Origin of the sequence: Microbacterium sp. Leaf159, from assembly GCF_001423615.1 — a bacterium.
Classification (GTDB): Bacteria; Actinomycetota; Actinomycetes; order Actinomycetales; family Microbacteriaceae; genus Microbacterium.
The window spans coordinates 552,066-608,934 of record NZ_LMOU01000002.1 but is presented as its reverse complement, the minus strand read 5'-3'; the positions used below and the strand labels follow the sequence as shown (position 1 = coordinate 608,934).

At 69.1% G+C, this 56,869-nt stretch carries 52 protein-coding genes and 1 pseudogene (1 of these 53 running past the window's edge); 22 read left to right on the top strand and 31 right to left on the bottom strand.

The window, feature by feature from the left end:
• Positions 1-335, bottom strand: partial view of an MFS transporter gene (locus ASF80_RS16565; protein ID WP_056313120.1) — the 5' portion only. The gene continues 1,081 nt to the left of window position 1, outside the view; only the first 335 of its 1,416 coding nucleotides appear in the window; its start codon is at positions 333-335; its stop codon lies beyond the left edge, outside the window.
• Positions 332-1,768, bottom strand: a complete 1,437-nt coding sequence (locus tag ASF80_RS16560; RefSeq protein ID WP_056313118.1) for an amidase — start codon at positions 1,766-1,768, stop codon at positions 332-334. Before ASF80_RS16560 ends, ASF80_RS16565 begins: the two co-directional genes overlap by 4 nt.
• A 38-nt stretch (positions 1,769-1,806) precedes the next feature.
• Between ASF80_RS16560 and ASF80_RS16555 the strand changes: the two genes are divergently transcribed.
• Together ASF80_RS16555 and ASF80_RS16550 are read left to right on the top strand one after the other, a co-directional pair.
• Positions 1,807-2,448 carry a TetR/AcrR family transcriptional regulator C-terminal domain-containing protein gene (locus ASF80_RS16555; RefSeq protein ID WP_056313116.1) on the top strand — a complete coding sequence of 214 codons (642 nt, stop codon included), beginning with the start codon at positions 1,807-1,809 and terminating at the stop codon, positions 2,446-2,448.
• Positions 2,441-3,307: an alpha/beta fold hydrolase gene (locus tag ASF80_RS16550; RefSeq protein ID WP_157521107.1), complete on the top strand. Its 867-nt coding sequence runs from the start codon at positions 2,441-2,443 to the stop codon at positions 3,305-3,307. Before ASF80_RS16555 ends, ASF80_RS16550 begins: the two co-directional genes overlap by 8 nt.
• Before the next feature lie 77 nt (positions 3,308-3,384).
• On the opposite strand, the gene ASF80_RS16545 is transcribed toward ASF80_RS16550, so the two are convergent.
• The 5 genes from ASF80_RS16545 to ASF80_RS16525 form a co-directional block, all read right to left on the bottom strand.
• Entirely contained in the window at positions 3,385-4,200 is an 816-nt protein-coding gene (locus tag ASF80_RS16545) for an endo alpha-1,4 polygalactosaminidase (RefSeq protein WP_056313679.1), read from the bottom strand.
• Complete coding sequence (locus ASF80_RS16540; RefSeq protein WP_082488426.1) at positions 4,197-4,892, bottom strand: DUF899 family protein; 696 nt, start codon at positions 4,890-4,892, stop codon at positions 4,197-4,199. The genes ASF80_RS16545 and ASF80_RS16540 overlap by 4 nt, the downstream gene beginning before the upstream one ends.
• 61 nt (positions 4,893-4,953) lie before the next feature.
• Positions 4,954-6,360, bottom strand: a complete 1,407-nt coding sequence (locus tag ASF80_RS16535; protein WP_056313114.1) for an MFS transporter — start codon at positions 6,358-6,360, stop codon at positions 4,954-4,956.
• Between the two features lie 80 nt (positions 6,361-6,440).
• Positions 6,441-7,511, bottom strand: a complete 1,071-nt coding sequence (locus ASF80_RS16530; RefSeq protein ID WP_056313112.1) for a YbdK family carboxylate-amine ligase — start codon at positions 7,509-7,511, stop codon at positions 6,441-6,443.
• Positions 7,512-7,522: 11 nt separating this feature from the next.
• Positions 7,523-7,789 carry a Rho termination factor N-terminal domain-containing protein gene (locus tag ASF80_RS16525; protein WP_056313106.1) on the bottom strand — a complete coding sequence of 89 codons (267 nt, stop codon included), beginning with the start codon at positions 7,787-7,789 and terminating at the stop codon, positions 7,523-7,525.
• A 124-nt stretch (positions 7,790-7,913) separates the two neighbouring features.
• Here ASF80_RS16525 and ASF80_RS19145 point away from each other — a divergent pair, with 124 nt between their 5' ends.
• The gene (locus ASF80_RS19145) at positions 7,914-8,078 is read left to right on the top strand and encodes a hypothetical protein (protein ID WP_164481753.1); all 165 of its coding nucleotides are present in this window, start codon (positions 7,914-7,916) and stop codon (positions 8,076-8,078) included.
• Between the two features lie 46 nt (positions 8,079-8,124).
• Here ASF80_RS19145 and ASF80_RS16520 read toward each other — a convergent pair whose 3' ends face one another.
• Positions 8,125-8,331, bottom strand: coding sequence for a CsbD family protein (locus tag ASF80_RS16520; RefSeq protein ID WP_056313104.1), 207 nt, complete (start codon positions 8,329-8,331; stop codon positions 8,125-8,127).
• Positions 8,332-8,536: 205 nt separating this feature from the next.
• On the opposite strand from ASF80_RS16520, the gene ASF80_RS16515 reads away from it, so the two are divergent.
• Complete coding sequence (locus tag ASF80_RS16515; RefSeq protein ID WP_056313102.1) at positions 8,537-8,938, top strand: hypothetical protein; 402 nt, start codon at positions 8,537-8,539, stop codon at positions 8,936-8,938.
• Positions 8,939-8,989: 51 nt separating this feature from the next.
• Here the strand turns inward: ASF80_RS16515 and ASF80_RS16510 are convergent, their stop codons facing one another.
• On the bottom strand, positions 8,990-9,337 hold the full coding sequence (locus tag ASF80_RS16510; protein ID WP_056313100.1) for a hypothetical protein: 348 nt from the start codon (positions 9,335-9,337) through the stop codon (positions 8,990-8,992).
• A 313-nt stretch (positions 9,338-9,650) separates the two neighbouring features.
• Between ASF80_RS16510 and ASF80_RS16505 the strand changes: the two genes are divergently transcribed.
• Positions 9,651-10,136 carry an FBP domain-containing protein gene (locus ASF80_RS16505; RefSeq protein WP_056313098.1) on the top strand — a complete coding sequence of 162 codons (486 nt, stop codon included), beginning with the start codon at positions 9,651-9,653 and terminating at the stop codon, positions 10,134-10,136.
• A gap of 3 nt (positions 10,137-10,139) precedes the next feature.
• Here the strand turns inward: ASF80_RS16505 and ASF80_RS16500 are convergent, their stop codons facing one another.
• Genes ASF80_RS16500 through ASF80_RS16485 form a run of 4 tightly spaced genes read right to left on the bottom strand, consistent with a single transcriptional unit; the run spans position 10,140 to position 15,687 of the window.
• Positions 10,140-12,440 carry a beta-glucosidase family protein gene (locus ASF80_RS16500; protein WP_082488468.1) on the bottom strand — a complete coding sequence of 767 codons (2,301 nt, stop codon included), beginning with the start codon at positions 12,438-12,440 and terminating at the stop codon, positions 10,140-10,142.
• A 58-nt stretch (positions 12,441-12,498) separates the two neighbouring features.
• Complete coding sequence (locus tag ASF80_RS16495) at positions 12,499-13,389, bottom strand: carbohydrate ABC transporter permease (protein ID WP_056313096.1); 891 nt, start codon at positions 13,387-13,389, stop codon at positions 12,499-12,501.
• The gene (locus ASF80_RS16490) at positions 13,386-14,411 is read right to left on the bottom strand and encodes a carbohydrate ABC transporter permease (RefSeq protein WP_235560030.1); all 1,026 of its coding nucleotides are present in this window, start codon (positions 14,409-14,411) and stop codon (positions 13,386-13,388) included. Before ASF80_RS16490 ends, ASF80_RS16495 begins: the two co-directional genes overlap by 4 nt.
• Positions 14,392-15,687 carry an ABC transporter substrate-binding protein gene (locus ASF80_RS16485; protein WP_056313094.1) on the bottom strand — a complete coding sequence of 432 codons (1,296 nt, stop codon included), beginning with the start codon at positions 15,685-15,687 and terminating at the stop codon, positions 14,392-14,394. Before ASF80_RS16485 ends, ASF80_RS16490 begins: the two co-directional genes overlap by 20 nt.
• A gap of 163 nt (positions 15,688-15,850) precedes the next feature.
• Between ASF80_RS16485 and ASF80_RS16480 the strand changes: the two genes are divergently transcribed.
• Positions 15,851-16,852, top strand: a complete 1,002-nt coding sequence (locus ASF80_RS16480) for a LacI family DNA-binding transcriptional regulator (protein ID WP_056313674.1) — start codon at positions 15,851-15,853, stop codon at positions 16,850-16,852.
• On the opposite strand, the gene ASF80_RS16475 is transcribed toward ASF80_RS16480, so the two are convergent.
• The 8 genes from ASF80_RS16475 to ASF80_RS16440 are packed head-to-tail and all read right to left on the bottom strand — an operon-like array spanning position 16,827 to position 24,245.
• Complete coding sequence (locus tag ASF80_RS16475; protein WP_082488425.1) at positions 16,827-17,759, bottom strand: PaaX family transcriptional regulator C-terminal domain-containing protein; 933 nt, start codon at positions 17,757-17,759, stop codon at positions 16,827-16,829. The genes ASF80_RS16480 and ASF80_RS16475 overlap by 26 nt on opposite strands.
• Positions 17,749-19,002, bottom strand: coding sequence for a kynureninase (locus ASF80_RS16470; RefSeq protein WP_056313092.1), 1,254 nt, complete (start codon positions 19,000-19,002; stop codon positions 17,749-17,751). The genes ASF80_RS16475 and ASF80_RS16470 overlap by 11 nt, the downstream gene beginning before the upstream one ends.
• A gap of 1 nt (position 19,003) precedes the next feature.
• Positions 19,004-20,137 (bottom strand): amidohydrolase family protein, encoded by a 1,134-nt coding sequence (locus ASF80_RS16465; protein WP_056313090.1) that lies wholly within the window; start codon positions 20,135-20,137, stop codon positions 19,004-19,006.
• Complete coding sequence (locus ASF80_RS16460) at positions 20,137-20,991, bottom strand: tryptophan 2,3-dioxygenase (RefSeq protein WP_056313088.1); 855 nt, start codon at positions 20,989-20,991, stop codon at positions 20,137-20,139. Before ASF80_RS16460 ends, ASF80_RS16465 begins: the two co-directional genes overlap by 1 nt.
• Before the next feature lie 54 nt (positions 20,992-21,045).
• A complete protein-coding gene (locus ASF80_RS16455) occupies positions 21,046-21,246 on the bottom strand; it encodes a hypothetical protein (protein WP_056313086.1) in 201 nt (66 codons plus the stop codon).
• 3 nt (positions 21,247-21,249) lie between these two features.
• Entirely contained in the window at positions 21,250-21,462 is a 213-nt protein-coding gene (locus tag ASF80_RS16450; protein ID WP_056313084.1) for a hypothetical protein, read from the bottom strand.
• A gap of 30 nt (positions 21,463-21,492) precedes the next feature.
• Complete coding sequence (locus ASF80_RS16445; protein ID WP_056313082.1) at positions 21,493-23,208, bottom strand: amidase; 1,716 nt, start codon at positions 23,206-23,208, stop codon at positions 21,493-21,495.
• A complete protein-coding gene (locus ASF80_RS16440) occupies positions 23,205-24,245 on the bottom strand; it encodes an agmatine/peptidylarginine deiminase (RefSeq protein ID WP_056313081.1) in 1,041 nt (346 codons plus the stop codon). Before ASF80_RS16440 ends, ASF80_RS16445 begins: the two co-directional genes overlap by 4 nt.
• A gap of 92 nt (positions 24,246-24,337) precedes the next feature.
• Here ASF80_RS16440 and ASF80_RS16435 point away from each other — a divergent pair, with 92 nt between their 5' ends.
• The gene (locus tag ASF80_RS16435; RefSeq protein WP_056313079.1) at positions 24,338-25,018 is read left to right on the top strand and encodes a TetR/AcrR family transcriptional regulator; all 681 of its coding nucleotides are present in this window, start codon (positions 24,338-24,340) and stop codon (positions 25,016-25,018) included.
• A 9-nt stretch (positions 25,019-25,027) separates the two neighbouring features.
• A complete protein-coding gene (locus ASF80_RS16430; protein ID WP_056313077.1) occupies positions 25,028-26,401 on the top strand; it encodes a pyridoxal phosphate-dependent decarboxylase family protein in 1,374 nt (457 codons plus the stop codon).
• Between the two features lie 34 nt (positions 26,402-26,435).
• On the opposite strand, the gene ASF80_RS16425 is transcribed toward ASF80_RS16430, so the two are convergent.
• On the bottom strand, positions 26,436-27,491 hold the full coding sequence (locus ASF80_RS16425; RefSeq protein ID WP_235560029.1) for an alpha/beta hydrolase: 1,056 nt from the start codon (positions 27,489-27,491) through the stop codon (positions 26,436-26,438).
• A gap of 282 nt (positions 27,492-27,773) precedes the next feature.
• Here ASF80_RS16425 and ASF80_RS16420 point away from each other — a divergent pair, with 282 nt between their 5' ends.
• Both ASF80_RS16420 and ASF80_RS16415 read left to right on the top strand, forming a co-directional pair.
• Positions 27,774-29,387: an ABC transporter transmembrane domain-containing protein gene (locus tag ASF80_RS16420; protein ID WP_056313075.1), complete on the top strand. Its 1,614-nt coding sequence runs from the start codon at positions 27,774-27,776 to the stop codon at positions 29,385-29,387.
• Positions 29,384-31,135, top strand: coding sequence for an ABC transporter ATP-binding protein (locus tag ASF80_RS16415; protein WP_056313073.1), 1,752 nt, complete (start codon positions 29,384-29,386; stop codon positions 31,133-31,135). Before ASF80_RS16420 ends, ASF80_RS16415 begins: the two co-directional genes overlap by 4 nt.
• 9 nt (positions 31,136-31,144) lie before the next feature.
• Here ASF80_RS16415 and ASF80_RS16410 read toward each other — a convergent pair whose 3' ends face one another.
• The gene (locus ASF80_RS16410; protein ID WP_056313071.1) at positions 31,145-31,672 is read right to left on the bottom strand and encodes a TetR/AcrR family transcriptional regulator; all 528 of its coding nucleotides are present in this window, start codon (positions 31,670-31,672) and stop codon (positions 31,145-31,147) included.
• Positions 31,673-31,755: 83 nt separating this feature from the next.
• Here ASF80_RS16410 and ASF80_RS16405 point away from each other — a divergent pair, with 83 nt between their 5' ends.
• Complete coding sequence (locus ASF80_RS16405) at positions 31,756-32,463, top strand: MBL fold metallo-hydrolase (protein WP_056313069.1); 708 nt, start codon at positions 31,756-31,758, stop codon at positions 32,461-32,463.
• Between the two features lie 10 nt (positions 32,464-32,473).
• Here the strand turns inward: ASF80_RS16405 and ASF80_RS16400 are convergent, their stop codons facing one another.
• The 3 genes from ASF80_RS16400 to ASF80_RS16390 are packed head-to-tail and all read right to left on the bottom strand — an operon-like array spanning position 32,474 to position 35,807.
• Complete coding sequence (locus ASF80_RS16400; RefSeq protein ID WP_056313068.1) at positions 32,474-33,046, bottom strand: cysteine hydrolase family protein; 573 nt, start codon at positions 33,044-33,046, stop codon at positions 32,474-32,476.
• Complete coding sequence (locus ASF80_RS16395; RefSeq protein ID WP_056313065.1) at positions 33,043-34,488, bottom strand: purine-cytosine permease family protein; 1,446 nt, start codon at positions 34,486-34,488, stop codon at positions 33,043-33,045. Before ASF80_RS16395 ends, ASF80_RS16400 begins: the two co-directional genes overlap by 4 nt.
• 35 nt (positions 34,489-34,523) lie before the next feature.
• Positions 34,524-35,807, bottom strand: a complete 1,284-nt coding sequence (locus ASF80_RS16390; RefSeq protein WP_056313063.1) for a M18 family aminopeptidase — start codon at positions 35,805-35,807, stop codon at positions 34,524-34,526.
• Positions 35,808-36,048: 241 nt separating this feature from the next.
• Between ASF80_RS16390 and ASF80_RS16385 the strand changes: the two genes are divergently transcribed.
• From ASF80_RS16385 to ASF80_RS19605, 4 genes and pseudogenes are all read left to right on the top strand, one after another.
• Positions 36,049-41,598, top strand: coding sequence for a DUF11 domain-containing protein (locus ASF80_RS16385; RefSeq protein WP_056313062.1), 5,550 nt, complete (start codon positions 36,049-36,051; stop codon positions 41,596-41,598).
• Positions 41,599-41,876: 278 nt separating this feature from the next.
• Positions 41,877-42,743 carry an EamA family transporter gene (locus ASF80_RS16380; protein ID WP_056313060.1) on the top strand — a complete coding sequence of 289 codons (867 nt, stop codon included), beginning with the start codon at positions 41,877-41,879 and terminating at the stop codon, positions 42,741-42,743.
• A gap of 119 nt (positions 42,744-42,862) precedes the next feature.
• Positions 42,863-43,261, top strand: coding sequence for a GNAT family N-acetyltransferase (locus ASF80_RS16375; RefSeq protein ID WP_235560028.1), 399 nt, complete (start codon positions 42,863-42,865; stop codon positions 43,259-43,261).
• 997 nt (positions 43,262-44,258) lie between these two features.
• Positions 44,259-45,107: pseudogene (locus tag ASF80_RS19605) on the top strand (DUF222 domain-containing protein); the annotation flags it as partial.
• Position 45,108: 1 nt separating this feature from the next.
• Here the strand turns inward: ASF80_RS19605 and ASF80_RS19475 are convergent.
• Positions 45,109-45,312, bottom strand: a 204-nt coding sequence (locus ASF80_RS19475) for a hypothetical protein (protein WP_235560027.1), incomplete at its 3' end; no start/stop codon positions are given.
• Between the two features lie 537 nt (positions 45,313-45,849).
• Positions 45,850-46,503 (bottom strand): response regulator, encoded by a 654-nt coding sequence (locus tag ASF80_RS16365; RefSeq protein WP_235560026.1) that lies wholly within the window; start codon positions 46,501-46,503, stop codon positions 45,850-45,852.
• A gap of 226 nt (positions 46,504-46,729) precedes the next feature.
• Here ASF80_RS16365 and ASF80_RS16360 point away from each other — a divergent pair, with 226 nt between their 5' ends.
• Positions 46,730-47,890 carry a sensor histidine kinase gene (locus ASF80_RS16360; RefSeq protein WP_056313052.1) on the top strand — a complete coding sequence of 387 codons (1,161 nt, stop codon included), beginning with the start codon at positions 46,730-46,732 and terminating at the stop codon, positions 47,888-47,890.
• 285 nt (positions 47,891-48,175) lie between these two features.
• Here ASF80_RS16360 and ASF80_RS16355 read toward each other — a convergent pair whose 3' ends face one another.
• Positions 48,176-48,919 carry a GntR family transcriptional regulator gene (locus ASF80_RS16355; protein WP_056313050.1) on the bottom strand — a complete coding sequence of 248 codons (744 nt, stop codon included), beginning with the start codon at positions 48,917-48,919 and terminating at the stop codon, positions 48,176-48,178.
• 169 nt (positions 48,920-49,088) lie between these two features.
• On the opposite strand from ASF80_RS16355, the gene ASF80_RS16350 reads away from it, so the two are divergent.
• The 6 genes from ASF80_RS16350 (at position 49,089) to ASF80_RS16325 (ending at position 55,749) form a co-directional block, all read left to right on the top strand.
• Positions 49,089-50,018, top strand: coding sequence for a phosphate/phosphite/phosphonate ABC transporter substrate-binding protein (locus ASF80_RS16350; RefSeq protein ID WP_056313048.1), 930 nt, complete (start codon positions 49,089-49,091; stop codon positions 50,016-50,018).
• A 138-nt stretch (positions 50,019-50,156) separates the two neighbouring features.
• Positions 50,157-51,029: a phosphonate ABC transporter ATP-binding protein gene (gene phnC, locus ASF80_RS16345; RefSeq protein ID WP_056313046.1), complete on the top strand. Its 873-nt coding sequence runs from the start codon at positions 50,157-50,159 to the stop codon at positions 51,027-51,029.
• Complete coding sequence (gene phnE, locus ASF80_RS16340; protein WP_235560025.1) at positions 51,026-52,780, top strand: phosphonate ABC transporter, permease protein PhnE; 1,755 nt, start codon at positions 51,026-51,028, stop codon at positions 52,778-52,780. The genes phnC and phnE overlap by 4 nt, the downstream gene beginning before the upstream one ends.
• Complete coding sequence (locus tag ASF80_RS16335) at positions 52,777-53,925, top strand: TIGR03364 family FAD-dependent oxidoreductase (protein WP_056313044.1); 1,149 nt, start codon at positions 52,777-52,779, stop codon at positions 53,923-53,925. The genes phnE and ASF80_RS16335 overlap by 4 nt, the downstream gene beginning before the upstream one ends.
• Entirely contained in the window at positions 53,922-54,647 is a 726-nt protein-coding gene (locus tag ASF80_RS16330) for an HAD family hydrolase (RefSeq protein ID WP_056313042.1), read from the top strand. The genes ASF80_RS16335 and ASF80_RS16330 overlap by 4 nt, the downstream gene beginning before the upstream one ends.
• A gap of 13 nt (positions 54,648-54,660) precedes the next feature.
• On the top strand, positions 54,661-55,749 hold the full coding sequence (locus ASF80_RS16325; RefSeq protein WP_056313039.1) for an alcohol dehydrogenase catalytic domain-containing protein: 1,089 nt from the start codon (positions 54,661-54,663) through the stop codon (positions 55,747-55,749).
• Positions 55,750-55,807: 58 nt separating this feature from the next.
• On the opposite strand, the gene ASF80_RS16320 is transcribed toward ASF80_RS16325, so the two are convergent.
• Both ASF80_RS16320 and ASF80_RS16315 read right to left on the bottom strand, forming a co-directional pair.
• The gene (locus tag ASF80_RS16320; RefSeq protein ID WP_056313037.1) at positions 55,808-56,323 is read right to left on the bottom strand and encodes a CinA family protein; all 516 of its coding nucleotides are present in this window, start codon (positions 56,321-56,323) and stop codon (positions 55,808-55,810) included.
• Positions 56,320-56,841, bottom strand: coding sequence for an FHA domain-containing protein (locus ASF80_RS16315; RefSeq protein WP_056313034.1), 522 nt, complete (start codon positions 56,839-56,841; stop codon positions 56,320-56,322). Before ASF80_RS16315 ends, ASF80_RS16320 begins: the two co-directional genes overlap by 4 nt.
• Between the last annotated feature and the right edge of the window lie 28 nt (positions 56,842-56,869).

Sequence of the window (56,869 nt, the reverse complement as noted above, 5' to 3'; positions counted from 1 at the left end):
GCCTGCCCGACGATGAAGAGGGTGAAGTCGGGGGCGAAGGCGCTGGTGAGTCCGCCGGCGATCACGATCGCGACCAGGCCGGCGAGGGTGCGGCCGGCGCCGTAGACGTCGGCGAGTCGGCCGGCGAGCGGTGTGACGATCACGGTGATGACGGTCGGCACGACGCTCGCGAGAGCGCCGGTGGCCGCATCCACCCCGAAGTCCTGCTGAAGCCTCGGGAGCGCGGGGAGGACGAACCCCTCCAGAGAGGCGGCGGCGAGCACGATCACGGCGAGGCCGGTCAGTGCCCAGCGGCGGTTGCGGGTGGCTACCGCGGTGTCGGTGCGAGTGGTCATGCGATTCCTTCGGGGTGAGGATGCTGCGAGACGAGCGTGCGAGGTAGGTGGTGACGCCAGGGCGCCGCGCGCTCGATCTGTGCGCTGAGTGCGAGGAGCAGGTCGTCGCAGCCCCAGCGGGCCGTGAGCATGACGCCGATCGGGATGCCGTCGTGGGTCCAGCCGAGCGGAAGGCTGATCGCGGGGAATCCTGTCGCGTTCGCGAGGATCGTGTTGCCGGTGAACGCCGTCATCGCCGCGAGCTCGCCGGCGGGGTCGCCATCGTCACGGAGTTCCCCGACGTGTGCCGGAAGGCGTGTGATGGTCGGTTGCACCACGACGTCTGCGTCACGGAACCGCTCGGCCCATCGCCCCGCCGAGGCCTGGACCGTCAGGGCGGATGCTGCCATCGCTCCACCGTCGAGGCCACGGCCCCGCGCCCTCAGGTATCGCACGATCGGCCGGAGTCGCGCGTCGGCGTCGGCGGGCACCGGCTTCGCGGCGGCGAGTGCGCTGAACAGGTCGGAGAACGCCTCGACGAAGACCGGATCCGTGGGTTGGCTCACGGTGCTGACGATGTGACCGAGGGCTGCGAGGAGCTCTGCGGCGTCATCGACGGCAGCTGCGACCAGCGGGTCGATCGCGGTTCCCGAGACCGACTCGGCGGCGACCGCGATGCGCAGTCGAGGCACCTCCTCGTCGCAGGCGGCGAGGAAGCCGGTGCGCCGTGGCGGATGGATCGACCCGACCGGTGGGGCGTCGGCCAGCACATCGAGCAGCGCCGCCGCATCGCGGACCGACAGTGCGAGCGGGCCCTTCGTGGAGAGCCCCAGTCCGTCATGCCCGGCCAGGCCACCCGTGAGCAGCCCGCGACTGGGTTTGAGGCCGACGATCCCGCACGCGCTCGCCGGAGAGCGCAGCGACCCTGCCGTGTCGCTGCCCTGCGAGAGCGGGATGACTCGAGCGGCCACGGCAGCCGCCGCCCCACCGCTCGACCCCGCGGCCGAACGCTCGAGGTCGTGCGGCGAGCGGGCTGGCGCCGCCCCCTCTGGCTCGGTGTAGCAGGCGGCTCCGAGCTCGGGGACCGTGGTCTTGCCGATCCAGACGAGACCGGCGTCGTCCATGCTGTCGACCACGACGTCGTCGACGTCGGGCACCCATTCGGCGAACACCGCAGAGCCGAGGGTGGTGCGTACGCCTCTGGTCGGCTCCAGGTCCTTGATCGCCGTCGGGACCCCGGTCAGGACGGCGCCCTCGTCGCGGTCGATGCGGCGTTGAGCGCTCTCGGCGCGGGCGAGCGCTCGCTCGGGAGCGAGAGTCGTGAACGCGCCGACTGCCGCGCCGACCGTCTCGGCACGGGAGAGGGCGAGGGTGGTGACCTCGACGACGCCGAGTTCGCGTCGCCGCAGGGCCGACGCGAGTTCGAGGGCCGTGAGGTCGACGAGGGGGTCCATGGGTTCCTTTTCGTTACGCGTAACGGTATTGTCGAGTCATGGTAGCGGAATCGCCGAAGCGCGCAAGACCCGGTCGCCCGACGGCCGTCGATCAGACAGCCCTGCTCGAGGCGGCCACGCGTCTGGCCGATGACCGAGGGCTCGAGTCGGTGACCTTCCGCGCGCTGGCCGACGTGCTCGGTGTCTCCGCGATGGCGGTGCACCGTGCGAGCGGCGGGATCGATGCACTGCGGCACCGTCTCATCGCGGTCGTCGTCGACGAGGCGATCGATGGCATCGTCTGGCCCGCGGGGGAGTGGCGTGCGACGGTCGAGACGTTCGCCCGCGGTCTGCGTGATCTGCTGCTGCGGCATCCGCTGGTCCTCGAGGCCCACAGTCGTGCGGCGCTCGACACCCCGGCCGCCGACGACGTCGCGCACCGCGTCGTGGCGGCGCTCCGCGAGGCGGGCCTGGATGCTGAGAGCGCGGCGTACGGGTACGCCGCCGTGCACGACTTCGTCACCGGACACGTCGCGATCCGACTGGGGCGCGGCGAACTCGAGCTGATCGACATCGCGCCCGAGCGACGGGCGGCATCCGTGTTCGACTCGTTCCACGATGTCGACCGCCGCTTCGTGATCGGGCTCGACCTGCTGCTCGACGGTCTCGCGGCGTCGGCAGAGCGGCGAGCACGTGCCTGAGTCCCCGGTCGCGGCACTTCCGCCCACCCGCATCCTGACGGCGGGGCAGCGAGAGATCGCCTACTGCGAGCTCGGTGACCCGCACGGAACGCCCGTCATCGCGGCGCACGGCTCTCCGGGGTCCCGCTATCAGCTGCTGCCGCTGCACGAGGCTGCGGTGGCAGCCGGCGTGCGGCTCATCGCCCCGGATCGCCCAGGGGTCGGTGCCACCTCGCCCTCGCGCGATCGCGGATTCGACACCGGGGGTGGCGACGCCGTCGCTCTGCTCGACGCGCTCGGCGTCGCGCAGGCGGCGGCTCTGGGCTTCTCCGGTGGTGCGGGGTATTCGTTGGCTCTGGCCCTCGCGCATCCCGAGCGCATCGACCGTGTCGTGCTCGCCTGCGGCATGATCCCCGGGGCTCCTCGCTCCGCGCTCGAGGGCCGCATCCCGATCGTCTCCACCCTGTACCTCGTAGCGCGGTTCGCGCCGCGACTCGCGACGGCGATGCTCGAAGGGCGAGGACCGTTCGCCCGCACCAGGGCCGCGAACGTCGATGCCTGGCCGGCCGCGGATCGCGCGATCATGGCGGACACGGAGCTGCAGGCGCGGATCGCCCCGGACGCCGCCGAAGGGATGCGTCAGGGAGCACGCGCTGCGGTCGATGATCTGCGGCGGTACTCGACGGGCATCACCCTCGGCGACATTCGGCAGGAGGTGCGTCTCGTGCACGGCGACGCCGACGGCAACGTGCCGATCGGTGTCGCACGCTGGGCGCGCACGCAGCTGCCCAACTCCCGCCTACGGGAGCTCGGGGAGCAGGGGCACTATTTCGCCGTGACGCGGCCGGAGGCCATCATCGAGGCTCTACTCGGCAGGTGATCGTGCTCAGCAGGTGATCGTGCTCAGCGGGTGATCGTGCTCAGCAGGTGATCCGACCCGCATCGCGGAACCGGCGGTCAGGGGCACGTCTCGAACACGTACTCCTCATGCCCCGGCGTGACGAGATCGCGATCCCTCAGCACCATGGATGCGGGGGAGTCGTCGTCTGCGCACATCTCGGCGAACGTGCGCGGAAGCTCGTCGGAGTACTCGATGTCGATCACGGCGTCGCCGTAGACGTCGGTGAACGCGGCGCACTCCTCGTAGGCGGCGCACTCCTCGACCACGGCGAAGTCGAACCCGGCGCGTTCGTGCAGCACGGCAGCATCCTCCGCCGCGTTCTTCTGCCCGGCGGCGAGACCCGAATCGTGCGCGACGTCGACGAGCAGCGCCGCGAGAGCGAGGTTGTCGTCGAGGGTCAGCGCGCCGTCGGAGCGGGTGTAGGAGTCGAGGTTGTCGAACTCGACCGCGTCGAAGCCGCCATCCGCACAGCCTTCGATCCACGGGGCGACTATCTCAGCGATGCTCTCGCGGCGGTCGTCGGTCGAGGTGTCGAGCAGCGCTTCATCCGGCCAGTCGGGGTCGAAGACGGTCTCGCCGTCGCGCTGCAGCAGCAGGTGGGGCGGCCAGGTGTCGAGCTCGCCGGGCTGGGTCTGGAACCCGTTCACGTAGCAGATCGAGTACAGCCCCTCTGCCGGCTCGTCCGATCGGTCTCGGCCGATGATGCCGACGCCGTCGGCCGGGTCATAGGCACCGCCGAGCTGGTAGTCGGGGGTCGCACCGGCCGGCGGCAGCACGAACGTCGAGGTGGCATCGGAGGCCGTCGTCGCGCATCCGGAGAGAGCGAGAGTCAGGAGCGTCGTCGCTGCGAGGGCGACCGTCGCCCGCCTCAGCTGCGCGCCCCGTACAGCTCTGCGACCTCTTTCGAACCCATCCCCTGATCGTAGGTCCCATGCTGCGGCCACCCGGTCGGCGAGTCCTCCCACGCCTCCTGGCGGCCGTACGGGAGGAGGTCGACGAGGCCCTGCAGCTGGCTCAACCGCTCGGTGCCCCGCCCGCTCGTATGCCACGTGCGATAGACGGTGTCGCCGTCGCGCAGGAACACGTTCACGCCGAAGCCCTCATTCGGCCCCGCATCCATGTCGGCACCGAACGGGCTGTCGGCGCTCGAGTACCAGGTCATCCGGTTGCCGACCTTCTCGCGATACGCGAGCGCCTCGTCGATCGGGCCGTTCGTCACGATCACGAACCGGGCGTCGTAGTAGCGCTCGAGAAAATCGAGGCGGGTGAACTGCGAGGTGAAGCCCGTGCAGCCCGGACACTGCCATTCGTTGCCGTCCGTCCACATGTGGTTGTAGACGATGAGCTGCGGGTGACCGTCGAAGATCTCGGAGAGACGCACCCGCCCCTCTTCGCCGACCAGCGTGTATTCGGGCAGCTCGACCATCGGCAGCAGTCTGCGCTGTGCCGCGATCGCATCGAGCTCTCGGGTCGCGGCCTTCTCGCGCACGCGGAGTGCGTCGAGCTCGCGGCGCCAGGTGTCGGCGTCGACGACGGGCGGGAGAGGCGTCTGGGTCGTGCTCACGGTGGACCTCCGGATGCTCGGGGAGACGATGCCCCCAGTGTGCGCCCGACCGCCGACATCGTCAACCGATCGGCGAGGGTGCACCGTCGACCGGCTCGGGCGCCGGGTCCTCGGCAGGGTTGCGCCGGATGCCGATCCACGACACGACCCCGCCGAGCACGAGCAGTGCCGCCGTCACCCACGCCGCGTTGTGGAAGCCCGCGAGGTCGAGCGTGCCGCCGATGATGGTCGACAGCATGGCCACGACGAGCAGGCCCGCGACACGGGAGACGGCGTTGTTCACGGCGGACGCGATGCCCGAGCGCGACTCGTCGATCGCACCGAGGATCGCCGAGGTGAGAGGGGCGACCGTGAGCGAGAGTCCCAGTCCCAGCACGATCATGGCGGGGAGTACCTGCCACCAGTAGTCGAAGTCCTCGCCGACGAGCAGGAGCATGAGGGCGCCCACGGCCATGATGAGCGGACCGACGGTCATGAAGATGCGCGGCCCGAAGCGCCCGGCCCACGAACCCGCGCGCGAGCTCACCAGGATCATCAGGATCGTCATCGGCAGGCTCGCGAGGCCGGCGGCGGTGGCGCTGAGCCCGGCACCCTGCTGCAGGTAGACGCCGACCACGAAGCCGTTGAGCGACAGCGCGGCGTAGACGAAGAGCGTCGCGAGGTTGCCCCAGGCGAAGTCGCGCACCCGGAACAGCGACAGCGGCATGAGCGGCGCCGACGACCGCTGCTGCCGGATCAGGAACCAGGCGAACAGCGCGGCGCCGAGGATGCCCGGCAGCCAGATCGCGGGAGACTGCCAGCCCATGTTCGGCTGCTCGATCAGCGCGAACACCACCGCACCGAGCCCGATCGCGCACAGCGCGCCGCTGACCCAGTCGACGCGCACGCCGCTCGGGTGCTCCTTCAGCTTCAGCCGGGAGAGCAGCAGGAGGGTGACCGCGATCGGGAAGACGTTGATGAGGAACACGAATCGCCACGACAGGAAGTCGACGAAGAGCCCGCCGAGCAGGGGGCCGACGAGTTGCGCGGCGGTCGTGAACGCGGTCCACACGCCGATCGCCCGTGACTGCACGTCTGCGCGCATGGTCGCCGTGATGAGGGCGAGAGAGCTCGGCACCAGCAGCGCGCCGGCCGCGCCCTGCGCCGCGCGGCTGATGATCAGGATCAGCGGATCGGGAGCAGCGGCGACCGCGACGGACGCCACCCCGAACGCGATGAGGCCGACGCGCATCACCAGCACGCGCCCGTAGGCGTCCGACAGCGACCCCGCGAGCAGGATGAGCGCGCTCAGCGTGATGAGGTACGCGTCGACGACCCACTGCTGGGTGGTGATGCCGCCGCCGAGCTCCCGACTGATGGCGGGGAGGGCGACGGTGACGACCGTGCCGTCGAGGAAGGTCACGAAGGACGCGAGCACGGCGACCGAGATCACGAGCCGCTGCAGGGGTGCGAAGCGAGAGGATGCCACAGGCCGACACTACTGCCGCCCGAAGGGCTGTGGGCGGTCAGCCGGTCAGTCGGCGGTCAGCCGGTCAGCCGGTCAGCCGGTCAGCCGGTCGCGGCGCTCGTGCGGTACAGCTCGCGCAGGCCCGCTGTTCCGTTCTCGGCATATGCGTCGCGCTGGCGCTGGGCTCCGGTGCCCTCGGTGCGGGTGCGCGCGATCCCTTCCGTGACGAAGTCCTCGTCGCCCAGGTGCGCGAGCGTCGGACGCAGCCGCCGGAGAAGGTCGTCGGCGACCGTCCGGGCGGGCGTCGCGTCGCCGCTCGCCGGGTCGACGAGCAGCGCCTCGGGGCCATATCTCGCCGCCGTCCACAGCGATGCATCGATCGCGTCGGGGCCGAGCTCGGGCAGGCCGTCGAGGGCATCGCTCACGAGGAGCGTGCGAGTGAGGGCAGCGGCGAGCAGCGTGTCTTCGACCGTCAGCTGCGCGTCGAACACCCTGACCTCGACCGTGGGGAAGCGCTCGGAAAGGCGCACCGTCCACGACAGCGAGCTCGCCTCGGCGATCGCTCCCATGGTGACGAGCTGTGCGATGTGGGCGTGATAGTCGTCGAGATCCCGGAAGCGTGGCGGACTCCACGATGACGGGAGCCGCCGGATGAGGATGCTGCGCCAGCTCGCGAAGCCCGAGTCCCTGCCATGCGCGAAAGGCGAATTGCCGGTGAGGGCGAGCAGCGTCGGCAGCCAGGCGCTCACGCGGTTGACCACGCGGACCCGCTCCTCGTCGTCGGTGACCTCGACGTGCACGTGCAGGCCGTTGACCTCGTGCTCGCGGGTGATCTCGACGAGCTGGGCCGAGACGGCGTCGTAGTGCGGCGATGACGACACCGTGAAGCGGTTGGGGGAGATGAATGGTGTGCCGGTGGCGCCGATGATCGCATCCTGATCGGCGGCATAGGTGCCGATCAGGTGTCGCGTGCGGCGTAGCTGCGCTTCGGCATCCGCTCTGCTCTCGATCGGCTCCGTCGCGGACTCGAGCTGGCAGGTCAGGTATTCGGGGGTGAGCCCGGCGCCCACCTCATCTGCGAGGCGCTGTCGGGTGGACGTGCTCATGGCCGACGGGACGAGAGTCTGCTCATCGAGAAGGACGAACTCCTCTTCGATGCCGAACCGGGCCACGGAGGGAGGCCCTAATGCTCGCGCAGTGCCGAGATGAGCTCGGCCTTGCGCTTGCCGCTGTACCCGGTGAGGCCGAGTTCCTTCGCGCGCTTTCGCAGCTCTGCGACGGTCCAGTCGTCGTAATCGCCGTGCTCTCCGCCTCGGCGGCCCACGGCGCTGCGACCCTCGTTGGCTGCGGCGTTCGAGATGCGCGCCGCCTTCTCCTTCGAGGCACCGTCGCTGCGGAGCTCTTCGTACAGCTCCGGGTCCTTCAGAGAGTTGTTCCTGCGTCCTGGCATGACCTGTGCTCCTCTCGCACGTCGGGAACCCCCGCGTCAAGGGGCTCTGGGGTGCAGGGGGCGCGGGTCTAGGTTGATTCACCGTAGACGGGCGCCCCCCTGCGTCCTCAAGAAGGGAATTCCGATGAACATCCTGCTGATCATCGTCATCGTCGTCGCCGTCATTCTGGCGATCACCGGCGGACTGGTTCAGTCCCTGCAGTTCCTGCTGTGGGTCGGACTGGTGCTGCTGGCCATCGCGGTCATCGCCTGGTTGATCCGATCGATCTCGGGCAACCGCACCCGCTGATCCACGCAGTGAGGCCCGCTTCGGCGGGCCTCACTCCGTTTCGGGATCAGTCCCTGGAAGCATCCCGCAGGCCGTCGCCGACGTTGCGAGCGGCGTCCTTCACGTTCTCCCCGGCCTGCTTGACCGAAGCCTTCGTCTGGTCGGCGCGACCCTCGGCTTCGAGGCTCTCGTTGTCGGTCGCCTTTCCGACGCCCTCCTTGATCTTTCCGCCGGCCTTCTCGGCTGCGTTCTTGACGTCGTCTGCACCACTCATGGGGAGATTCCTTTCATCCGTCGATCAATGGATGACCACCGTCGCACGGGCCCGGAATCCTGCACACGGGATTGACAACGACGACCGCGCGTGACAGGACGCGACGGGGCATCGACGCGGGTCATCTCGACGGCTAACCTGGCCTCAGGCGGGTGGTCCTGCCCGCTCTCACCTCGGCTGCGGCCGACGACGGAGGCGGTACGAGATGGATTCGATGATGATGGGCGCGATGCGCTCGAACATGATGTCGATGCCCGACATGGCCATGATGGACATGTCCGTCATGCAGGCGTGCATGGATGCGTGTTCGGCCTGCGAGCAGGCGTGCACGGTGTGCTCGACGCAGATGATGGACTGCTCGCCGGCCTGCATGAACTGCGCCGACATGTGCAACACCATGATGCGCTCGATGATGCGGATGCAGGGCATGACTCCCGCGTCGATGATGGCGATGCTCGACGCCTGCATCGCGATGTGCCAGACGTGCATGGACGAGTGCATGCAGCACGCCGACAGCAGCGAGGTCTGCAAGATGTGCGCTCAGGCATGCCAGGCCTGCATGGACGCCTGCATGGCGGTCAAGAACATGATGATGGCGGCTGCCTGAGCAGCTGCCCCGGTCGTTGAGCGAGGAGCGCAGCGACGAGACGAAACGCGATCAGGCGAGCGCGACGTTGAACTGCGTGCGGCCGACGGCCAGCACGCCGTAACGCACGTGCAGGGCGATCGGCGTGCCCTCCGGAGCCTCGAGAGCTGCGCCCGCACCGTTCCACAGCACGTGGGCCGTGCCGTCGAGCGTGCGCACGATCAGGTCGCCCGACGTCGGGTCGGCGTGCTCGACGATCGCGTCGGTCCACTCGGACGGCGTCGCAGAGGCGATGCGTGCCTGGATCAGGTGCAGCGCGTGACCCGCCGCGAACGAGGAGCAGGCGAATCCGTGACGGCACATGCACGCAGAACGCTCACGCACCGAGAGGGGCGAAAGGTGGTTCAGCGGCGTGGACACGGTGGTCTCCTTCGTGAGCGGACGTTCCGGCAAGAGTAGGTCGGGGCCGCGCGAGACGGAACCCGCGCCGACACGGTGTGAAACAAACGGGCGTAGACTCGCCGGGTGCTGTTGTCGATGAGCGCTCTCCGGATGCCGGATCGAGCGCGGAATGGAGCCGTGGGCGCGTCCAGCGCCACGGACAGAGGCTGACGATCGGCCGGAGGCGGAACATCCCGTCCCCGGAGATACGTCATACCCCGGCATCCGCTCGGATGCCGTCTCCTCTTCTCCTTCTGCCGCACTCGGCGGCCTTCACGAAAGCACTCTCCTCATGCGTCCCATCGACGAGCGCACCCTGCGCGCCTCCTTCCTCAACGCCTCCCGCAAAGAGGTCTCCGACCTCACCCTGCCGCCCGGCTTCGCCGACGTCGACTTCGAGAAGCTCGACTACCTCGGCTGGGTCGATCCGAAGCTCCCTCGTCGCTCGTACGTCGTCGCGTGGGTCGACGACGTGCTCACCGGCGTGATCCTGCAGCGCGCAGAGCAGCGCGTCATCGCGAGGGCCCAGTGCTCGTGGTGCGAGGACGTCACCCTGCGCAACGACGTGCAGCTGTACGTCGCCCGCAAGGCGGGGCCGGCCGGACGCAAGGGCGACACCATCGGAACCCTCGTGTGCACGGAGTTCGGATGCTCGAGGAACGTCCGGGTGCTGCCACCCCTCGCCTACGACGGGTACGACCGCGAGCTCGCTCGCGAGATGCGGATCGTCAGGCTGCAGGAGCACGTCGCGGCGTTCATCGCCGCGGTGAAGGGCTGAGTCTCACACGATCTCGAGCCGAGCGACGGTCTCCTCCTCGTCGCAGGCTCCGCCGACCCAGAGACGGATCGTCCCCGGTTCGACCCGCTTGACTCCGTCGAGTCCCGTGAAGGCGAGCCGGTCGATCGGCACGTCGAACTCGACCAGTGCCTCGGTGCCGGGGGCGAGCGTGATCCTTCGGAAGTCCAGCAGCTGGGCGACCGGGCGGGTCACGCTCGCGACCACGTCGTGGGCGTAGAGCTGCACGACGTCGGTCGCCTCGACGCCGCCGGTGTTGCGCACCCGTACGGTCGCGCGGAATGTGTCGCCGGCGGCGACGGTCGCGGGCACGGTCAGGCCGTCGTGCTCGAACGTCGTGTAACTGAGACCGAATCCGAAGGGCCGCACGGGCGTCGAGTCGGCGCTCGTGACATCCGTGAGCCCGCCCAGCACGGGATGCAGGTACGAGTACGGCTGCGCTCCCGCCGATCGTGGTAGCGACACCGGCAGACGACCCGATGGCGCGACCCGACCGCTCAGCAGCCGCGCGATCGCGGGTCCGCCCTCCTCGCCGGGGAAGAACGTCTGCAGCACAGCCGCAGGGATGCCGGCGGCGGCCGCGTCCGCCACGGTCGAGGCGTCGACCGCGCCGAGGCCGGTCACGGTGCCGGCAGCGCCGGCGCGAGTCGGCAGCGCCCAGTCGAGGACATACGGACGCCCGGTCATGGTGATCAGGATCACGGGAGTGCCGGTCGCGACGACCGCCTCGACGAGTTCGCGCTGGATGCCGGGGAGCTCGAGGTCCTCGACGTCGTTGCCCTCGCCGACAGTGCCTCGTCCGAAGAGACCGGCGCGATCGCCCACCACGACGATCGCGACATCCGCTCCCGCTGCCGCATCGACCGCGGCGGGGATGCCGGAGCGATCGGACCCCTCGACGTCGCATCCGATCGCCGTGACGATCTCGGCCGCAGGGAACTCGACGCGCAGTGAGGCGGCGACCGTCGGCAGCTCGATCCCCGCGGGGGTGTCGGGGTGATGCGCGAGCACATGGTTGACGAACGAGTAGCAGCCCATCAGAGCTTCGGCGCTGTCGGCGTTCGGGCCGATCACGGCGATCCTCGCGGTGGCCGAGGGTGCGAGCGGCAGGGAGCCGTCGTTGCTCAACAGCACGATCGACTCCTCGGCGAGGCGACGCGCGAGCGCGCGGTGCTCGGCCGGATCCAGGTCGATCGCCGTCGGAGGGGCATCGAAGTCGGCATCCAGCAGCCCGAGTTCCTCCTTCTGCGCGAGCACCCGGCTCACCGCTCGATCCAGGATCTCCGGAGCGAGCCGTCCGTCGCGCGCCTGCTCGGCGAGGGTCGGGAAGGCATCCGGGGAGGGCAGCTCGACGTCGATCCCCGCGGTGATCGCGAGGCGTGCGGCATCGGCCGAGTCGGCGGCGACCCGGTGCATGCTGTGCAGGAAGTCGACCGAGAAGTAGTCCGAGACGACGACGCCGTCGAACCCCCACCGATCGCGCAGGATGCCCGTGAGGTAGCGCGGGTCCGCAGCGACCGGCACGCCGTCGATGTCGGCGTAGGAGTTCATCACGCTGCGCGCACCGCCCTCGCGGATCGCCATCTCGAAAGGTGGCAGCAGCACATCCTCGATCTCCCGCTGCCCGGCGCTCACCGGCGCATGGTTGCGCCCCGCCCTCGAGGCGGAATATCCGACGAAGTGCTTCAGCGTCGCGTGCACTCCCTCGGACTGCAGGCCGCGCACATAGGCGGTGCCGACCGTGCCGACCACGAGGGGATCCTCGGCGATGCACTCGTCGACTCGACCCCAGCGGGGGTCGCGGATGACGTCGAGCACGGGAGCGAGGCCCTGATGGATCCCGAGTGCGCGCATCGACGATCCGACGGCACGCCCGGCCTCCTCGACGAGTGCGGGGTCGAAGGACGCGCCCCAGGCGAGCGGCGTCGGGAAGGTCGCGGCCTTCCACGCGGCGAGACCCGTCAGGCACTCCTCGTGCACGATGGCAGGGATGCCGAGCCGCGTCTCCCGCTGCAGTCGACGCTGCTCGGCCCAGAGCCATGCGGCACGCTCCACAGGGTCGACCGGCCTGGTCCCGTACACGCGGGTGAGGTGCCCGATGCCGTTCGCCGAGGCGTCCTCGTAGCGCGAGGAGCTCTTCTTCTCGCCCGACATCGGGGCGACGACCTCGACGCCCTGATCGATCCAGTAGCCGACGAGCTGGGCCTGCTTCTCCTCGAGCGTCATCCGTGCCAGGAGCGCCTCGACGCGTGCGGAGTGGGGAGCGGGGCCTGCGGACTGCGACATCGTGTTCTCTTTCTCGTTCTCTTGCTCGTCGACGCGGGGTGACACGACGGCGACGGCGTCAGCCCTTGACGGCACCGGTCAGCCCTCCGACGATGCGTCGTTCGAACAGGCTGAAGAAGATCAGCGCCGGGATCATCGACAGCGAGGTGAAGGCGAGCACTTTCGCGGTGTCGACCGAGTACTGCGAGGCGAAGGACTGCACGCCGAGCGGCAGGGTGAACGCGGAGGCGTCGTTGAGGATGAACAGCGGCAGCAGGTATCCGTTCCAGCTCCCGATGAACGCCAGGATGCCGGTCGTGATGACGCCCGGCAGGGAGAGCGGCAGCACCATCCGCCAGAAGAATCCGATGCGACTGCATCCGTCGATGAACGCGGCCTCTTCGATCTCGTCGGGGATCGCCCGCAGGAACGGCACCAGGATGATGATGGTCGTCGGCAGGGCGAATGCGATCTGCGGCAGGATGACGCCGCCGAGCGAGTTCATCAGTCCGAGGCTGCGCACCACGATGTACAGCGGCGTGATCGCCACGGTCAGGGGGAACATGAGCCCCGCGGCGAAGAACGCGTAGAGCACGCCGCGACCGGCGAACCGGTACCGCGCGAGCACGTAGGCCGCCATCAGCGCCAGCGCCACGGTGCCGGCGGTCGTGGCCAGGGCGACGATCGTCGAGTTGCCCACCAGCCGCCAGAACACGTCGCCGGTGAGGACGTCGAGGTAGTTCGACACCACCCACGGAGACGGGAACCCGGATGGGTCGGTCGTGATCTGTGCGTTCGTGCGGAACCCGCCGGTGATGATGTACGCGATGGGCGCGAGCATGAGCCCCACGGCGATCAGCGCGACGAAGTACACGGTCGGATGCGCCCACGGCAGCCGCGGCTTGGCGTTGCGACCCGCGCGTCCGAGACGCGAGGGGCGCTGGGTGACGAGCACCGAGGTGGCGGTCATCGGACGTACTCCTTCTGTGTGGTGGCGTCTGCGTCTGAGCCGGCGTCTGCGACGGCATCCTGCGGGACGGCGTCCTGCGACGTGCGTGATCGTGAGCGGCGCGTGCGACCCGAGGCGCCGGTGAGAGCGCCGTCGGTGTCCTTGCGCAGCACCGCCCGCTGATAGATGAGCGCGACCACGAGCGAGATGAGGAACAGGACGACCGCGACCGCGTTGCCGTAGCCGTAGTTGCCGGCGTTGCGCCCCTCCGAGACCATGTACGTCGCCATGGTCGAGGTGCCGGCGGTGGACGCGATGTACTGCCCCCAGATGATGTAGACCAGGTCGAACAGCTGCAGCGAGCCGATGATCGACAGGAACGCCCAGATGCGCAGCGTGGGGGCGAGCAGCGGCAGGGTGATGCGCCACTGGATCTGCCAGTACGACGCCCCGTCGATCGCCGCCGCCTCGTGCAGCTCTTCGGGGATGCCCTGGAGGCCTGCGAGGAACAGGATGACCGCGAAGCCGATGTACTTCCACGTGATGATCGCCATCAGCGTCCAGATCGCGATGCCCGGGTCCGACAGCCAGTCGGTCGCGAGGAACCCGAGCCCCATGTTCGTCAGCATCGCGTTGATCGCGCCGTTGGTCTGCAGCATCAGGCTCCAGCCGGTGCCGACGACGACCTCGGAGATCACATAGGGGACGAAGATCAGCACGCGGATCAGCGACTGGCCGCGCATCTTGCGGTTCAGCAGCAGCGCGAGCACGATCGCGATCGGCCCCTGGAGCACGAGGGAGAACACCAGGATGAAGCCGTTGTGCGCGAGCGCATCGTGGAACAGCGGATCCTGGAGGATCGTGAGGTAGTTCTTCAATCCGACGAAGTCGGTGGGCGGGCCGTAGCCCTGCCAGCTGAAGAACCCGTAGTACGCCGCCATCAGCACCGGGAAGATGACGAAGGCGAGGAAGACGAGCAGGGCGGGGCCGGCCAGAAGGATCACTTCCAGCCGGGCACGCGTGTCACGCTTTCGCTGCGGCATCCTGCACAGCCTTGACGAGGTCTTCCGCGTTGCTGTTGCCCGCGAGCAGGTCGACCACTGCGACGTTCAGCGCGTTGCCGACGTTCTGTCCGTAGACGGTGTCGAGCCATTGCGTCGCGTACGGTGCGGCGTTGTACGCCGCGAGGATGTCCTGCAGGTACGGCTCGGTGACGGCCTCCTGCGCGACGGTGTTGACCGGCGGGGCGTTGAAGGCCTTGTAGTACTCGGTCTGCACAGCCGAGGTGCCGAGGTAGTTCAGGAAGTCGACGCAGGCATCCGGCGCGTCGACCGAGCATGAGTACCCGTCGACGCCGCCCATCATCGAACCGGGCTCGCCGTCACCGCCCTCGATCTCGGGGAACGGGAACCAGCTGAGGTCTGCCAGCGGCTTCTGGTCGGGGGTCAGCGAGCCGATCACGCCGGGGTTCCAGGCGCCCATCAGCTCCATGGCGGCCTGGTGGTTGGCGATCAGGCCCGCAGAGCTGCCGGCACCCTGCTGAGCGGGTGTCGTGAGGAAGCCGGAGTTGAACGGCTCGGTCTCGGCGAACGACTGCAGATCCTCGCCCGCGCGCACCCAGCACTCGTCGCTGAAGTCCATCTCGTCTGCGGCCTTGGCGAGCGTGTCCGAGCTGCACTCTCGCAGGGCGAGCCAGTAGTACCAGTGCGCGGCGGGCCAGGCATCCTTGGCGCCGAGGGCGATCGGATCGATGCCCGCGGACTTCAGCGCCTCGGTGGCGTCCTCGAGCTCGGAGAGAGTGGTCGGGTTCTCGGTGATGCCCGCCTGATCGAAGAGGTCCTGGCTGTAGAACAGACCGCCGGGGAGCACCGCGACCGGCATCGCGTAGACCTTGCCGTCGAGACTGTTGGCCGAGTAGGCGGCATCCGGGATCTCGTCCTTCGCCCCGCCGGTGATCACGTCCGTGAGGTCCTTGAGCTGACCGGCCTTGACCATCGCCGCCATCTTGCCGCCGCCCCGCTGCAGGAAGATGTCGGGGGCATCGCCGGAGTTGAGCGCCGTCTGCAGCTTGCCGTCGAGGTCCTCGTTCTGGATCGACTGGATCTCGATCGTGACTCCGGGGTTGTCGCCCTCGAAGTCGGCGACCGTCTTCTCCCAGAACTCCACTCCGGGGCCGGTCGTCGAGTTGTGCCAGAGGGTCATCGTGGTGTCGCCGCCGTCGCCGGTGCCGGACGAGTCCGCGGTGCAGCCCGAGAGCGCGAGTGCTCCGACGGCCATTGCTGCGACCGCGGAGGCGAGGGGGAGCCTTCTGCTGTTCATGTGATCGTTCTCCTCATCGAGTTGCGCGCCGCGTCACTGCGGGGCGCCTGCGGCAGCTCGGGTGAGACCGCAGTGGCATGAGTCTTCAGCCGGGGCACTCGATCGTCAAACGTTTTCGAAAACAGTTTCCATGGGCATGCGCGCACGGCTACGCTGGCGTCTCATGGGGGCTCGGACAACGATCCACGACGTCGCGCGCGCGGCCGGCGTCTCGGTGTCGACCGTCTCGAAGGCGGTCAACGGCCGGTACGGGATCGCGGATGCCACGGTGCAGCGCGTGCTCGACACCGTCAAGGACCTCGGCTACGAGTCGAGCCTCGTCGCGAGCAGCATGCGTGCGCGTCGCACCGGCGTGATCGGGGTGCTCCTGGCCGACTTCGAACCGTTCAGCGCCGAGATACTCAAGGGCGTCGGCGCGGCCATGCACGACATGGGATTCGACCTCCTGGCGTATGCCGGCTCGCACCACGGCGCGAGCGACGGCTGGGAGCGCAGGTCGCTCAGCCGCCTCTCCGGAACGCTGATCGATGCGGCGATCATGGTGACCCCCACTGTCGTGAGCGCGGGGGCGGAGATCCCCGTCGTCGCCGTCGACCCGCACACCGGTCGGGCAGACCTGCCGACCGTCGAGTCCGACAGCTTCGGCGGTGCGCTCGCCGCCACCAGGCACCTGATCGAACTCGGGCACCGCCGAATCGGATTCCTCGCCGGACGGCCCGACCTGCGGTCGGCGGGACTGCGCGACGCCGGCTACCGGCGCGCTCTCGCCGACGCGGGGATCCCGCTTGACCCGTCCCTGATCGGCATCGGACGCTACGAACTGGAGGCGACCCGCGACTCCGCCAGAGTCATGCTGAGCTCCGACTCGCGTCCGACCGCGGTGTTCGCCGCGAACGATCTCTCGGCGATCGCGGTGATCGACGTCGCGCACCAGCTCGGCCTGCGGGTGCCCGCGGATCTCTCGGTCGTCGGATTCGACGACGTGCCGGAGGCCACCCGTCGCGCGCTGCCGCTCACGACCATCCAGCAGCCGATGCGCCGGCTCGGGGCGGTCGCCGCAGAGATGGTCTTCACGCTGCTCTCCGGCCGGGAGGTCGACGAGATGCATGTCATCCTGCCGACCCGACTCGTCGTGAGGGCTACGACGGCCGCGCCGGCTCGGTGACCTCGCGGACGGTCGCGCGGGCGCTGCGCGCAGCTGCTCCGGTGACGTCGAGCACGCGCTGCCACGCGGCATCCGACAACTCCGTCGACAGTCGCTGGAACTCGACGACGCTGCGCCGACCCGGCCACTCGGCCGGCAGCATCGACGGGGGCAGCCCCGGATCGACGTAGGGCAGAACGCGCCAGCGGTCGAGCAGCTGCACATACGCGGCGAAAGGTGCGGTCGGCAGCGTCGCGAGCGAGGCCTGGAAGGCGAAATGCTCGGCGCGCAGCGACTCGAGATCCCACCAGGCGGCGGCAGCCTCGGGCAGTGTGCGCACCGTCGTCGGAGTGCCGGCCTGGAACAGAGTCACCCACTCGCTCGCTTCGAGTTCGTCGACGATCTCCTGCACCTCACCCTGCAGATGGCCCGGGCAGATCCACAGTGCGGGTGACACGACCCCCGCGCCGATCCACTGCAGCCGGCGTCGCAGCTGATGGCGGATGCTGCGCGCGCTCTCGGGGATCGAGAACGAGATGAGGCACCAGCTGTCGGAATCCGTCATCTCGCGCATCTCGAAGATCCGCCGATCGCCTCGTTCGAGCATCGTGGTGGCATCCGGGTTCAGCCGATACCCGATCGCGTGCCTGCGCTCGGCGAGCAGCAGGCCCTTCTGTTTGAGGCGGGTGATTCCGGTGCGCGCCTGGGCGGCGGGGATCCCGAGGTCGTCCGCGAGGGCGACGAGATCGGCCGCAGAGATCCATCCGTCGAGCGGACGCAGGTAGAGCCCGACGATCGTGCGGAGGAGGGATGCCGTGCTGCCAGGCCGCGCGTCGATGTCGTCGAGCACGGGCCCGGCGATGATGTCCGGTGCGACGGTCGGGGTCGGGGTCGCGGTCGCCGGGAATGCGGAGCGATCAGCGATCATGCGACTCCAGCGCATCGCGCACGGCGAGCACGCCGGTGAGCGTCTCGGCGTGCGAGGTGCTGAGCGGCGAGAGCCCCAGGCGGATGCCGTCGGGGAAGCGGAAGTCGGGGATGATCCCGTCGGCCCACAGTCGCTGCGTCACGGCCCGGAAGTCCGGGTGCCCGATCGTGACGTGGCCTCCGCGGAGGTCGGCATCGCGCGGACTCAGCAGTCGCACGTCGAGCGGGGCGAGCAGCTCGTCGTACGCGCGAACGGCGAAATCGGTCAGTGAGACGGCCTTCGCGCGCACTCCCTCGATCGACGCCTGCTCGATCAGGTCGAGCATCCCCTGCATCGCGAGCATCGAGGTGATGGGCGGGGTGCCGCTGAGGAGCTGGCGGATGTCGCCCGCGGGAACGTATTCGGGGCCCATCGCGAAGATGTCGGCGGCGCTCCACCAACCCTGGATCGGCTGCCGCAGCACGCCCTGGTGCTCGCGCCGCAGATACGCGAACGCGGGGGAGCCCGGACCGCCGTTGAGGTACTTGTAGGTGCAGCCGACCGCCATGTCGACACCCCAGGCGTCGAGTTGCATCGGGATGATGCCCGCCGAATGGCAGAGATCCCACATCATGAGCGCGCCCACCTCGTGCACGGCATCCGTGATCCCCGGCATGTCGGCCAGGGCACCGGAGCGGTAGTCGACGTGGCTGAGCGAGACGAGGGCCGTCTTCTCAGAGATCGCGGCGATCACATCGGCGATCTGCACGCCGTGCACCGGGTCGGGTTCGATCCAGCGCACGGTCATGCCGGTCTCGGCAGCCACGCCCTCGGCCATGAACCGGTCGGTCGGGAAGTTGCCCGCCTCGATCACGAGCTCGGTGCGGCGCTCATCGGCGGTGGCTGCGGCGCGCATCAGCTTGTAGATCAGCACGCTCGTCGAGTCGGCGACGACGGTCTGACCGGCGGCCGCGCCGAGAGTGAGCTCGGCGATGCGATCGCCGAGCTCCATCGGCAGTGCCATCCACTGTTCGTCCCACGAGCGGATCAGCCGGGTGCCCCAGTCGTCGCGCACGAACGCGGCGAGCTTCTCGGGGATGTCGCGCAGCGGACGTCCGAGCGAATTGCCGTCGAGATAGGCGCCGACACCCGGTGCGTCGGCGAACGCGTCGAGATGGGCGCGGAGCGGATCAGCCGCATCGAGAGCGTGGGCGGTCTCGAACAGAGCGGAGTCGAAGCGGGTGGAGTCGCGGGTGTCGGTCATGTCATGCCTTCAGATCAGCGCTGGTCAGCGGGCGGGCGAGTGCCGGGTCGGCGTCGGTGCCGGGGAGCCGGAGGAGAGTGGATGCGGCGTCGCGGGGGTCCTGCGGCGCGAGGGCGCGGAGCAGAGCGGTGCCGGTGATCCCGGCGTCTCGGAGAGCGGCGAGCTCGTTCGGCTTCAGACCGACGGGAGTCGGGCCGTTGCCCATGTCGGTGCCGTAGAGCACTGTTCCGCCGGACGCGTGGAAGCGACGGACATTGTCGACCGCAGTGACTCGCTCCGCGCTGTCGGCGTCGTGGATCGCGAGAGTCGAGGCCCAGGCGACGGATGCGGCCTGTGCGACGATCTCGTCATCGTCGAGCCGCTCGGTGAACGGGGCATGTGCGAGGCGGGTTGCGCCGAGCCGCGCGGCGCGCTGGGCCTCTCCGCTGCCCTGGGCGTGGGCGACGACCGGGAGCCCGCGGGCGGAGGCTGTGTCGACGATCGCGCGGAACAGGTCGTCGGTGAAGACAGGCCCGGCGTCGGCGTTGCTCGCGACCTTGATGCAGGATGCTCCGGCATCCGCCATTTCGGCCACAGCGTGCTCGGCGGCCGCAGCGTCTGCGATCTCGCGGAAGGACCCTTCCGGTGCCCAGTCCCGGTCGCTCGGGTATCCGCCGACCGGGGTGAGGAATGCGCCGGCGAACTCGACCGCGATGGGGTGCGTGGTCGGGTGCGGGGTCGTCGTCCCGTGCGGGGTCGTCGTCCCGTGCGGGGTCAAAAACGCACCGGAGAACGTCGATTCGGATGCGTTTTTGGCCCCGCAGGGATCAGCGGATGCGTTTCTGGCCCCGTCCGAGTTCTCGCACGTGTTCTCGGCCCCGCGCATCTTCGCCGAGAGGGCGGCGACGACGGCCGGGTTCGCGCCCAGATCGACGACGCCCCCGAGCGCCGACGCGTGCAGCAGCGTGTGGTCCACGAGCTGCAGGTGCACGTGGTGGTCGGTGAAGCCGCCGACGATCACGCCGTCGAGCCTCGGCAGACCGGAAAATCGCAGATCGGATGCCGGCGACTCCTCGCGCAGCAGCATCCGTCCGTCGACGAGGTCGATGATGCCGTCGCGCCATCCTTCGCCGTCGAAGAAGGTCGCGGCTCTCATCAGCCGCCGATCTCGGTGCGCACGGTGTACAGCTCGGGGAAGAACGTCAGGTCGAGCGCGCGCTGCAGGAATCCCACGCCGCTCGAGCCGCCGGTGCCGACCTTCATGCCGATCGTGCGGGCGACGGTCTTCAGATGGCGGAAGCGCCAGAACTGGAAGTTGTCCTCGAGGTCGACGAGGTCTTCGCACGCCTCGTAGAGGTCCCAGTGCTGCTGGTGATTCTGGTAGATCTCGCGGATCGCGGGCACCAGCTCGGGGGTCTCGCGGTAGGGGAGGCGCACGTCGCGGTCGAGGATCTCGGCAGGGATCGGCAGGCCGCGGCGAGACGCGTAGCGCAGGAATTCGTCGTACAGGGTGGGCTTGTGCCACTCGGCGGTGAGCAGCGCGAGATTGGCGGGGTGATCGCTGAAGACGCTCAGCATCTTCTCGTTCTTGTTGCCGAGCGCGAACTCGACAGCGCGGTACTGCACCGACTGGAAACCTGAGGAGTTGCCGAGCGCGCCGCGGAACTGCGCGTATTCGGTGGGAGTGAGCGTGGCGAGGATCGCCCACTGCTGGGTCATCACATCCTGGATGCGCTTGACCCGCGCGACGCGCTTCAGGGCTTCGCGCAGGTCATCGCTCGCGAGCAGCTCGCGGGCGGAGGACAGCTCGTGCAGCAGCTGCTTGAGCCAGAGCTCGGTGGTCTGGTGCTGGATGATGAACAACAGCTCATCGTGGTGCTCGGGAACGCTGACCGGGTTCTGCGCGGTGAGCAGCTGGTCGAGCGACAGATACGACCCGTAGGTCATGCGTCCGGACAGATCGGTGACGATGCCGGCCTCGAGCTCGCGCTCGTTGTTCTCGGTGCTCATGGGTCGCTTCCTGTCGTGGGGGACAGGAAGAATATATAACAATCGTGCCGAGCGTCACAATAGTGAAATGTCTTGCGGAGAGTCTCCTTCGACTCGCTCGCGGGCACGACGTCTGGCAGCGAGGATGCCGTCGATGACGATCCGGATCGCGACATTGATCCCGATCGGGATCAGGAGCACGATGAGGATGCCGGCGCCGATGACACCTGCCCAGAACGGCACCGTCAGCATGAACAGAATCGCTCCGTTGTCCATGCGTCAGAGCAGACCGGAGTGGGATGTGTCGCGCTGATGCTTCCGCACGTAGGCGCGCTCTCTTCGGAAACGACTGCCGGTGGCCATGCGATCCCTCATGCTGACGAGCACAGCATTGATCCCCGCTGAGGCGCCGTGCAGCAGCGCGACCGCAGCCAGGAAGAGACCCAGGCCGAAGGGCAGGAGTAAAACGAACAGAAACGCCCCGTTGTCCATGACCTCAGGGTAGACCCGGGGATCGCTGCGTCACAGTCTCGGTGTGCGTGGGGGAGCGGTGCGACGCTCCCCGGCCTCTCCCGTCCCCTCGAATGCCGCGGCGAGGCGCAACAGCGCGGAGTCGTCGTAGGCGCGGCCCGCGAACGTCAGTCCGATCGGCATGGCGATGTCGGCCATGAGGCCCATCGGCACGGTGACGGTCGGGATGCCCAGGTGCCGCACGGTCAGGTTGCCGTTGGCGATCCAGGTGCCGTTGCGCCAGCCGAGATCAGCGGACGCCACGTTCACGTCCATGTCGGCGGGCCCCACGTCGGCGACGGCCGGGAAGACGACGGCATCAAGCCGGTGCTCGTCCATCCACGACTCGAGGTCGATCCGACGTGTCTCTTCGAGTCCGCGAATCCCGTCGGGGAGCTCGGGCATGTCTTCGAATCCGACGCCCGGGTTGTCGCGCACCCAGCCCGGGTACTCGGCGATGTCGTCGTCGAAGCCGGTGTAGCGATCGGGGAGAGCTTCTTCGGGATGCGGGAAGATCGACGCTCCGTCGACCGCCGCGAGCGTGTGCAGCTGGGGGTCTCCGTTCGCCTGCAGGAAGTCCTCCCAGCCCCACGCCGACAGATCGACAATCTCGCGCTGCAGGTACTCCGGAGACACGAGTCCGCGCGTCGCGATGGTGGGTGCGCCGGGTCGGTCGCCCTCGTAGTTCGACACCACGGGGAAGTCGACCTCGACCACCGTGGCGCCGGCGGCCTCGAGGTCTCGGCGCGCAGCTTCCCAGCGAGCGATCACCGAGGCGCGGGTCTCGATGCGCTGCCCTGTCGGGCCGCCGATTCCGGGATCGTCAGCCGTGCCGGCATCCGGATCGGCGTTGATGTACATGCGAGGGATGCCGATGCGAGTGCCACGGAGCCCTGACCCCGCACCGTCAGCCAGGGCGGCGTACGACGCCGGGCGAACTTCGGACGACACGGGCAGCGTCACCCAGGGCTGCGCGCGCCAGAAGTCGCCGCGCACCTCGGCGTCGTCGGCGACGATCACGTCGAGGACCTCGAACAGGTCCGCCATCGTGCGGGCATGGGGGACGACGACGTCCATGGTCGGCACGAGCGGCCAGTTGCCGCGGGTCGAGATCACGCCGCGCGAGGGCGTGTAGGCGCAGAGGGCGTTGTTGGTCGCGGGCCCGCGGCCGCTCGACCAGGTCTCCTCGCCGAGGCCGAACGCCGCGAAGCTCGCCGCGGTGGCGGTGCCCGAGCCGTTCGACGATCCGGAAGCGAAGGGCGCGGTGAGGAAGTCGGGGTTATAGGGGCTCTCTGCGCGCCCGTAGACACCGCGCTGCATGCCGCCGTTCGCCATCGGAGGCATGTTCGTCAGCCCGAGGCAGATCGCGCCGCCCGCACGCAGCCGCTCGATCGTGAACGCGTCGCGCTGCGCGATGAGGTCGGCGAACGCGGGGCTGCCGGCGGCGGCGGTGAGTCCACGCACCAGGTAGCTGTCCTTCGCCGTGTACGGGATGCCGTCGAGGGGGCCGAGCGTCTCGCCGCGTGCCCGGCGGGCGTCGGATGCCTCGGCCTCGGCGTGCGCATCGGGGTTCGCGACGACGACCGCGTTCAGTGCCGTCTCGGTGTCGGGGCCGTCGTAGGCGGCGATGCGTGCGAGGTACGCGTCGACGAGCTCGACTGCGGTGGCTGCGCCGGCCTCGAGCGCTCGCCGCAGCTCGGCGATCGGTGCCTCGACGACGTCGATCATGAGTGCACCGCCACGCTCGGCTGCTGCTGGGTGATGCAGTGGATGCCGCCGCCGCGGTCGAACAGCGGGCGGGCATCGACCGTGACCACACGGCGACCCGGATACGCATCGGCGAGGATCTCTCTCGCTGTGGCGTCGGCCTGCTCATCACCGAAGCCGCAGGCGACGACGCCGTCGTTCGTGACCAGGTGGTTGACGTAGCTCCAGTCGACGAAGCCCTCGTCGTCGCGCAGTGTCGCAGGCGCGGGCAGATCGATGATCTCGAATCGGCGGCCGGCGGCATCCGTCTGCTGTGCGAGGTGCGCGCGCAGCTCGCGTGTCACGGCGTGGTCGGGGTGGTCGGGGTTCGGCTGGTCATGGAGCAGCAGTCGGCCGGGAGAGACGAGGGTGGCGACGATGTCGACGTGCCCGTTCGTGCCGAAGTCGTCGTAGTCGCGGGTGAGTCCGCGGGGCAGCCACACGGCCTTGGTCGCGCCGATCGTGCGGGCCATCTCGGCCTCGACGCGCTGCCTGTCGGCGAACGGATTGCGACGAGGATCGAGCTGCACGGTGTCGGTGAGCAGCACGGTGCCCTCGCCGTCGACATGGATGCCGCCGCCCTCGTTGACGAGCGTCGAGCTCACGAGCTCAGCGCCGACCGCACCGGCGATGATGCGCGCGTGCTGCGCCGCCTTCTGCCACTGCGCCCAGTCGGGGGCGCCCCAGCCGTTGAAGATCCAGTCGACGGCGCCGAGAACGCCGGGGCGGTGGTCGTCGATCACGAAGGTGGGGCCGGAGTCGCGCATCCAGAATTCGTCGACGGGCGCCTCGACGATGTCGATGTCGCTGCCCAGCAATCGCCGGGCGCGGGAGAGCTCGGCGGGGTCGACGATCATCGTGACCGGCTCGAACTCGGCGACCGCGTGGGCGACGGCCGTCCAGGTGGCATAGCCCTCCTCGCGCTCGGCGGAGGTCTCGCCCAGAGTCGGCCCCTCGGCGGGGAACGCCATCCAGGTGCGGTCGTGCGGTGCGGTCTCGGCGGGCATGTGCCAGGCCATGATTGTCTCCCTCGCTGCTGATCTCGACCTCGCGGATGAGGAGTCGTGATCGCTATTGAACACGTGTCCAACGGGTGATACGGTAGCCCGTGATGAAGACGACGTCAAGAGCTGCCGCACCTCGCCGGCTGCCGCCCGAGGAGCGCGAGCGCTCGATCCTCGACGGCGCCGTGGCGCTGGCCTCCGAGAGCGGACTCGAAGCCCTGACGGTGCGTGCCGTCGCCGCCCGAGTGGGCGTGACGCCCGCCCTCGTCGCGCACTATCGACCCGTCATGGAGTCATTCGTCGCCGAGGTGTTCACCGCGATCGTCGCCGCCGAGCGCGACGAGGTCATCGCCGCGTACGACGACGCCGTCGACCTGCGCGCGAACCTGCTGCGACTCATCGAGACGCTGCTCGACGACTCGCGCGACGACGTCGCCATGGTCTGGGTGCAGTCGTGGGCGCTCGGAGCGCGCAACGAGGCTCTCGGTGCGCGGGTGCGGGCCGAGATGGACCTCTGGCACAGCGCCCTCGAAGACCTCATCGCCCGCGCCATCGCCGAGGACCCGATGCTGCAGGTGGACGCCGGCTCCTCGGCGTGGATGCTGCTGGCCATGGTCGACGGCATGAGCGCGCACTCGCTGGTGCACTGGGCGCCACGCGACCGGGCCGATCTCGCACGCCGCACCCTCTCGGCGGTGCTCGACGTGCCGGTCGAGGCGCCGACCATCCCTCTTTCACTCGAGACGACACCGCTCGCAGCGACACCGCTCGCAGAGAGCCACAGGTAAGGACAGCTCATGGGAGCAGAACGCATGCACGCGGCATCGGCCGAATCGACGGCGATCGTCGACGCCGTGCTCGACTATTCGCGACGACGGATGCTCGCGGCCGACGTTCCGCTCGACAAGCCGCAGACCCCGGCCGAGCTCAACAGGCTGGTCGGCACCACGATCACCGATGCAGGGCTCGGCTCGCAGCGCGCACTGAGCGTGTTCGAGCACATCCTCGCCCCGGCGTGCCTCACGACGAGCCACCCGTCGTATCTGTCGTTCATCCCCACCGCGCCGACGATCGCATCGATCGCGTTCGACCTCGTGGTCTCGGCATCCGGCCTCTACGGCGGAAGCTGGCTCGAAGGAGCCGGCGCCGTCCACGCCGAGAACGAGGTGCTCTCGTTCCTCGCCTCCGAGTTCGGACTCCCCGACACGGCAGGCGGAGTGTTCGTGCAGGGTGGCACGATCGGCAACCTGTCGGCGCTGGTCGCCGCTCGCGAGGCCGCGAAGGCGAAGCTGCTCGACGCGGGCAGAGAGCTGCCGCGCCGCTGGAAGATCGTGTGCAGCGTCGAGGCGCACTCCTCGAACAAGTCGGCGGCGAAGGTCATGGATGCCGATGTCCTGCTCGTGCCCGCAGGTGACGACGGCGTGCTGCGGGCGGACGCCGTGCGCGAGGCGCTGAGCGAGCATGGCGACGAGATCTGCGCTGTCGTGGCGACGGGCGGATCCACGAACTTCGGAATCGTCGACGACATCGCCGGCATCGCCGCGCTCAAAGACGAGTTCGACTTCTGGCTGCACATCGACGGCGCCTACGGCCTCACCGCGATGCTCGCTCCCGAGGCTCGGGATATCTTCGCGGGCGTGGAACGCGCCGACTCGGTCATCGTCGACCCGCACAAGTGGCTGTTCGCGCCGTTCGACTGCTGTGCGCTGATCTACCGCGACCCCGATGCGGGCCGACGTGCACACACGCAGCACGCCGAGTACCTCGACACCCTCACCGACGCAGGAGACTTCAGCCCGTCGGACTACTCGATCCAGTTGACTCGGCGCCCTCGCGGGCTGCCGCTCTGGTTCTCCCTCGCGACCTACGGCGTGACCGCCTATCGCGAGGCAGTGAGCGCGACGCTCACCCTCACGAAGATGATCGCGGCCGAGATCGCCGCCCGCCCCGAACTGCGACTCGTGCGCGACCCTCAGCTCTCGGTCGTCGTCTTCGAACGCGAGGGGTGGGAGCGCGAGGACTACGACCGGTGGTCAGACGAGCTGCTCGACTCGCAGCGAGCGTTCGTCGTGCCGAGCTCGCACCGCGGTCGCCCCAACACGCGGTTCGCGATCCTCAACCCGCTCACGACCTTCGACGACCTCGTCGGCATCCTCGACACGATGAAGTAGGTCGAGAGGCCCGCTCAGCGAGTCGTGTGCGCACTCAGCGCGTGGTGTGCGCGTTGAGGAAGTCGATCGTCTTCTGCAGTGCGGTCTGAGCGTCGGGCATGTCGAGGTGGAATTGGTACTCGTGCGGCAGTGCCGGCTCGTGAGGCGCAGGCCAGAACAGGGTCGTCACGTCCACCCCGAGCTCGTCGAGGCGCTTCGCCATCGGAATGGACTGCAGCCAGGTGAGTCCGTCGCCGTTGCCGCCCGAGATGTAGGTCGTCGGGAAGTCCTCGGTGACCCAGTCGATCGTCGACATCGTGGAGCCCGTCGAGTCCTCCGCCCACGTCTTGGTTCCCGCATACGCCCACATCGACGTCTTGAGTCCCCAGCCGACCACTCCGTCGAGAGCTGCGAGGGCGGCGAGGTCGTAGACGCCGCAGTTGAGCACGGTCGCCACGACCTGGTCCTTCGTCAGCGCGGGAGTGATGTCCAGGATCTCGGCGTAGTCGGGACTCGTCATGAGCGTCGCCATCTGGCTGGCGAGCTGGCCACCGGCCGAGTCCCCGGCGAGCACGATCTGGTTCGGGTCGACGCCGAGCTCGTCGGCATGCTCGTCGATGTAGGCGAGCGCGTCGTTGAGCTGGTGCACGGCGAGCGGATACACGCCCTCCGGGCCGATCGTGTAGTTGACCGCGATGGTCGTGTAGCCCTCGGCGGCGAGGATGCGCATGTACGGATCGACGTTCTTCTTCGATCCCGAGATCCAGGCGCCGCCGTGGATCCAGACGACCGTCGGCAGCGGGCCGGAGGCGGATGCCGGTGTGAAGACGTCCATCGTGGTGTCGGCGCCGCCGTCGGCGTAGGCGACATCGAGCTGCTCGGTGAGCTTCGTGTCGGGCACGTGCTTGTCCATCTCGGCGGCGGTCTCGTCGCCGCCCTTCGTGAACACGGCGCGGATCAGCATGGCGGAGGGCCACGGGGTGAGCGCCCCGATGATCGCGATCACCGCGGTGACGGCGACGATCAGCGCGAGAGCGACCTTCGTCCGGTGCCACGGCCGACGGGCCTTCTTCGGGCGGACGGAATCGACTTCGGGCGCACTGGTGGTCACGGAAACCCCTCTCCGCGCCTCATCTTGGCAGTATTCCGGTCGGATTCGGCGTAGGCCCGGCACAGCCCGTCCGCTGCGCGACATCGCGTTCGCATATGTTGAATCAGGGCGCTCACCGCGATCGCGCGTGGCCCCTCGAACGTCTCTGGAGTCCCCGATGTCCCCCATCGCCCCTGCGCGCTTCGCTTCGGCGCGCTCCGTCTCTGCGCGGCCTTTCTCTGCGCGCGTCCGGTTCCGCGCGCCCCATACGGGCACCGATCACCGGAGAACGGCGAGGCTCCGGTGACCACGACCGTAGGAGGGGTCTTCCGCGAGGGCGTCTGGGGGCGAGGCCGTCGGGCACGCGCCGTCGTCTCGATCGCCGGATTCTGCGGGCACCAGCTCGCCGAGGTGATGGTCCCGGTGGCGGTCGGCGTCGTGATCGATCGCGCGATCGCGCCGGGCGATCCGGTGGCTCTCGGGTGGGCGCTCGCTTTCCTCGTCGTCGTGTTCGCGGTGCTGATCGTCTCGTGGCAGTTCGGCGATCGGGCCGGCACCAAGGTGTACGCGCAGGGTGAGCACGTGCTGCGTCAGGGCATCCTCGGTCTCGCGCTGCGGCGCCGCACGCGGCGGCCAGCCGGCGAGGTGCTCACGATCTCCTCTTCGGACGCAGGGGAGACGGCCGGCTTCTTCTGGGTCATCGCCGAGCAGGCCGCCGCCGCGACCGCCGTGCTCGTCGCGTGCATCACCCTGCTGCTGATCGCCTGGCCGCTCGCCGTCGCGGTCGTGATCGGCACGCTCGTGCAGGCCCTGCTCGTGCACCTGGTGAGCGGCGGGCTGCGACGCCGAGGGTACGAGGCGCAGAAGCAGGCCGCACGACTCGATGCGGTCAGCACCGACTTCGCCACCGGCCTGCGCGTTCTCGGCGCACTCGGTGGCGCGTCGCGGGCGGCCGATCGCTACGTCGCGGAGAGCGCCGTCGCCGCCGAGGCTGCGTATCGCGCCGAGAAGGCGGCGGCAGGTCTCACGGCTCTGAATCTGCTCATCAGTGGCCTCGCCTTCACCGGCATCGCTGTGCTCGGCGGCTGGCTGGCGCTCGACGGCGCCATCACGATCGGCGGATTCGTCACCGCGATGGGGCTGGCCCAGACGATCCGCGGTCCCCTGCAGTCGCTCGGCTACCTGCCCGCACAGATCGCTTCGAAGCACGGTTCGGCGACCCGCATCGCGGAGTTCTCGACGGAGGCGGGCGCGGTGACGGATGCCGTCGCGACGCCGGCTTCCGCGATCGGCGAGACGGCGGCGGAGAGCACGCGGACGCGCGGCGATTCCGCCATCGTGGCCCGCCTGGCGGTCGAGGGAACGACGATCGACATCGCGCACGGCCAGGTGACGGGCATCCGTGCGGATCCCGATCGGATCGTGGATCTCGCGCGTCTCTTCGGTGGGCTCCGCACGCCCGCGGCAGGCGAGCTCGTCATCGGCGACATCGATGCGACCCACCTCGGTCACGACGGGCTGCGTGTCGAGGTCTTCGCGCCGCCGCACGATGCCGCCGTGTTCACCGGAACCGCGGCCGAGAACATCGCTGCGCACATCGATCACGCGCACCTCGAAGCCGCAGCCTTCGACGAGGTCGTGCACCGGTTGCCCGACGGGCTCGACGAGATGGTGGGCGAGCGCGGGCTGCGGCTCTCGGGCGGCCAGCGCCAGCGCCTGCTGCTCGCACGTGCTCTGCATCAGCCGCAACGGCTGCTGGTGCTGCACGAGCCGACGACCGCGATCGATCCGATCACCGAGGCCCAGGTGGCCGCGGGGCTCGCGGCCGAGGGGCGCACGATCGTGCTGCTCACCGACCGGGCGTCACTGCTGTCGAGCTGTCACAGCGTGCATGATCTGAGGGGAGTGGGCGCATGAGCGACTCGAAGCTGCCCATCGCGACGCGTCGAGACACTGCCCGCGGTCTGCTCGCCGCACTCGGCCATCGACGTGCACTCGCCGTGTCCGCGGTTCTGACCCTGTGCGCGGGCGTCGGCGCCGCGCTCGTCGCGCCGTGGATCATCGGTCTGATGGTCGATGACATCGTCGCCGGAGGTGCATCGATGCTGCCGTTCGGGCTGGCGTTGACCGCCTCGATCGCGGCCGGGGCCGGATTGACCTGGGCGGGCCGCATGCTGCTCGCGCGACTCGGGCAGGGCACGATCCGCGAGGTCCGCGAGGCGGCGTTCCGCACGGCGCTCGCCCAGCCGACGGCGCGCATCGAGGCCGCGGGCACCGGCGACCTGGTCGCGCGGCTCTCGGGGGATGTGCGAGCCGTCGGACAGGTCGTCGAAGAGGCGCTCCCCGCGTTCCTCTCGGCGCTGTTCAGCATCGTGCTGAGCCTGCTCGGGATGGGCCTGATGGACTGGCGCTTCGCGCTCGCCGCGCTCGTCGCAGCACCCATCCAGTACTTCTCACTCCGGTGGTTCCTGCGTCGCTCGGCGCCGGTCTACCGCGAGCACCGTGTCGTCGTGGCCGAGCGCAGCCAGCGCACGATCGAGGCCGTGCGGGGAGTCGACACGGTCCGGGCCCTGCGCACGGAGGAGCAGCACCTCGACAGCATCGGCGAGGCGAGTGAGCAGGCCATCGCGCTCGAAGTGCGAGCCACCAGGGTGCGCAACGACTTCAACGTGTTCCTCAACGGTGCCGAGCTCGTCGGCCTCGCCGCAGTGCTCGTGGTCGGCTACCTGCTGGTGACCGGCGGGCAGGTCGAGCTCGGCGCGGCGACCGCCGCGTCGCTGTACTTCCTCGGACTGTTCGGACCGATGGGCGCTCTGCTCTTCCGCATCGACGAGCTGCAGGATGCCGGAGCCAGCCTCGCGCGTCTCTTCGGCGTCATCGGCATGCCGTCACCGCGCCCTCGCGGAGCGGGCGAGTCGGAGTCCGAGGCCGCGGTGGCGCGCCGGGGAGCGATCGAGGTCGACGGGCTCGGTTTCGCGCACCGTCCCGACCAGCGCGACCTCGACGCGGTGTCGATGTCGGCCGCGTCGGGCGAGAGGATCGCGATCGTGGGTGCGAGCGGCGCGGGCAAGACGACGCTCGCCCGCGTGCTCGCCGGGGCGCTCCCGGTGGGCGAGGGAGCCGTGCGCCACGACGAGATCGGCATCGAGCACTGGCATCCGCACGACCTGCGCGATGCCGTCGTGATGCTCAGCCAGGAGCCGCACGTCTTCGCAGGCACCGTCCGAAACGATCTCGCGCTGTTCAGCGATGCCGACGACGAGCGGATGCGGGCCGTGATCGCGCGGCTCGGTGCGCACTGGATCCTGCGGCTGCCCGAGGGCCTCGACACCGAGATCGGTGAGGCGGGGCATCCGCTCACTCCAGGGCAGTCCCAGCACCTCGCCCTCGTGCGCGTGGCGCTGTCGGCGGCATCCGTCGTGATCCTCGACGAGGCGACGGCCGAGGCGGGCTCTGCGGACTCGGAGGTGCTCGACGAGGCGTCCTCGGGCGCGATCGGCGACCGCACCGGCATCGTGATCGCGCACCGGCTGAGTCAGGCCATGACCGCCGACAGGATCCTCGTGATGAGCGACGGGCGCGTCGTGCAGTCCGGAACCCACGATGATCTCGTCGCGACGGCCGGCCCCTACGCCGAACTGTGGAAGGCGTGGACCGCCTGGTGAGGGCGGCGATCAGGCGGCGGTCAGCCCGACGATGATGCGGCCCAGCGCGTAGTCGAACGCCTCATCCACGTCTCCGCCCAGACGGAAGGCGCCGGCGAGCTCCATCTGCAGGAACCCGGTCGCCCAGGCGGTGAACAGTCGGGCAGCGTCCAGTGCGTGCTCGGGGCCGACGAGGTGGGTGCAGGCGCGCAGAACCGGAGCGGAGGTGCGATGCAGCGACTCTTCGGGGGCCGCAGCGGTGAAGAGCAGACGGAACGACTCCGGATGCTCGTGCGCGAAGCCGCGGTACACGGCGGCGAGAGCGGCGAGTTCGTCGCCGGCGCTCTCGAGGCGACTCGTGAGCTCCTCGGCTGATGCCTCCGCGACCGCGGTCATCAGCGCGTCACGATCTCGGATCCGCTTGTAGAGCGACGGCGCCCGCACACCCACGCGCTCCGCGACCGCCTGCATCGTGAGGCCCGCGGGCCCGGCGGATTCGAGGATGTCCCGGCCGGCGGCGACGATGGCGACCAGCGAGGTTCGTTCGGGCGTCGGCATCCTGAGCTCCTTCATGGCTATTGACAGTAGCCATGATAGCTACGTAAGGTAGCCATCGTCAACATCCTCTGGAGGGAACGGTCATGAAGCTCGCACCGCACCTGTATCGGCTCGGCAACGACATCGTCGCGTCGTACCTGATCGACCTGCCCGAGGGGATCACGCTCGTCGACGCCGGTCTACCAGGGCACTGGAACGACCTGCGGCGGACGCTGGCAGAGCTCGGTCGCCCGCTGTCCGACATCCGAGGGCTCGTCCTCACCCACGGTGACAGCGACCACATCGGGTTCGCCGAGCGGCTGCGCAGCGAAGCGGGGGTGCCGGTCTTCATCCACTCAGCCGACGCGCACCGGGTGCGCACGGGGGAGAAGCCGAAGACTCCGATGGGGCCTGCCCGGATCGGTCCGATGCTGGGCTTCCTCGCGTACGGGGTGCGCAAGAACGCGCTGCGTACACGTCATGTCTCGGAGGTCGTGGTGGTCGAGGACGGGCAGGTCCTCGACCTGCCCGGATCCCCGGTCGTCATCGGGATGCCGGGGCATTCGCCCGGCAGCATCGCCGTGCATGTTCCCGGTGCGGACGCGGTCTTCGTCGGCGATGCGCTGACCACCCGACACGTGCTGACGGGGCGAGTCGGTGCGCAACCTGCGCCGTTCACGGATGAACCCGAACGGGCGCTGGCTTCCCTCGACAGGCTGGCAGGTGTCTCGGCGTCCTGGGTGCTGCCGGGGCACGGAGCGCCGTGGAAAGGGTCGCCCGCCGACATCGCCGCGGCCGTGCGCGCGGTCTAGGTCGCATCCGTCAGCGCGCCGCGAGCACCGCAGCGGTGTCGCTGATCGTGATCTGCGGCGGGTAGAGCCCCATGACCTGCATCGCGGCGTCGTGATTCGACGCCGTCGAACCTGCGCACGCGTCGGCGACGACCGTGACGTGCGCTCCGGCATCCGCAGCGGCCAGCGCCGTCGAGATGACGCAGCAGTCCGTCGAGACGCCCGTGAGCACCACATGGGCGCCACGACCCACGATCGCCTCGATGTCGCCGCCCCACTTGCCGAACGTCGGCAGATCGAGCGTCGGATGCGGCGACAGCTCGACCGCATCGGGAACGAGATCGAACAGAGGATCACCCGCGGGCCGGTCTGCGAACGGCCAGGCCGCGAAGTACGCGCCCCAGGATGTCGCGCGGTCTGCGGTCGGCATCCAGCGCGTCACGATCACCCGATCGCGGAACGACTCGGCGAGCTCGCGGATGCGGGGCATCACGTCGGCGAAGAACGGCGATCCCCACGCCGAGTCGGGCGACGCGAAGATCGCCTGCGGGTCGATCACGACCAGCCAGGAGGGCCGCTCCGACTCGGTTGTGCCGAAGGTCACGCCGTCTGCTCCTGGCGACGGATCCTGCCGGCACGGGCGAACCACGTCACGACGAACGACAGCACCAGCGCGAAGAAGACCCCGAGGTTCGCGTACGCCCAGTCGCCGTCGACTCCGCCGACGAGACCGAGCAGGTATCCCTGCCAGTTGTTCCAGGGCGCGGCGTCGGCGAAGCCGTTGAGCACGAAGCCCCAACCGATCACGCTGGCGACGACCATGGTGCCGATGGAGGTCCAGTCCCAGGCTCCGTAGCGGCCGCGGCTGTCGAACAGGGCCTCGTCGTCGTAGTCCTTCTTGCGACGCAGGATGTCGGCGATCAGTATGCCGGCCCACGACGCCAGCGGCACGCCCAGCGTGATCAGGAAGCTCTGGAACGGGCCGAGGAAGTCGGTGGCGAAGAACACGACGTAGATCGTGCCGATGGTCAGGATCACACCGTCGATGGCCGCGGCGGACGGGCGGGGGATCCGGATGCCGAGGCTGAGCAGCGTGAGGCCAGACGAGTAGATGCCGAGCACGGCGCCGGAGACGAGTGCGAGCACGGCGGTCAGCAGGAACGGCACCAGGACCCAGACGGGGAGGATCGTCGCGAGCGCGCCGATCGGGTCGGCCTGCACCGCGGCGAACAGGTCGTCGTTCGAACCGGCGAGCAGCAGACCGAACACCACCAGGATCACCGGGGCGACGGAGCCGCCGATCGTGTTCCATGCGACGATCGCCCCGTCGGATGCCGTGCGCTTCTGGTAGCGCGACCAGTCGGCGGCGATGTTGATCCAGCCGAGGCCGAATCCGGTCATCACCATGACGAGCGCGCCGACGACCTGTCCGATGCCGCCGTCGGGTCGGGCCATGACGGCGGCGATGTCGATGCTCGGGGCGGCGAGGACGATGTAGAGGATCGTCACGGCGCCGGTGACCCAGGTGAGCACCGACTGCAGCTTCATGATCGTGTGATAGCCGAGCACGGAGGCTGCCACGATGAGAGCCGCGACGATGACGGTCGCGGTGATCTTCAGTGCGATGCTGTCGCCGTCGCCGCCGAGCTGGGTGATGACGGTCGCGGTGGCGAGAACGGCCATGATCGCGAGGAACGTCTCCCAGCCGATGGACGTCAGCCACGAGACGATGCCGGGTACCTTCTGCCCCTGCACGCCGAAGGCGGCACGGGAGAGCACCATGGTCGGCGCCGACCCGCGCTTGCCCGCGATCGCGATCAGTCCGCACAGCAGGAACGACACGACGATGCCGATGACCGACACGACGGTCGCCTGCCAGAACGAGATCCCGAAGCCGAGCACGAACGATCCGTACGACATGCCGAACACCGACACGTTGGCCGCGAACCACGGCCAGAACAGGTCGCTCGGCTTCGCCGTGCGCTCGGATTCGGGGATGATCTCGATGCCCGCGCGCTCGATGAGAGCAGGCTTGATGTCCGTCATGCCATCATCCTGGCACTGCGGATGCCGTGCAGGGCTCAGCCGGCGAAGAATGCTCCGGCGACGCGTGCGAGGTCGTGCAGGTCCGAGACTCCGGCGAGCTCGCGCGCCGAGTGCATCGACAGGATCGGGATGCCGACGTCGACCGTGCGGATCCCCAGGCGCGTCGCCGTGATCGGGCCGATCGTCGACCCGCAGCGGACGTTGTTGTTCGAGACGAACTCCTGCGTGACGACGTCGGCCGCGTCGCACCAGTCACGCCAGGCGGCGGAGCCGAGGGCATCCGTCGCGTACCGCTGGTTGGCGTTGAGCTTGAGGATCGGCCCCGAGCCGAGCACGGGCTGCACGACGGGATCGTGCTTGTGCACGTAGTTGGGGTGCACCGAGTGGCCCACGTCGCTCGACAGGCACCACGATGCCGAGAGGGCCCGGCGGCGCTCGGAGGCGTCGGCGCCGAGGGCGTCGTACACGCGCCCCAGGATGTCTTCGAGGAAGGGCCCTGCCGCTCCGGAGCGGGAGTTGGAGCCGAGCTCCTCGTGGTCGAAGGCGGCGAGGATGGCGATCGGGCCGGTCGAGGGGGTGCCGAGCGCCTCGAGCGCCGCGACTCCCGCGTGCACGGAGGCGAGGTCGTCGAGCCGCCCCGAGGCGAAGAACGCATCGTCCTTGCCGAACACCGCACCGCGAGCGGTGTCGGCGATCACCACGTCGTAGCCGCGGATGTCGGATGCCGAGACGCCCGCCGAGTCCGCGAGCTCCGCGAGGATGTCCTCCTGGGTCGGGTCGCCGAGGCCCCAGACGGGCTGTGTCTGGAACTGCTTGTCGAGCGCCAGACCGCTGTTCGCCTCACGGTCGAGGTGCACCGCGAGCTGCGGCAGACGCAGGAGCGCCCCCGTGTCGGCCAGCACGACGCGGCCGTCGGCGAGGGCGAGTCGTCCGGCGAGGCGCAGCTCGCGGTCGAGCCAGGAGTTCAGCAGCGGACCCCCGTAGACCTCGACGGCCGCCTGCAGCCAGCCCTTCGACCCGATGGTGGGCTGTGGCTTGAGCTTGAAGCCGGGGGAGTCGGTGTGCGCGCCGAGCACGTGCGCGGGGGTGACGGCCGTGGCATCCGCCGGAATCGTCCACGCGATGGCGGCGCCGTCTCGGACGACGAGGTAGCGGCCCCCGGGTGTCACGTCCCACGCGTCCTCCTCGGCGAGGGGTGCGAATCCGGCATTCTCCAGGCGCCTGGCCACCTCGGCGGCGGCGTGGTAGCTCGAGGGCGAGGCGGCGACGAAGTCGGCGAGGTCCTCGGCGTGGGCGAGTGCATCCGGGGTGACGGGCATGAGCGGCCTTCCTGAAGGGGGTCCTTCGATCGTAATCGGCTCGGTCGACCGTAGATCCCGGTCGTCCGGTCGACGGCGTCCACTCCCTCCCATCCGATATGACCGGAATACCGGTATCGATCAGATATCGGCGTTCGATACGACACTGAATCCAAGCGACCTCCGCGGCTAGGGTCGAGGCGCGAGGTGTGTCGTTCCGAACGATGCGGGGAGACCTCGGGGGAGAAAACCGGGGACGGCAGTGTCTGTACACGCTCACTCATCCATTCGTCGCGCCATCGCCGGGGCGACGGCAGCACTTCTGATCGCGGTCGGACTCACGGTGGTCACAGACACCGTGGCGCCGACTGCGGCGTCGGCCGCTCAGAACCCCACGCAGTGCGCGGGGTCGCTGTCGCTCGACAACGGCAGCTTCGAGCAGCCCGTGTTCGCCTCGGGGGTCATCATCGCCGACGAGGCGCTCGTGCCCGGCTGGTTCACGACCGCGACGGACAATCAGATCGAACTGTGGCGTTCCCCCGGCAATCCGCGCAACTATCCGGCAGGCCAGGGCTCGCAGTTCGCCGAGCTCAACGCCACCCAGGCGAGCATGCTCTACCAGGACGTCGCGACGACGCCGGGGCAGACCCTGTACTGGTCGCTCAAGCACCGCGGTCGTGAGGGCAACGACACGATGCGCGTGATGATCGGCGTGCCGGGGGGCACGCTCGTCAACGTCAGCGGTTCGCTCACCGACGGCACCGCGGCCTGGGGAACCCACACGGGCTCGTACACCGTGCCCGCGGGCCAGACCACGACGCGCTTCGGATTCCAGGCGGTCAGCAGCGCGACCGGCAACGCCTCCGTCGGCAACCTGCTCGACGACATCTCCTTCGGCACCGGGCCCTGCCTCATCTCGACGAAGTCGGTGGCGAACCTCACCCGCGGCGGCACCTCGGCCGAGATCGGCGACACTCTGCGCTACACCGTCACCACCCGCAACGACGGCGGAAACCCGGCTCTCCAGTCGGTTTCTACCGACGTCCTTCCCGCGGGGATCGACTTCGTGCCCGGCTCGATCCGCATCGTGAGCGGCCCCGGCGCCGGCGCTCTCACCGACGCCACGGGCGATGATCGGGGCGAGTACACGGGCGGCACCCGCACGCTGCGGGTGCGCCTCGGCGACGGCGGCACAGCCACGGCCGGCGGCTCGGTCGGCGTCGACGCGGTCACGTCGTACACGTTCGACGCCAAGGTCAGGACAGAGGCCGCCGGCACCACGATCGTCAACGAGGCGCGGGTCGCGTTCCGCGAGCCCGTCACGAACGTCGATCGCACGTCGACGACGCAGGAGGCCCTGACGCCGGTGAACCAGGCGGCCGATCTCGCGATCACCAAGACCCTCGCCACGAGTCCGCTGGTCGCGGGGCAGCCTGCGACCTTCACGATCGGGGTCACGAACAACGGACCCCAGACGGGGACAGGGGTCACGGTGACGGATGCGGTGCCCGCCGGATTCACGGCGGTGCAGGCCACGCCGAGCGGCGGAACCTGCACGGTCGGCGGCACGATCACCTGTTCCCTTCCCGACCTCGCGGTCGGCGCCAGCGCGACGATCACCGTGACCGGAACGGTCTCGCCCTCGTTCGAGCCGGGAGCAGCACTCACGAACACCGCGTCGGTGTCGGGGTCGCGATTCGACGTCAACCTCGCCAACAACACCGCGACCGCGTCGGGCACCCTGACCGCGATCAGCGATGTGTCGGTGACCAAGACCTTCGCTCCGGCGGTTCCCGTCGCAGGGCAGAACGTCACCTACACCCTCATCACCCGCAACGACGGTCCGTCCGAGGCGCGGGATGTGCGCCTCACGGATCCGCTCGACCCCGAGACCACATTCGTGAGCGTCGTGTCCGATCAGGGCGCCTGCACCGTGGCATCCGGCATCGTCGACTGCGCGATCGGCACCCTCGCTCCCGGTGCCGAGGTGACCACCACCATCGTCGTCGAGATCGCCTCCGGCGCTGACGCCGTCGTGCAGAACTCGGCGACCGTCACGAGCAGCACACCCGACTCCGACCCGAGCAACAACGTCGACTCGACCAGCTTCCAGCCCGACATCATCGCCGACCTGGCGGTGACCAAGACGGCCTCCGCCGCCCAGGTCGCCGCAGGCGGCACCGTCGACTTCACCCTCGCCGTGAGCAATCTCGGCGACTCGGATGCCGTCAACGCGGTGCTCGACGACACCCTGCCCGCCGGGTTCACCGTGACCGGGGTCACCGGACCCGCCGGGGCCGTCTGCTCGTTCACCACCGGTTCGATCCGCTGCACCTGGGCGGATCTCGTGGTCGGCGGCCCCGTCAACGTGGTCGTCTCGACCGTCGTCGACGCGGATGCACCCGCAGGGCTCGCGACGAACACCGCGTCGATCGCCTCGCCGGCGGATGACGTCGACACGACGAACAACTCCGACTCGGCCGACGTCGAGATCGTGCAGAGCGCCGACCTGAGCATCCAGAAGTCCGCTCCGGCGACGGCGACACCCGGCAGCGCGTTCACCTACACGCTCGTCGTGACCAACGGCGGCCCGTCGGTCGCCCGCGGCGCGACTCTCGCCGACACCCTGCCCGCCGGGTTCACGGCCATCTCGGTCGACGACGCGGACTGCGCCATCGGCACAGGCGCAGTGACGTGCTCGTTCGGAGACCTCGCACCGGGCGCGTCCACCACGGTGAACATCGCCGGCACCTGGGCGGCGACCGCCTCCGGCACGATCCGCAACACGGCGACCACCACCTCGGCGACGCCCGACCCTGTGACGGCGAACAACACCTCCAGCGTCGACGTGGCGCTCACCCCGAGCGCGGACGTCAGCGTCGTGAAGACGACGTCGACCCCGAGCATCCCGCTGGGAGGGGTGGCGAGCTTCGTGATCACGGTGCGCAACGACGGGCCGTCCGCCGCAGCGGGCGTCGTCGTGACCGAGGTCGCGCCGGCCGGGCTCGTGGTCACCTCGGCCACGCCGAGCGCGGGAACCTGGTCGCCCGCCGACCACCAGTGGACCGTCGGCACCCTGCTCCCCGGCGAATCGGCGACGCTGACCGTGACGGCCACCGCGACCGCAGTCGGCACGCTGACCAACAATGCGACGGCGACCTCGCCGACACCCGATCCCGATCCTTCCGACAACACCGGCACCTCGACGGTCGTCGTGACGCCGTCGGCCGACCTGTCGATCGTCAAGACGAGCTCGGCGAACCCGGCTGCGGTGAACTCGCCGATCACGTACACGATCGTCGTGACGAACAACGGTCCGAGTCCGGCATCCGCTGTCGCGATCTCGGACTCCCTGCCCGTCGGCCTGTTGAACCCGACGACGCCCACCGCCGGATGCACGATCACCGCGGCGCAGCTCGACTGCGCGGTCGGCGCTCTCGCCGTCGGCGCGACCTTCACCACGACGGTCAGCGGCACGGTCGACCCGGCGATCGCGAGCGCGACACTCTCGAACACCGCGACCGTGACGTCGACGACGCCGGACCCCGATCCGTCTGACAACACCTCGACGGTCGAGGTCCCCGTCTCCGGCACCCCGCAGGTCGAGCTCGTGAAGACGGCAGCGGCCCCGGTCGACGCGAACGGCAACGGCCGCACCGACGTCGGCGACACTGTCGCCTACACGTTCACGGTGCGCAACACCGGCACCGTCACCCTCACGAGCGCAGCGATCACAGACCCGCTGCTCGGGGGAGCGGTGGCCTGTGCGGCATTCGGCGCACCGCTCGCACCCGGTGCCTCGGTGACCTGTGCGCCGGTGGTCTACGCGCTCACACAGCAGGACATCGATGCGGGCACGGTGCACAACGAGGCATCCGTCACCGCCCAGTCCGCTCTGGGCACGGCGACCGATGGCGCGGAGGCCGACGTGACGGTTCCCGCCGTGAACAGCATCGTGCTGACGAAGTCGCCGAGCACGGTGATCGACGTCGACGGCGGCGCGCAGGTGACGTCCGGCGACACCATCGCCTACACGTTCACCGTCACGAACACCGGCACCATGACCCTGACGAACGCGCAGATCACCGATCCGATGCTGGGCGGACCGGTCGTGTGCACGGCGCTCGCAGGGGCCTCGCTGGCTCCGGGCGCATCCGTGACCTGCGCGCCGGTCGAGTACACGCTGACCCAGGACGACATCGACGCGGGTGTCGTGCGCAACACGGCAGCGGTCACGGCCGACGCCCCGGTCGGGACGGTGTCCGACACGGCATCCGCCTCCGCCGACATCGACCGGACGGCAGGCATCGACCTGCAGAAGAATGTCGGTCTGGTGCAGGACGCGAACGGCGACGGGTTCATCGGCGCCGGTGACACGGTCCAGTACACGTTCACGACGAGCAACACGGGCAACACGACTCTGAGCGACGTGGAGATCACCGACCCGCTGCTCGGAGCCGGAGTGCTGTGCACGATCGGCGAACTCGGCGTCGGAGCCTCCAGCGACTGCGGGCCGTTCACCTACACGCTCACGCAGGCGGACATCGAGAACGGCAGCCGTCCGAACACGGCCACTGCGACCGGCACCGGACCGCTGGGTGCCGTGAGCGACGACGCCTCCGCAGAGGTGCTGTTCGCCGGTACTCCTGGCATCTCGCTGACGAAGACTCCCGGCGAGCCGGTCGACGCGAACGACGACGGGATGATCGGGGCCGGCGACACGATCGCCTACTCGTTCCGGATCAGCAACACCGGCACGACCGTTCTGACCGACATCGTTCTCGACGATCCGCTGCTCGGCGGCGTCGTGGACTGCCCCGCGCTCGACGGTCTCGCGCTCGTGCCGACCGACGACGTCGACTGCGGACCCGTCGAGTACGTGCTGACGCAGGATGACGTCGACGCCGGCATCGTGCGCAACACCGCGACGGCGACCGGTCAGTCGGTCGCCGGCAGTGCCGAGGGCACGGATGACGCCGACGTGACCGTGGTCGGCACCGATGCGCTCACGCTGCTGAAGTCGGCTGCGGCCGTCGTCGACGCGAACGGCAACGGGCGGACGGATGCCGGCGACACCATCGCCTACACGTTCACCGTGACCAACACGGGCACGACGACGCTCTCCGGCGTCTCGGTGTCGGATCCGCGCCTGAACGGGGACGTCGTCTGCGACACGACCGATCTCGCTCCGGGGGAGTCGGCGCTGTGCGACGGGCCGGCCGCGGTGCTCACCCAGGCCGAGATCGACGCGGGGCAGATCGTCAACACCGCCACGGCGACGGGGACGGGAACCGGCACTGTGCCGCCGACCGTGGACGACACCGTGGTCACGCCTCTAGAGGTGCAGCCCGCGATCGCGCTCGCGAAGACCGGTGGCGAGTACGCCGACGTGAACGGGAACGGCAAGGTGGACGCCGGTGACACGGTGCAGTTCCGCTTCACCGTGACGAACACCGGGGCACGCACGCTGACGGCCATCGCGATCGACGACCCGAAGCTCGGAGGGGTGCTGGCGTGCGACGTGCCCGACCTCGCGCCCGGTGACACCGCCGCGTGCGGCCCGATCGGCTACACGCTGACGACGGCGGATGTCGCCGAGGGGCGGGTCGTCAACGTCGCGACGGTGAGCGGTGCCGCGGGCACGATCATCGTCACGGCGGCCGCGACCGCGACGGTCGACCTCGACGTCCTCGCGACGACCGGTGGCGTCATCACCGGTCTGGGCTGGGCGCTCGCGCTGCTCGCGATCGGTGCGCTCGTGCTGCTGATCTCGCGCGTGCGTCGCCGGGAGACCACAGGCCTGATGAGCTGACGATCGACGTGAGGCGCCCGGCACGGATCCCGTGCCGGGCGCTTCGCTGCCCATCCGGCATCCGGCATCCGGCATCCGGGTTCGCGCTCGTGCGCCGTTCACCTCCCGGTCACCATCGGCCGGTACCGTGAGTCCCGATAGCGCCTAGGGTTCCGGGGTTCGTCCCGTCTGGTCCGAGCGGCGCCACGGTGTCCCTCCGCAGGGGTGCCGTCATCTGACAGGACAAAAGCCCGGAGGACCCTGTTCGTCGCGCCCCGCGATGGACGGAAGGGTCTCGCATGTCCGCTCTCGCCTTCGCCCTCGTCTTCGCCGCCGCGATCACCCACGCCGCGTGGAACGTCATCGCCCACGGGGTGAGCAAGGCCGGCATGCCGTTCCTGTGGTGGGGCGCAGTCGGGGGCACGGCCGTCTGGATCGGGGTCATCCCGTTCACCGGCGGTCTCGGCACCGATGACCTGCGCGGCTTCCTGCTGGGCGTCGGGGTGTCCGCGGTGCTCCACGTGGTCTACATGGCGGTGCTCCAGCGCGGGTACCGCGAAGGCAACCTGTCCACGGTCTACGCGACGGCGAGGGGCACCGGGCCGTTCCTGTCGGTCATCGTCGCCGTCCTGCTGCTGGGGGAGCGCCCTTCCGCCCTCGCGCTCGTCGGCGTCGCGGCGATCATCCTCGGAGTGGTCGCGATCGGCCTCGTCGACCGTGGACGCGCATCCCGCTCGCGGCCAGCCATCGACCCCGGGCTCCTGTTCGGCCTCCTCACCGGTGTCGCGATCGCGGTCTACACGATCTGGGATGCGAACGCCGTGCGCACCTGGAACCTGTCGCCCGTCGCGTTCATGGTCGGCACGATGCTGCTCGAGATCCCGTTCTACTCGATCGGCGTCCGCGGGCGGTGGGCGGCCGTCCGCACTCTCGGACGCACGCAGTGGCGACGCATCGTGGCGTTCAGCATCCTGTCGCCGCTGTCGTACATCCTCGTGCTCACCGCCATCCAGATCGCGCCTGTCGCCCTCGTCGCCCCGCTGCGCGAAGTCAGTGTCGTGCTGGTCTCGCTGTTCGGCGTCTTCGCGCTGAAGGAGAGCAGGCCGGGATGGCGGATCGCCGCATCCGCCGTCGTCGCCGCCGGAATCGTGCTGCTCGCGCTGTAGGGACTCGCATCGCCTTGCCTCGTTGCCGGCGGAGTGCGTCAGGTGGATCGGGTGATTGGATGGATGTCGTGTCAGTCGCGTGGAGTCTCAGAGCGAGCAGTTCGTCGGATGCTCCGTGGATGGCGGAGCTGCGAGCGATCGTGATGCGCCCCGATCTGGAGCGCCTGGGCAGGTACGACCCTGTGCGCGTGCGGCAGCGGTTCCTCGATGCGTTCGCTCCGGAGCACACGAGGGTGATCGTCGTGGACGGAGAGGATGTCGGACTCATCGCGGTCCGGGGCGAACCCGACGCCGTGTGGATCGAGCACTTCTACCTGGCACCGGGGTCTCAGGGGCGCGGGCTGGGGTCTGCGGTGCTCGCTGAGGTTCTGGTGGAGCGTGGTGCGGATGGGCAGCTGTTCCGCCTCAACGTGCTGCAAGGGAGCCCTGCACGACGGTTGTATGAGAGGCACGGCTTCGTGCTCGATAGCGAGGATGCGGTCGACGTGTTCCTGAAAGCGGAGTCCGTGCGGGGCTGACCGATCGGCCCTGCCCGCTTTCTCCCGTCCTGCTCACCGGCTCCGCCCCTGCCGGACCTGCCCATCGGGCTCGCCGAACCCGCCTGGTCATGCTCGTCTCATCCGCTTGGCGTGCCGACGGTCTCACTCCCGTTCCATTCACCGTCTCGTTGACTGCTCCGAGCCGTGACGCCGGCCTGGTCTCGCTTCGTCGCGACGACGGCTTCAGCCGCTGTCTCGGCGAGTCGCTCCGAGTCGCTCCGAGCCGTGCCGCCTGCGTGGTCTCGTTTCATCCGGACGACAGCTTCAGCCGCTGTCTCGGCGAGTCGCTCCGAGCCGTGCCGCCTGCGTGGTCTTGTTTCGTCCTGACGACAGTGCCCAGCCGCTGTCTCGGCGAGTCGCTCCGAGCCGCTCCGAGCCGTGACATCTGCCCGGTCTTGTTTCGTCGTGACGACAGCTTCCAGCCGCTGTCTCGCCGAGCCGTTCCGAGCCGTGACATCCGCGTGGTCTCGTTTCATCCGAACGACAGTGCCCAGCCGCTGTCTCGCCGAGCCGTTCCGAGCCGTGATATCCGCCTGGTCTCGCTTCGTCCCGACGCACCGCAGATCCCGCTTCGACGCACCATTCTGGGAGATTGGAATACGGCTCTGATCTGGGGTAAAACGGGGCGGTTTCGGGTCTTGAGTGTCGGTGGTTCCGGGTTGACTTACGGGTATGAACAGCACCGTGGAGCTTCTGGATCGGGTCATCGCCGACCTCGACACGGTGCTGTCCGACGACGCGCTCGCCGGGCTGACCGACGCGGATCGGGTCACGGTGTTGCAGGGTGCGGGTGCGGTCTTCCGCCGTGCGGAAGCCNATCGCGACGGGCGATGCAGTGGACTTCCCGCACTCGGCGGGGTGTCGGGGGTTGAACGAGTTGTTGCAGCGGACGGTGCGGGTGGATGTGCGGGGAGCGTCCCGGGTCGACACGGTCGTCGATCTGGTGCGGCGCCCGACGAGCCTTTCGGGGGAGCGGATGCCGGCCCGCTGGTCCGAGCTGCGGCTCGCGCTGCTGGACGGGGTGGTCGGGGTGGCCGGGTTTCTCGCGGCGACGGGTCCGATCGAGAAGGTGTGGGATCGGCTCACGGTCGATCAACGTCTGGCGGCGGATGTCGCTTTGGCGGGCTGCGCGCGCGGGCACGGTGTCGTGGTCGACGATGACCCGGATGCTGACGATGCCGATGCTGACGATTTCGGGGCTGATGCGCCGGGTCCGGCGCCGACGGCGCAGGACTTGAAGGCGCTTGCGGAGGATCTCGCGTCGATGTTCGACCCGGACGGCGAGGAACCGAAGGATGAGGACTCGAAGCGTCGGCGGGGCATCACGATAGGCCGTCTCAAAGACGGTGTGCATGCGATCCGCGGGTATATGACCCCGGACGTCGCGGCGCAGTTGCAGCTGATCATCGACGCGATCCTCAACCCGAAAGGCGACGGCCCACCCATGCCCGGCGTGCACTTCGCACCCAGCGATGGGGCGGATGCCGACACTGACACTGACGTCGATGCGGATGCGGATGCGGACGGGGGAGCGGAGGCGAACGCAGAGGCGCAGGCGGAGGGTGGCGCCGACGGTGACGGCGCGGATCCGTTCAACTCGGACCCCCGGTGCGTGCTCGACGACCGCACCGCGGCCCAGAAGCGCCACGATGCCCTCGCGATGATCTGCGCGATCGCCGCCCGACACAACGACATGCCCACCCTCGGTGGGTCATCACCCGTCCTCGTCGTGAACGTCGATGCGAAAGACCTCGCCGCTCACCTTGGTCACGGCTCCGGGGCGGCCTTCGGGCCTGCTGCCGGCGAAGCGGGCGGTAATGGCGGGNGTCTCCGTCGCCGCGCACATCGGATGCGCCGGGACGATCCAACGAGTCCTGTTCGATGAGGGCAGGATCATCGGGATCTCGACAACGGATCGGGTGTTCACCGTGCATCAACGCCGGGCGATCGTCGCCCGCGACAAGGAATGCCTCATCCCCGGATGCCACGTCCCGGCGTCGTGGTGTGAGATCCATCACGTTGTTGAGCATGCGAGAGGTGGGCCGACGCATACGGATAACGGTGTGCCGTTGTGCTGGTGGCATCACCGATCCCTCGGGAGCTCGGGGTGGGAGATCCGGATGGACGCCGGTCTCCCGCAGGTGCGGGGCCCGAAGTGGTGGGATCCCGAGCAACGATGGCGCACCCCGAGACTCAGCCTCCCGCGGATACGCCACGGATCGCTGACCCCCGCACGTATCGGCCGAAAAGCACCCTCGCATCAGCCGAAACCCGCGCCCTCACCGGCTGAACAACCCGCCCTCACCGGCTGAACCTTGCTCGCATCGGCTGGAACGCGCGAACACCGAGTGATTCGGCATGCACCGCGCCGCACCGCACGGCGTTCGCGGTCATCGATGTGTCTTCTTGGCGCCCGGATCAGCAGGATCAGCAGGAGCAGCAGGAAGCGCCGAGCAACTCCCGCTCAGGAACCACCGTGACGGGTCAGCTGATGCAGGCGGGCCACCCTGCTCAGCGAATCAGCGAATCAGCGAATCAGCGAATCAGCGAATCAGCGAATCAGCGACTCAGCGGAACTCGACGAGCCCGGCGTGCGCTGCGGTGACGAGGATCTGCACGCGATCGCGCACGTGCCACTTCGACATGATGCGACCGAGGTGGGCCTTCACTGTCCCCTCCGAGACGATGAGCGTCCGCGCGATCTCGGCATTCGACATGCCCTGGGCCAGACGCTGCAGCACCTCCTGCTCACGCTCGGTGAGCACTTCCAGGGTGCCGTCGCTACCGACCGGCTCGGTATCGCGCACATGCTTGATCAGCAGCGACGCGATCCTCGGAGACAGCGAGCTCGCACCGCTGTACACCTCACGCACGCCTTCGAGGATGCTGGCCGCACTCGAGTCCTTCAGCAGGTAGCCGGACGCGCCGGCGCTGAGCATCGGAAGCACCGTGTCGCTGCCATCCAGCGTGGTCACGGCCAGGATCTTGATCTCGGGCCAGCGCTCGCTGATGATCGCAGTCGCCTCGATCCCGTTCATCTCGGGCATCTGCACGTCCATCATCACGACGTCAGGGCGCTCGCGTTCCACCACCTCGATGCCCTCCAACCCCGACTCGGCCTCGGCGATCACCGTGATTTCGGGGTCTCGCGAGACGAAGTGGGAGAGCGCGGAGCGCACCAGGGGATCGTCATCGACGATCACAACGCGGATTTGCGACATGCAGGAAGCCTAACCGGGGGCGACCTCAGACGCGATGTATTGGACTTTTGGCTAGTGAGGTCTAGACGAGAGACAGATGTGCGGCGTGCAGATCACCGAGAAGATGAATGCATCGCTAGTCAAAAGTGCAATAAAGGAGGTGAATCTCTATGTCTTTCTGGAACCAGGTTGGACTCTTCTTCGGCTTCTACCGTTAATATATCTGGCGGAAAGGAGATACTGAAGTATGGCTTCAAGTCTTTCTGCGGGTGATCGCACAGACGTCACCCGACTCGGTAAGGGCGAGAAGCTCAGCACGATCGAACGCATCGCCGTACTGGTGGTGATCGGGACGATCTTCATCTTCGACTTCGTCGGACTGTTCCTCCCTCCGGGGTTGGAGCCGCTGACGGCGGCAATCGGGCTCGCATCCACAGCGGTCCTGGCCTTGTATCTCTGGTCCCCACTGATCGCGACATACGCCCTCGGCGTGGTGTTCGCACTCTCCTTCATCCCCGGCATCGAAGCTCAGGTGCTCACGGTCGCCGCTTTCGCGGCAGGCTTGATCGTGCGTCTGGGGTGGACCTCCTTGGTCCTGTCCTATGCCGGTGTCTTCCTCCTCGCATCCGCACTGGTCGTCACTGGCGACTCGAGGGATGCCTTCAACATCGCGATCTTCCTCGTCGGCGCCGCAGTATCCGGTGCCGTCGGCTTCGCACTTCGCATCGCGTTCGCCCGAGGGCGGACCCTCGAAGTGCAGCTGGCCGAGAAGGCCGAGCAGGAGCGTCAAGCAGTACTCGCCGAACGACGTTGGATCGCCGGCGAGCTGCACGACAGCATCGCGCACCACCTCACCGTGGTGTCGTTGCACGTGCAGATGCTCGACGACGATCGCACCAGCACCGATTCGCAAGAGGCGATCCGGATCGCCGCCCGCAAGGCGATGACCGATCTCCGCTTCGTGATCGACCTCGCCGACGACGGCCCTCGCTCCGAGGGCATGCCGACCGGCGACCTCGCCGCATCCATCGATGAGGCGAAGCAGGAATTCGAATCCGCCGGGCACTCGGTACTGCTCGACGGAGATCCCGCGGACGAGCGCATCCCCCGGGCCGCTGAGATCATCTTCGCGCGCATCATGCGCGAATCCGCCACCAACATCCTCAAGTACGCCGGCCAGGGCGAGATCGAGATCAGACTCGATGTCGACGACGACATGGCGCGGATGACCGTGAGTAGCCCCCTGTCGGTGACGCCGCGGCGTGAGCTCTCCTCCAGCCGCACCGGAATCGGCCGTATGGCCGAGCGGGTGCTCGGCGCGAGCGGTGAGTTCAGTGCCGGAGAAGTCGATGGTCGATGGGTCGTGGCCGCACGTCTGCCGATCGCCCGATCCGTCGCGAAGCCCTGACGAACGGGCACTCGCGAGCACTTCCGGCGTCAGGCATATACCGGCACTCGTCGTGAAAAACCGCGGAAATCCGGGCCTCGATCGCGAAATACTAGACGAAGGTCTAGGGGATGTCTCGACATTAGGCCGTGTTCCATGGTGTAGCCGGACGCTTACATTGGGTATACCCCAGAAATAGCGCATCCCCAGCGCTGTGATCGCGAGCGCGGTCCTTGGAATCTGATCCCCATCGCGCTCGCGATCGGCTTCTCTCCCCCACGGATGAGAAGTCGGCTGCCCCGGCTCTTAGCCGCCCACTGCGCGCATGTAGTGACCGTCTGTCGATATCCCGGACGCTGCGACCGTGAAGCGCACGACCTCACTCAGGTAGCGATCCTCCGACGCCTCGAAGATGCGTCCGTCGGCGTCGCGCGAGATGCGGCTCAACCGCAGGATCGGCGTCCCCTGAGGTACCCGCAGCAACGCGGCATCCTGCTCGTCTGCGGCGACCGCATCGATCTGGTGCTCGAGTCCGACGATGGGGTGTCCGACAGAGCCGAGGTATTCCGTGATCGAGATCTCGTCGGTGTCCACGTCGAACAGTCGGCGTCCGACGGCCTCGGTGTAGAACAGCCGCTCGAGCATCGTGGGCCGCCCGTCGAGCAGGCGCAGCCGCACGACGCCGACGATGATGTCGTCCGCCGCGACACCGAGCATGTCTGCGCGATCGCCTGCCCGGCGAAGGCTCAGCTCCTGTGTCTGTGCCCCTGGGGTGACCCCGAGATCGCGCGCCCAGCGCGTGAACGGCACGGACATGTCGACAGCCTGGCTGGCCTTGCGCGCCACCACGCGTGCGGGGCGCCCTCGTCCTGTCTCGATCAGGCCTTCGCGCTTCAGCGCCGCCAGTGCATTGCGGATGGGGCCGCGCGAGGTCTGCCATCGCGCCGCGAGATCCGCCTCGGTCGGCACATCGTCGCCGGGGCGCAGGATGCCGACGGCGATCTGCGCGCGCAGGTCGTCGGCGATCTGGGTGTATACAGCTTCGGCCACATAGGCATACTACTTCGCGCACGAATGAGGCTCGCGACCGTTCCGCGCGTGTTCATCCTGGGAAATCGCGGGTGAACGACGCCTGAACTCTTCCGAGTTAGGTACATATCTCGACGTTCGGACTGTCAGAGTTGCTCGTGGATCACCCCTCCCACCTCGAAAGGTCCTCATGAAGCTCCGCGCTCTCCCCGTACTCGCCGGCGCCGCGATCCTCGCGCTCGGCCTCGCTGCCTGTTCCGGCTCCGCAGAGGCCACCGGCTCGTCCGGTGCTGACGAGTCGTCCACCGCCAGCGGATTCGCGGTCGACGAGAACACGCTCGTCTTCGGCGTCGTGCCCGACTCGGTCGACACCGAGACGAACTACCAGCCCCTGATGGACTACATCGCCGACCTCACAGGCAAGACCGTCGAGTACCACGAGTCCACCGACTACGCGGCTCTCATCGAGGCCGCCGTGGCCGGCAAGGTCGACGTCGCCTCGTTCTCGGGCTTCACCTACGTGACCGCGACCAACAACGGCGCGAAGCTCACTCCGATCTCCTCGATCGTGACCGAAGAGGGCCAGGAGCCCGGGTACTACTCCCAGGCGATCGTCCCCGCCGACAGCGACATCTCGAGCATCGAGGACTTCGCGGGCAAGAAGGTCTGCTTCGTCGACCCGTCGTCGACGTCGGGCTACCTCTTCCCGTCGTACAACCTGCTCGAAGCGGGCATCGACCCCAAGACCGACATCACGCCGGTCTTCGCGGGCAAGCACGACGTCAGCGTGCAGAAGGTCGGCGAGGGCGTCGAGTGCGAGGTCGGCTTCGCGGAGGACTCCGAGGTCGAGAAGTCGGATGCCGTGAAGGTCATCGACGAGACGATGGTCCCCGGTGCGCCGCTCGTCTACTCCTCGACTCTTCCCGATGACGTCTCGAAGAAGCTCATCGACGGACTCTCCGAGATCACGATCGACGACATCATCGCCGCGGGCATCGACAGCGCCGACACGGACTCGTTCCGCAGCGTCTTCTACGCCACGAAGCCGGTCGACGACGCGTACTACGACCTGATCCGCGACATCTGCAAGGAGACCGAAGCGGAGCAGTGCCAGGGCTGACGCCCGACGTCCGCTTCGCTCCCGTTCGTTGAGCGAGGGAGCGAAGCGAGCGAGACGAAACGCGCTGGAGACTCACCGCGTTTCGTCTCGCTTCACTCGCTCAACGATCGGACTTCAGAGATTCACGAGGAGAATGCAATGAATGCGGCATCCGATGCCCTGATCCGCCTGGCGGGCGTGACCAAGAACTTCGGTTCGACGGCGGCGCTCAAGGACGTGTCGCTGCAGGTGTCACGCGGCGAGATCGTCGTGCTGCTCGGCCTCTCGGGCTCGGGCAAGTCGACGCTGCTGCGGCACCTCGACGGCCTCGAGACTCCGACCTCCGGTGACATCGAGGTGCTGGGCTCCCCGGTTCCCGCGCTGAAGGGCAAGGCTCTTCGTCGGCTCCGCAGCCGTGTGGGCTTCATCTTCCAGCAGTTCGAACTCGTGCCCTCGCTCACGGTTCTCGAGAACGTGCTGACCGGATCGCTGTCCGAGGTCCGCGGGCCCCGACTCGGTCTGTGGGGCTACTCGAAGGGAGCGAAGCTGCGCGCCCTCGGCCATCTCGACCGGGTCGGCCTGCTCGATCGCGCCTACCAGCGCAGCGACACCCTCTCGGGCGGACAGCAGCAGCGCGTGGCGATCGCCCGCGCACTGATGCAGAAGCCCGACATCCTGCTCGCCGACGAGCCGGTCGCATCTCTCGATCCCGAGTCCAGCGACCAGGTCATGGCGCTGATCCGCGAGATCGCCGCGGACGAGGGGCTCACCGTCGTCTGCAGCCTGCACCAGGTCGACCTCGCGATCTCGTGGGCCGACCGCATCGTGGGCCTGCGGCACGGCGAGGTCGTGCTCGACGTGCCCACCACCGACCTGACGAAGTCCGAGGTCATGGAGATCTACGGACGTGTCGCGACGACGACCGCCGAGATCCAGGCCGTGCGGGCCGAACTCACCGACGTCACGGCGGATGTCGTCGTCGAGGCAGCCGAGATCGACGCCGCGCTGACCGAGAGGGCGCGCGTCTCGTGACTCTGCTCTCCGGCCCACCGGCCGCACGTTCGGCATCCGGCGCCATCACGGGCGCGGTCTCTGCGGGCGTCGGCGACCGCGCCCCCCGACGCCCCGTCTCGCCCGAGCGCATCGCCGCCGGACTCACGCTGCTCGCCCTGCTGGTGCTCGGCGTCCTCGCGGTCAACGAGGTCGGCATCTCGATCCCCGCGATGGTGCAGAGCTGGGGCAACGCCGAGAACTTCATGGCCCGCGTCGGGGGCCTCTCATTCCCCGAGCCCGGCGATCTCGCCTGGCTGATCGCCCTCACCGTCGGACTCGTACTGGTCGGAACCCTGCTCGCCGCGGTGCTCTCGGTGCCGATCGCGTACCTCGCCGCATCGAACACGACGCCGGGCAACGGATGGCGTGCCGCAGCGCGATTCGTGGGAGTGCTCACTCGCGCGCTTCCCGACGTGGTGCTCGCCATGGCTTTCGTGCTCATGTTCTCGCTGGGCACTCTGCCCGGCATCCTCGCGATCGGCATCCACTCGATCGGCATGATCTCGAAGATGTTCGCCGATGCGATCGAGCAGATCGACGAGGGACCCCGTCTCGCGATCCGCGCCGCGGGCGGGTCGAAGATGCAGGAGTTCGCCTCCGGCATCCTGCCGCAGGTGCTCCCGAGCTGGGTCGCGACCGTGCTGCACCGCAACGACATCAACCTGCGCGGCAGCGTCGTGCTCGGCTACGTCGGCGTCGCGGGTCTCGGACTCGAGATGTCGTATGCGTTCAAGGCGCTCAACTACGGCAAGGGCCTCGGCATCGCGCTGGTCATCTTCATCCTGTGCGTCGTGATGGAGATCGTCTCGAGCATGGTGCGTGGCGCGATGCTCGGACAGCAGAAGCACACCCGCTCGTGGATCGACCGGCTCATCCACCCGCGCCTCGGCGTCCGGGCGAGCGACGCAGCGCGCATGAGCCCCGCGTGGGCGGCCACTCCGCAGACCGCCGTGCGTCGGCCGTGGACGGCCGAGCGCGTGCGCAACACCGCCGGGGTCGTGATCGCCGTGTTCGTGGTGGTCGGCAGCGTCATCGTCAGCCAGATCAACTGGATGGACTTCTTCACGTTCTGGGCCAAGCTCCCCGAGGTCGCCGCCAAGTTCTGGCCACCGTCGTTCGGCAGCTACGACGCCTCGGCGATGTTCACCGCCATGCGCGACACCGTCGCGATCGCACTCGCCGCCACCGTGCTCACCCTGCTGCCCTCGCTGATCCTCGGGTCGCTGGCTGCGAGCAACGTCGCACCGAGCTCGGGAGCGCGAGGCGTGGCGCGCTTCCTGCTCGTCGGCATCCGCGGCATCCCCGAGCTCATCCTCGCGATCGTGCTCGTCGTGATCACCGGGCTCGGCGCGCAGGCCGGAGTCATCGCCCTCGCGATCGGCGGCATCGGACTGCTCGGCAAGCTGATCGCCGACTCGTTCGAAGAGGTCGATCGAGGGCCGGAGCGCGCGCTCCGCGCCGTCGGTGCCACGCGTCTGCAGACCTACACCTCGGCCACGGTGCCGCAGGGCATGCAGGCACTCATCGGCCACAGCTTCTACATGCTCGACACGAACATCCGCGCGGCGACGATCCTCGGCATCGTCGGGGGCGGCGGGGTCGGCTACTACCTGCTCAACGCCAGTCAGGGATCGCGCTACGAGACGGTCACCGCGATCGTGCTGATGATCCTCGTGACGGTGCTCGTCGTCGAAGGGCTCGCGATGTGGATGCGCAAGGTGTTCCGATGACCCGCGCTGCGCTCACGACCGACTCCGCCGATCTCGTGGTCGTCGGCTCCGGCATCGTCGGTCTCGGCGCAGCCTTCGCGGCCGTGCGACGAGGCCTGAGTGTCATCGTCGTCGACAGAGCGGATGCTCCGGTCGGCGCGACCATCCGCAACTTCGGCCACCTCTGCATCGGGGCGCAGACCGGGGAGGCACGCCGCTATGCGGACGCCTCCCGCGACCTGTGGCTGCGCCTGTCGCGCGACGCCGGCTTCTGGCTGCGCGAATCCGGCACCCTGGTCGCAGCCCGTCACGCCGACGAGATCGCGGTGCTCGAACGGGCGGCGGCCGATGGCGGCATCCGCATGCTCGAGGCCGACGAGCTGCTGCGACTGGCACCGCTGCGCGCGGACGGGCTGGTCGGCGGAGCCCACATCGAGACGGACCTGCAGACCGACCCTCGCACTGCGGCCGCGGCCATCGTCCGCCACCTCGCGAGCCTGGGTGTCGAGTTCCGCTTCCGCACCGCCGTGACCGCGGTGGCGCGCGGACGCGTCGACACGACCCGCGGTGCGATCACGGCCGGTGCGGTCGTCGTCGCGGTGAACCACGACATCGACCAGTTGCTGCCCGAAGTCGCCGAGCGGGTGGGGGTCGTGCGCTGCGCACTCGACATGATGCGCGCGGCGGTGACGTTCCGGCATCCGCTCTCGGCGCCGATGCTGACGGGCTGGTCGCTCGTGCGGTACGGGCGCTTCGCCGACGGCGAGGCGACGGCCGCGCTGCGGGAGCGCCTGCATGCCGAGCGCCCCGATCTCGCAGCCCTCGACCTCAACCAGATGTACACGCAGCTGCCCGACGGCACGCTCATCATCGGCGACTCGCACGCCACGTCGACGGTGCCTGCGCCCTTCCAGCCCGAAGCCGCATTCGCCGCCTTTCTCGCCGAGGCCGAGGCGCTGTTCGACATGCCGGCACCTCGGGTGCTGGAACGCTGGCAGGGGGTCTACGCCAAGGCGTCGCAGGACTTCCTCATCGACAGGGCCGACGAGGGCGTGCTGGTGCTCGCCGCGACCACCGGCATCGGAATGACCACGGGTCTGGGGCTCGCCGAAGAGAATCTCACCACCGCCTTCGGGTGGACACCCGCAATGGAAGGAACACCATGACCACTCCGCGCGACGAACCCCGTGCACTCGAACTCGTCGTCCTCGACATGGCCGGCACGACCGTGCTCGACGACGGGGTGGTCGAGACTGCCTTCCAGCGCGCGGCCGAGCGCACCGGAGTCGCCGACCGGATGCCGTGGGACGACGCCCTCGCTCACGTGCGCGCGACGATGGGCCAGTCGAAGATCGACGTGTTCACGCATCTCGCCGGGGGCGATCGCGTCGCTGCGGAGCGCGCCACTGCCGCGTTCGAAGGGGCGTACGCCGAGATCGTCGCCGAACAGGGAGTCACCGAGATACCCGGGGCGGCCGATGCGATCCAGGGCCTGAAGGATGCAGGCCTCGCCGTCGTGCTGACGACGGGATTCGCACCTGTGACGCGGGATGCGCTGATCGACGGTCTCGGCTGGAACGGTCTGGTCGATCTCGCTCTGTCGCCGGTCGATGCCGGCCGAGGGCGCCCCGCGCCCGACCTCGTGCTCGCCGCCGTCATCCGCACACAGACGTCTTCGGTCGCAGCCGTCGCGGTGGCGGGCGACACCGTCAGCGACGTCGAATCCGGTCGCTGTGCCGGGGCGGGGTTCGTCGCCGGCGTGCTCACCGGTGCCCACGACCTCCGCGCGCTCACCGGGGCCGGGGCCGACGCGGTTCTCGCCGATGTGACGGGGCTGCACGGCGCATTGGCCGAACGCGGTCTGCTGCCCCTCGTCGCCACCGTCTGAGTCGGGCGAGGACATGGGAACGCTGCTGATCCGTCCGCCCGGCCACCGTCGGGACGTCGCCCTGCGCCCGGCCGCGACCGCGATGGTGTGGATCGGCGAGGGGCACGCCCACGAGATGATCGCGGTGCCCGGCGTCGCCTTGGCCGACCACGATGTGCTCGTCGCGGTGGAGATGTCGACGATCTGCGGATCGGACGTGCACACCGTGCAGGGTCGTCGGTCGGCTCCCGTGCCGCTGGTGCTCGGTCACGAGAGCGTCGGGCGGGTGATCGCGACGGGCGATGCGGGCGCGACCGCGGTCGACGGCAGTCCGCTGCGCATCGGCGATCGTGTCGTCTGGTCGGTGACGATCTCGTGCGGCACGTGCGATCGCTGCTCGAGCGGCCTCACGCAGAAGTGCCGCACCCTCGGCAAGTACGGCCACGACCGGATCGGCGTGCACGGAGACCTCACCGGCGCCTTCGGCACCCATGTGCAGGTGCGAGCCGGCACGGCGATCGTTCGGGTGCCCGAGTCGCTTCCGGCATCCGTGCTCGCACCCGCCTCCTGCGCCACCGCCACCGCCTGGGCCGCCGTGGCCAGAGCGGCGCGCGACCATGACCTCGACGGCGCCACTGTGCGCATCCACGGTGCGGGCCTCGTCGGGCTCTCCGCCGCGGCGATCGCGGTGGAGCACGGGGCGACCGTCGAGGTTCTCGACCCCGCGCCCGCCCGTCTCGCGCTCGCCGCGCGGTTCGGAGCGGGGCAGCTCGACCGCGATCCCGACGTCGTGATCGAGGCATCGGGGCATGCCGTGTCCGAGGCCCTCGCGGGCGTGGGCACCGGAGGGACGGTCGTGCTCGTCGGCAGCGTGTTCCCCGCAGACCCCGTGCCCTTCGACGCCGAGAGCATCGTGCGACGTCTGGTCACGGTCACCGGAGTGCACAACTACACGGGCGCCGAGCTGGCCGAGGCCGTCGCCTTCCTCGCCGGTCGAGGGCGCGCCTATCCCTTCGCAGACGCGGTGGGCGAGGTGCGTCAGCTGGCAGCGATCGATGAGGCGATCGCCGCCGCATCCGCGCCGGGGGCGCCGCTGCGGATCGGCCTCGTACCCGGGCGCTGAGCACAGCAGCACTCAGCGCTCGGGCACAGCCGAGTTCAACGTCCGCGCACGAGCGCGCTCAGACGGATGCCGCAGCCGACCCCGCTCGCCGGGGCCCCGCGGGGCGGATCCCCTCGGCGTGGAACGCGAGCAGCCGCGTCGCGGTGTCGACGGCCTCGTCGAGGATCTGCTGAGGGTCGCCGGTCAGCGCCAGCATCCGGTGGCCGACGCCGTCGCCCGTCGCCCACCCGACGTAGACGGTTCCCGGCTCATGACCCCCCTCGGCATCCGGACCGCCGACGCCGGTGGTCGAGACGCAGAGGTCGGCGTCGAACAGGCGTCGCGCGCTCTCGGCGAGATGCTCCGCGCACTCGGCCGAGTACGGGTCCGTCCCGGGTGTCAGACCGAGCAGGCGCTCCTTGACGTCGGTGAGATACGCGACGATCCCGCCGGCGAACCATTCCCCGGCATCGTCACCCGCCCCGATCGTGCTCGCGAGGCGTCCGGACGTGAGCGACTCGACGACGCAGACGCGCAGTCCGCGCTCCGCAGCGACCTCGCTCAGACGACCCAGCGCGGACTGCTCCGTCGTCACTTCTCTTCCGCGGAGTCGGCGTGCGTCGGCGCATCCGTCTCGACGCTCGCCGCATCCTCGTAGTCGGGGCGGGGAGGCTGCAGCGGCTGATCGGAGTACTCGCCGCCCTTGCGTCCGCCATACGGGCGTCCATGGTCGGCGAACTCGTCGCGCGCGAACACGAGCTCCCACGGTCCGACCGTGAAGCGCGCTCCGGTGCGAAGGGTCTGCTTGCGCTCGCCGGGGTGCGTGGCATCCGCGTCGGGGTTGGTGTTCATCTCACCCTCGCCATGAAGCTCCACGACGTACTCATCACGGTCGTCGTGCGTGATCGTGGCGTGCACGGGGTCTGACTCGTCGAGGCGCAGCTCGTTGTCGGCCGCAGAGCCGATGCGCACCACGTCGGCCTCGAGGGCGAACTCGGAGCGCAGATCGTCGCGCGAGACGCGCAACCGCGGGTTGCCCTCTCCGAACTCCGCATGGGTCGTCGTGGGGGTGTACCCCTCATCGGATCGGTCGTCGATGTGTCGTGCGTTCATGGTGCCGCCTCCTCGCAATCGAAGTCAG

Excerpts from the sequence above, each read along its gene's own strand:
- ASF80_RS16525 (WP_056313106.1), bottom strand. The coding sequence starts at position 7,789 with ATGCCAGGACGCAGGAACAACTCTCTGAAGGACCCGGAGCTGTACGAA.
- ASF80_RS16495 (WP_056313096.1), bottom strand. The coding sequence starts at position 13,389 with ATGACCGCCACCTCGGTGCTCGTCACCCAGCGCCCCTCGCGTCTCGGA.
- ASF80_RS16430 (WP_056313077.1), top strand. The coding sequence starts at position 25,028 with ATGGGAGCAGAACGCATGCACGCGGCATCGGCCGAATCGACGGCGATC.
- ASF80_RS16315 (WP_056313034.1), bottom strand. The coding sequence starts at position 56,841 with ATGAACGCACGACACATCGACGACCGATCCGATGAGGGGTACACCCCC.
- ASF80_RS16395 (WP_056313065.1), bottom strand. The coding sequence starts at position 34,488 with ATGACGGACATCAAGCCTGCTCTCATCGAGCGCGCGGGCATCGAGATC.
- ASF80_RS16555 (WP_056313116.1), top strand. The coding sequence starts at position 1,807 with ATGGTAGCGGAATCGCCGAAGCGCGCAAGACCCGGTCGCCCGACGGCC.
- ASF80_RS16455 (WP_056313086.1), bottom strand. The coding sequence starts at position 21,246 with ATGGACAACGGAGCGATTCTGTTCATGCTGACGGTGCCGTTCTGGGCA.
- ASF80_RS16490 (WP_235560030.1), bottom strand. The coding sequence starts at position 14,411 with ATGCCGCAGCGAAAGCGTGACACGCGTGCCCGGCTGGAAGTGATCCTT.
- ASF80_RS16445 (WP_056313082.1), bottom strand. The coding sequence starts at position 23,208 with ATGATCGACGTCGTCGAGGCACCGATCGCCGAGCTGCGGCGAGCGCTC.
- ASF80_RS16515 (WP_056313102.1), top strand. The coding sequence starts at position 8,537 with ATGGATTCGATGATGATGGGCGCGATGCGCTCGAACATGATGTCGATG.
- ASF80_RS16500 (WP_082488468.1), bottom strand. The coding sequence starts at position 12,440 with ATGTCGCAGTCCGCAGGCCCCGCTCCCCACTCCGCACGCGTCGAGGCG.
- ASF80_RS16335 (WP_056313044.1), top strand. The coding sequence starts at position 52,777 with ATGACCCGCGCTGCGCTCACGACCGACTCCGCCGATCTCGTGGTCGTC.
- ASF80_RS16475 (WP_082488425.1), bottom strand. The coding sequence starts at position 17,759 with ATGATCGCTGATCGCTCCGCATTCCCGGCGACCGCGACCCCGACCCCG.
- ASF80_RS16330 (WP_056313042.1), top strand. The coding sequence starts at position 53,922 with ATGACCACTCCGCGCGACGAACCCCGTGCACTCGAACTCGTCGTCCTC.
- ASF80_RS16365 (WP_235560026.1), bottom strand. The coding sequence starts at position 46,503 with ATGTCGCAAATCCGCGTTGTGATCGTCGATGACGATCCCCTGGTGCGC.
- ASF80_RS16470 (WP_056313092.1), bottom strand. The coding sequence starts at position 19,002 with ATGACCGACACCCGCGACTCCACCCGCTTCGACTCCGCTCTGTTCGAG.
- ASF80_RS16375 (WP_235560028.1), top strand. The coding sequence starts at position 42,863 with ATGGCGGAGCTGCGAGCGATCGTGATGCGCCCCGATCTGGAGCGCCTG.
- phnC (WP_056313046.1), top strand. The coding sequence starts at position 50,157 with ATGAATGCGGCATCCGATGCCCTGATCCGCCTGGCGGGCGTGACCAAG.
- ASF80_RS16465 (WP_056313090.1), bottom strand. The coding sequence starts at position 20,137 with ATGAGAGCCGCGACCTTCTTCGACGGCGAAGGATGGCGCGACGGCATC.
- ASF80_RS16450 (WP_056313084.1), bottom strand. The coding sequence starts at position 21,462 with ATGGACAACGGGGCGTTTCTGTTCGTTTTACTCCTGCCCTTCGGCCTG.
- ASF80_RS16325 (WP_056313039.1), top strand. The coding sequence starts at position 54,661 with ATGGGAACGCTGCTGATCCGTCCGCCCGGCCACCGTCGGGACGTCGCC.
- ASF80_RS16380 (WP_056313060.1), top strand. The coding sequence starts at position 41,877 with ATGTCCGCTCTCGCCTTCGCCCTCGTCTTCGCCGCCGCGATCACCCAC.
- ASF80_RS16390 (WP_056313063.1), bottom strand. The coding sequence starts at position 35,807 with ATGCCCGTCACCCCGGATGCACTCGCCCACGCCGAGGACCTCGCCGAC.
- ASF80_RS16360 (WP_056313052.1), top strand. The coding sequence starts at position 46,730 with ATGGCTTCAAGTCTTTCTGCGGGTGATCGCACAGACGTCACCCGACTC.
- ASF80_RS16435 (WP_056313079.1), top strand. The coding sequence starts at position 24,338 with ATGAAGACGACGTCAAGAGCTGCCGCACCTCGCCGGCTGCCGCCCGAG.
- ASF80_RS16415 (WP_056313073.1), top strand. The coding sequence starts at position 29,384 with ATGAGCGACTCGAAGCTGCCCATCGCGACGCGTCGAGACACTGCCCGC.
- ASF80_RS19145 (WP_164481753.1), top strand. The coding sequence starts at position 7,914 with ATGAACATCCTGCTGATCATCGTCATCGTCGTCGCCGTCATTCTGGCG.
- ASF80_RS16560 (WP_056313118.1), bottom strand. The coding sequence starts at position 1,768 with ATGGACCCCCTCGTCGACCTCACGGCCCTCGAACTCGCGTCGGCCCTG.
- ASF80_RS16405 (WP_056313069.1), top strand. The coding sequence starts at position 31,756 with ATGAAGCTCGCACCGCACCTGTATCGGCTCGGCAACGACATCGTCGCG.
- ASF80_RS16440 (WP_056313081.1), bottom strand. The coding sequence starts at position 24,245 with ATGGCCTGGCACATGCCCGCCGAGACCGCACCGCACGACCGCACCTGG.
- ASF80_RS16505 (WP_056313098.1), top strand. The coding sequence starts at position 9,651 with ATGCGTCCCATCGACGAGCGCACCCTGCGCGCCTCCTTCCTCAACGCC.
- ASF80_RS16520 (WP_056313104.1), bottom strand. The coding sequence starts at position 8,331 with ATGAGTGGTGCAGACGACGTCAAGAACGCAGCCGAGAAGGCCGGCGGA.
- ASF80_RS16460 (WP_056313088.1), bottom strand. The coding sequence starts at position 20,991 with ATGAGCACCGAGAACAACGAGCGCGAGCTCGAGGCCGGCATCGTCACC.
- ASF80_RS16480 (WP_056313674.1), top strand. The coding sequence starts at position 15,851 with ATGGGGGCTCGGACAACGATCCACGACGTCGCGCGCGCGGCCGGCGTC.
- ASF80_RS16485 (WP_056313094.1), bottom strand. The coding sequence starts at position 15,687 with ATGAACAGCAGAAGGCTCCCCCTCGCCTCCGCGGTCGCAGCAATGGCC.
- ASF80_RS16350 (WP_056313048.1), top strand. The coding sequence starts at position 49,089 with ATGAAGCTCCGCGCTCTCCCCGTACTCGCCGGCGCCGCGATCCTCGCG.
- ASF80_RS16410 (WP_056313071.1), bottom strand. The coding sequence starts at position 31,672 with ATGCCGACGCCCGAACGAACCTCGCTGGTCGCCATCGTCGCCGCCGGC.